Origin of the sequence: Streptomyces sp. 8N616, from assembly GCF_052246385.1 — a bacterium.
Lineage (GTDB): Bacteria > Actinomycetota > Actinomycetes > Streptomycetales > Streptomycetaceae > Streptomyces.
In genome coordinates this window covers 113978-170418 of the sequence record NZ_JBQQBY010000013.1, presented here as the reverse complement: position 1 = coordinate 170418, position 56441 = coordinate 113978, and the positions used below count along the sequence as shown (strand labels likewise).

Annotated in this window: 53 protein-coding genes and 3 pseudogenes (1 of these 56 cut by a window edge); 29 read left to right on the top strand and 27 right to left on the bottom strand. The window is 68.8% G+C overall.

The annotated features are described in order from the left end of the window. The first annotated feature begins 203 nt into the window (after nucleotides 1-203). Genes ACTWQC_RS14460 through ACTWQC_RS14445 form a run of 4 tightly spaced genes read left to right on the top strand, consistent with a single transcriptional unit; the run spans nucleotide 204 to nucleotide 3685 of the window. Entirely contained in the window at nucleotides 204-1175 is a 972-nt protein-coding gene (locus ACTWQC_RS14460; protein ID WP_443316055.1) for an ABC transporter substrate-binding protein, read from the top strand. Next, nucleotides 1172-2026: an ABC transporter permease gene (locus ACTWQC_RS14455; RefSeq protein WP_443316054.1), complete on the top strand. Its 855-nt coding sequence runs from the start codon at nucleotides 1172-1174 to the stop codon at nucleotides 2024-2026. The genes ACTWQC_RS14460 and ACTWQC_RS14455 overlap by 4 nt, the downstream gene beginning before the upstream one ends. Nucleotides 2027-2028: 2 nt before the next feature. Next, entirely contained in the window at nucleotides 2029-2811 is a 783-nt protein-coding gene (locus ACTWQC_RS14450) for an ABC transporter permease (protein WP_443316053.1), read from the top strand. Nucleotides 2812-2845: 34 nt separating this feature from the next. Then, entirely contained in the window at nucleotides 2846-3685 is an 840-nt protein-coding gene (locus ACTWQC_RS14445; protein ID WP_443316052.1) for an ABC transporter ATP-binding protein, read from the top strand. A 275-nt stretch (nucleotides 3686-3960) separates the two neighbouring features. Here the strand turns inward: ACTWQC_RS14445 and ACTWQC_RS14440 are convergent, their stop codons facing one another. Further along, nucleotides 3961-4236, bottom strand: coding sequence for a hypothetical protein (locus ACTWQC_RS14440; protein ID WP_443316051.1), 276 nt, complete (start codon nucleotides 4234-4236; stop codon nucleotides 3961-3963). Between ACTWQC_RS14440 and ACTWQC_RS14435 the strand changes: the two genes are divergently transcribed. Continuing rightward, a complete protein-coding gene (locus tag ACTWQC_RS14435) occupies nucleotides 4235-4585 on the top strand; it encodes a dihydrodipicolinate synthase family protein (RefSeq protein ID WP_443316050.1) in 351 nt (116 codons plus the stop codon). The two genes, ACTWQC_RS14440 and ACTWQC_RS14435, sit on opposite strands and share 2 nt — an antisense overlap. A 322-nt stretch (nucleotides 4586-4907) precedes the next feature. Here the strand turns inward: ACTWQC_RS14435 and ACTWQC_RS14430 are convergent, their stop codons facing one another. Beyond that, on the bottom strand, nucleotides 4908-5225 hold the full coding sequence (locus ACTWQC_RS14430; RefSeq protein ID WP_443316049.1) for a hypothetical protein: 318 nt from the start codon (nucleotides 5223-5225) through the stop codon (nucleotides 4908-4910). A 287-nt stretch (nucleotides 5226-5512) separates the two neighbouring features. On the opposite strand from ACTWQC_RS14430, the gene ACTWQC_RS14425 reads away from it, so the two are divergent. After that, nucleotides 5513-6778 (top strand): serine/threonine-protein kinase, encoded by a 1266-nt coding sequence (locus ACTWQC_RS14425; protein WP_443316048.1) that lies wholly within the window; start codon nucleotides 5513-5515, stop codon nucleotides 6776-6778. A gap of 229 nt (nucleotides 6779-7007) precedes the next feature. On the opposite strand, the gene ACTWQC_RS14420 is transcribed toward ACTWQC_RS14425, so the two are convergent. From ACTWQC_RS14420 to ACTWQC_RS14405, 4 genes are all read right to left on the bottom strand, one after another. Continuing rightward, nucleotides 7008-7571, bottom strand: coding sequence for a site-specific integrase (locus tag ACTWQC_RS14420; protein ID WP_443316077.1), 564 nt, complete (start codon nucleotides 7569-7571; stop codon nucleotides 7008-7010). Nucleotides 7572-7610: 39 nt separating this feature from the next. Further along, nucleotides 7611-7964 (bottom strand): hypothetical protein, encoded by a 354-nt coding sequence (locus ACTWQC_RS14415; RefSeq protein WP_443316047.1) that lies wholly within the window; start codon nucleotides 7962-7964, stop codon nucleotides 7611-7613. Nucleotides 7965-8184: 220 nt separating this feature from the next. Continuing rightward, nucleotides 8185-8847, bottom strand: coding sequence for an integrase core domain-containing protein (locus tag ACTWQC_RS14410; RefSeq protein ID WP_443316046.1), 663 nt, complete (start codon nucleotides 8845-8847; stop codon nucleotides 8185-8187). Nucleotides 8848-9476: 629 nt separating this feature from the next. Then, complete coding sequence (locus ACTWQC_RS14405; protein ID WP_443316076.1) at nucleotides 9477-9665, bottom strand: hypothetical protein; 189 nt, start codon at nucleotides 9663-9665, stop codon at nucleotides 9477-9479. On the opposite strand from ACTWQC_RS14405, the gene ACTWQC_RS14400 reads away from it, so the two are divergent. The 3 genes from ACTWQC_RS14400 to ACTWQC_RS14390 all read left to right on the top strand — a co-directional run bounded on the left by ACTWQC_RS14400 (nucleotide 9621) and on the right by ACTWQC_RS14390 (nucleotide 13409). Next, nucleotides 9621-9824 carry a hypothetical protein gene (locus ACTWQC_RS14400; RefSeq protein WP_443316079.1) on the top strand — a complete coding sequence of 68 codons (204 nt, stop codon included), beginning with the start codon at nucleotides 9621-9623 and terminating at the stop codon, nucleotides 9822-9824. The genes ACTWQC_RS14405 and ACTWQC_RS14400 overlap by 45 nt on opposite strands. A gap of 164 nt (nucleotides 9825-9988) precedes the next feature. Next, a complete protein-coding gene (locus ACTWQC_RS14395; protein ID WP_443316045.1) occupies nucleotides 9989-12970 on the top strand; it encodes a SpoIIE family protein phosphatase in 2982 nt (993 codons plus the stop codon). A 262-nt stretch (nucleotides 12971-13232) separates the two neighbouring features. Then, nucleotides 13233-13409 carry a hypothetical protein gene (locus tag ACTWQC_RS14390; RefSeq protein WP_443316044.1) on the top strand — a complete coding sequence of 59 codons (177 nt, stop codon included), beginning with the start codon at nucleotides 13233-13235 and terminating at the stop codon, nucleotides 13407-13409. A 316-nt stretch (nucleotides 13410-13725) separates the two neighbouring features. Here the strand turns inward: ACTWQC_RS14390 and ACTWQC_RS14385 are convergent, their stop codons facing one another. Next, nucleotides 13726-14454: a peptidoglycan recognition protein family protein gene (locus tag ACTWQC_RS14385; RefSeq protein WP_443316043.1), complete on the bottom strand. Its 729-nt coding sequence runs from the start codon at nucleotides 14452-14454 to the stop codon at nucleotides 13726-13728. Nucleotides 14455-14606: 152 nt separating this feature from the next. After that, nucleotides 14607-15032 carry a hypothetical protein gene (locus ACTWQC_RS14380; RefSeq protein ID WP_443316075.1) on the bottom strand — a complete coding sequence of 142 codons (426 nt, stop codon included), beginning with the start codon at nucleotides 15030-15032 and terminating at the stop codon, nucleotides 14607-14609. 319 nt (nucleotides 15033-15351) lie between these two features. Here ACTWQC_RS14380 and ACTWQC_RS14375 point away from each other — a divergent pair, with 319 nt between their 5' ends. Continuing rightward, entirely contained in the window at nucleotides 15352-15861 is a 510-nt protein-coding gene (locus ACTWQC_RS14375; protein ID WP_443316042.1) for a mycothiol transferase, read from the top strand. Nucleotides 15862-16208: 347 nt separating this feature from the next. Here ACTWQC_RS14375 and ACTWQC_RS14370 read toward each other — a convergent pair whose 3' ends face one another. After that, nucleotides 16209-16871 carry a TetR/AcrR family transcriptional regulator gene (locus ACTWQC_RS14370; RefSeq protein ID WP_443316041.1) on the bottom strand — a complete coding sequence of 221 codons (663 nt, stop codon included), beginning with the start codon at nucleotides 16869-16871 and terminating at the stop codon, nucleotides 16209-16211. A 239-nt stretch (nucleotides 16872-17110) separates the two neighbouring features. On the opposite strand from ACTWQC_RS14370, the gene ACTWQC_RS14365 reads away from it, so the two are divergent. From ACTWQC_RS14365 to ACTWQC_RS14350, 4 genes are read left to right on the top strand one after another with little or no spacing between them, the layout of a single operon-like run. Beyond that, nucleotides 17111-17668, top strand: a complete 558-nt coding sequence (locus ACTWQC_RS14365) for a (2Fe-2S)-binding protein (protein ID WP_443316040.1) — start codon at nucleotides 17111-17113, stop codon at nucleotides 17666-17668. After that, on the top strand, nucleotides 17665-18657 hold the full coding sequence (locus ACTWQC_RS14360) for an FAD binding domain-containing protein (protein WP_443316039.1): 993 nt from the start codon (nucleotides 17665-17667) through the stop codon (nucleotides 18655-18657). Before ACTWQC_RS14365 ends, ACTWQC_RS14360 begins: the two co-directional genes overlap by 4 nt. After that, complete coding sequence (locus tag ACTWQC_RS14355; protein ID WP_443316038.1) at nucleotides 18654-20825, top strand: xanthine dehydrogenase family protein molybdopterin-binding subunit; 2172 nt, start codon at nucleotides 18654-18656, stop codon at nucleotides 20823-20825. Before ACTWQC_RS14360 ends, ACTWQC_RS14355 begins: the two co-directional genes overlap by 4 nt. Beyond that, nucleotides 20818-21966, top strand: coding sequence for an XdhC family protein (locus ACTWQC_RS14350; protein ID WP_443316037.1), 1149 nt, complete (start codon nucleotides 20818-20820; stop codon nucleotides 21964-21966). The genes ACTWQC_RS14355 and ACTWQC_RS14350 overlap by 8 nt, the downstream gene beginning before the upstream one ends. A gap of 129 nt (nucleotides 21967-22095) precedes the next feature. Here ACTWQC_RS14350 and ACTWQC_RS14345 read toward each other — a convergent pair. Together ACTWQC_RS14345 and ACTWQC_RS14340 are read right to left on the bottom strand one after the other, a co-directional pair. Further along, nucleotides 22096-22323: pseudogene (locus ACTWQC_RS14345) on the bottom strand (HAD family phosphatase); the annotation flags it as partial. Between the two features lie 1464 nt (nucleotides 22324-23787). Further along, the gene (locus ACTWQC_RS14340) at nucleotides 23788-25992 is read right to left on the bottom strand and encodes a UvrD-helicase domain-containing protein (RefSeq protein ID WP_443316036.1); all 2205 of its coding nucleotides are present in this window, start codon (nucleotides 25990-25992) and stop codon (nucleotides 23788-23790) included. Between the two features lie 163 nt (nucleotides 25993-26155). On the opposite strand from ACTWQC_RS14340, the gene ACTWQC_RS14335 reads away from it, so the two are divergent. Continuing rightward, nucleotides 26156-28129, top strand: coding sequence for a GmrSD restriction endonuclease domain-containing protein (locus ACTWQC_RS14335; protein WP_443316035.1), 1974 nt, complete (start codon nucleotides 26156-26158; stop codon nucleotides 28127-28129). 66 nt (nucleotides 28130-28195) lie between these two features. Here ACTWQC_RS14335 and ACTWQC_RS14330 read toward each other — a convergent pair whose 3' ends face one another. From ACTWQC_RS14330 to ACTWQC_RS14320, 3 genes are all read right to left on the bottom strand, one after another. Further along, the gene (locus tag ACTWQC_RS14330) at nucleotides 28196-28540 is read right to left on the bottom strand and encodes a hypothetical protein (RefSeq protein ID WP_443316034.1); all 345 of its coding nucleotides are present in this window, start codon (nucleotides 28538-28540) and stop codon (nucleotides 28196-28198) included. Continuing rightward, nucleotides 28510-29829, bottom strand: coding sequence for an ISAs1 family transposase (locus tag ACTWQC_RS14325; protein WP_443316033.1), 1320 nt, complete (start codon nucleotides 29827-29829; stop codon nucleotides 28510-28512). The genes ACTWQC_RS14330 and ACTWQC_RS14325 overlap by 31 nt, the downstream gene beginning before the upstream one ends. Before the next feature lie 287 nt (nucleotides 29830-30116). Next, nucleotides 30117-30614: a winged helix-turn-helix transcriptional regulator gene (locus ACTWQC_RS14320; RefSeq protein WP_443316032.1), complete on the bottom strand. Its 498-nt coding sequence runs from the start codon at nucleotides 30612-30614 to the stop codon at nucleotides 30117-30119. A 102-nt stretch (nucleotides 30615-30716) separates the two neighbouring features. On the opposite strand from ACTWQC_RS14320, the gene ACTWQC_RS14315 reads away from it, so the two are divergent. Continuing rightward, on the top strand, nucleotides 30717-31361 hold the full coding sequence (locus ACTWQC_RS14315; protein ID WP_443316031.1) for a dihydrofolate reductase family protein: 645 nt from the start codon (nucleotides 30717-30719) through the stop codon (nucleotides 31359-31361). Here ACTWQC_RS14315 and ACTWQC_RS14310 read toward each other — a convergent pair. The 3 genes and pseudogenes from ACTWQC_RS14310 to ACTWQC_RS14300 all read right to left on the bottom strand — a co-directional run bounded on the left by ACTWQC_RS14310 (nucleotide 31301) and on the right by ACTWQC_RS14300 (nucleotide 32565). Further along, nucleotides 31301-31492 (bottom strand): hypothetical protein, encoded by a 192-nt coding sequence (locus tag ACTWQC_RS14310; RefSeq protein ID WP_443316030.1) that lies wholly within the window; start codon nucleotides 31490-31492, stop codon nucleotides 31301-31303. The two genes, ACTWQC_RS14315 and ACTWQC_RS14310, sit on opposite strands and share 61 nt — an antisense overlap. A gap of 160 nt (nucleotides 31493-31652) precedes the next feature. After that, nucleotides 31653-31824, bottom strand: a pseudogene (locus ACTWQC_RS14305) (BlaI/MecI/CopY family transcriptional regulator); the annotation flags it as partial. Between the two features lie 141 nt (nucleotides 31825-31965). Further along, on the bottom strand, nucleotides 31966-32565 hold the full coding sequence (locus ACTWQC_RS14300) for a hypothetical protein (protein ID WP_443316029.1): 600 nt from the start codon (nucleotides 32563-32565) through the stop codon (nucleotides 31966-31968). Between the two features lie 43 nt (nucleotides 32566-32608). Here ACTWQC_RS14300 and ACTWQC_RS14295 point away from each other — a divergent pair. From ACTWQC_RS14295 to ACTWQC_RS14250, 10 genes and pseudogenes are all read left to right on the top strand, one after another. Next, a pseudogene (locus tag ACTWQC_RS14295) lies at nucleotides 32609-32731 on the top strand (IS5/IS1182 family transposase); the annotation flags it as partial. Between the two features lie 856 nt (nucleotides 32732-33587). Continuing rightward, nucleotides 33588-34064, top strand: coding sequence for a class I SAM-dependent methyltransferase (locus ACTWQC_RS14290; protein WP_443316028.1), 477 nt, complete (start codon nucleotides 33588-33590; stop codon nucleotides 34062-34064). A 149-nt stretch (nucleotides 34065-34213) separates the two neighbouring features. After that, nucleotides 34214-35245, top strand: a complete 1032-nt coding sequence (locus tag ACTWQC_RS14285; protein ID WP_443316027.1) for a TIGR03617 family F420-dependent LLM class oxidoreductase — start codon at nucleotides 34214-34216, stop codon at nucleotides 35243-35245. Next, complete coding sequence (fabG, locus tag ACTWQC_RS14280) at nucleotides 35238-35975, top strand: 3-oxoacyl-ACP reductase FabG (protein WP_443316026.1); 738 nt, start codon at nucleotides 35238-35240, stop codon at nucleotides 35973-35975. Before ACTWQC_RS14285 ends, fabG begins: the two co-directional genes overlap by 8 nt. Further along, on the top strand, nucleotides 35972-36907 hold the full coding sequence (locus ACTWQC_RS14275) for a 3-hydroxyacyl-ACP dehydratase FabZ family protein (protein WP_443316025.1): 936 nt from the start codon (nucleotides 35972-35974) through the stop codon (nucleotides 36905-36907). The genes fabG and ACTWQC_RS14275 overlap by 4 nt, the downstream gene beginning before the upstream one ends. 1 nt (nucleotide 36908) lies before the next feature. Continuing rightward, nucleotides 36909-37175 (top strand): acyl carrier protein, encoded by a 267-nt coding sequence (locus ACTWQC_RS14270; protein ID WP_443316024.1) that lies wholly within the window; start codon nucleotides 36909-36911, stop codon nucleotides 37173-37175. An 11-nt stretch (nucleotides 37176-37186) separates the two neighbouring features. Then, a complete protein-coding gene (locus ACTWQC_RS14265; protein WP_443316023.1) occupies nucleotides 37187-38386 on the top strand; it encodes a beta-ketoacyl-[acyl-carrier-protein] synthase family protein in 1200 nt (399 codons plus the stop codon). Between the two features lie 107 nt (nucleotides 38387-38493). Then, on the top strand, nucleotides 38494-39462 hold the full coding sequence (locus ACTWQC_RS14260; RefSeq protein WP_443316022.1) for a beta-ketoacyl synthase N-terminal-like domain-containing protein: 969 nt from the start codon (nucleotides 38494-38496) through the stop codon (nucleotides 39460-39462). Next, a complete protein-coding gene (locus ACTWQC_RS14255; protein ID WP_443316021.1) occupies nucleotides 39459-40379 on the top strand; it encodes a thioesterase family protein in 921 nt (306 codons plus the stop codon). The genes ACTWQC_RS14260 and ACTWQC_RS14255 overlap by 4 nt, the downstream gene beginning before the upstream one ends. A gap of 12 nt (nucleotides 40380-40391) precedes the next feature. Beyond that, on the top strand, nucleotides 40392-41087 hold the full coding sequence (locus ACTWQC_RS14250; RefSeq protein ID WP_443316020.1) for a DsbA family protein: 696 nt from the start codon (nucleotides 40392-40394) through the stop codon (nucleotides 41085-41087). 417 nt (nucleotides 41088-41504) lie between these two features. Here the strand turns inward: ACTWQC_RS14250 and ACTWQC_RS14245 are convergent, their stop codons facing one another. The 10 genes from ACTWQC_RS14245 to ACTWQC_RS14200 all read right to left on the bottom strand — a co-directional run bounded on the left by ACTWQC_RS14245 (nucleotide 41505) and on the right by ACTWQC_RS14200 (nucleotide 53391). Further along, nucleotides 41505-41960, bottom strand: a complete 456-nt coding sequence (locus tag ACTWQC_RS14245) for a carboxymuconolactone decarboxylase family protein (protein WP_443316019.1) — start codon at nucleotides 41958-41960, stop codon at nucleotides 41505-41507. Further along, nucleotides 41957-43675, bottom strand: a complete 1719-nt coding sequence (locus tag ACTWQC_RS14240) for a class I adenylate-forming enzyme family protein (protein WP_443316018.1) — start codon at nucleotides 43673-43675, stop codon at nucleotides 41957-41959. The genes ACTWQC_RS14245 and ACTWQC_RS14240 overlap by 4 nt, the downstream gene beginning before the upstream one ends. Next, nucleotides 43672-45456: a CoA transferase gene (locus ACTWQC_RS14235; protein ID WP_443316017.1), complete on the bottom strand. Its 1785-nt coding sequence runs from the start codon at nucleotides 45454-45456 to the stop codon at nucleotides 43672-43674. Before ACTWQC_RS14235 ends, ACTWQC_RS14240 begins: the two co-directional genes overlap by 4 nt. Continuing rightward, the gene (locus tag ACTWQC_RS14230) at nucleotides 45453-46295 is read right to left on the bottom strand and encodes a class I SAM-dependent methyltransferase (protein WP_443316016.1); all 843 of its coding nucleotides are present in this window, start codon (nucleotides 46293-46295) and stop codon (nucleotides 45453-45455) included. The genes ACTWQC_RS14235 and ACTWQC_RS14230 overlap by 4 nt, the downstream gene beginning before the upstream one ends. A gap of 17 nt (nucleotides 46296-46312) precedes the next feature. Next, the gene (locus tag ACTWQC_RS14225; protein ID WP_443316015.1) at nucleotides 46313-47905 is read right to left on the bottom strand and encodes an AMP-binding protein; all 1593 of its coding nucleotides are present in this window, start codon (nucleotides 47903-47905) and stop codon (nucleotides 46313-46315) included. Beyond that, a complete protein-coding gene (locus tag ACTWQC_RS14220; protein ID WP_443316014.1) occupies nucleotides 47902-49302 on the bottom strand; it encodes a protoporphyrinogen/coproporphyrinogen oxidase in 1401 nt (466 codons plus the stop codon). Before ACTWQC_RS14220 ends, ACTWQC_RS14225 begins: the two co-directional genes overlap by 4 nt. Beyond that, nucleotides 49299-50276 (bottom strand): UbiA family prenyltransferase, encoded by a 978-nt coding sequence (locus ACTWQC_RS14215; protein ID WP_443316013.1) that lies wholly within the window; start codon nucleotides 50274-50276, stop codon nucleotides 49299-49301. Before ACTWQC_RS14215 ends, ACTWQC_RS14220 begins: the two co-directional genes overlap by 4 nt. A 31-nt stretch (nucleotides 50277-50307) precedes the next feature. Further along, nucleotides 50308-50952, bottom strand: a complete 645-nt coding sequence (locus tag ACTWQC_RS14210; RefSeq protein WP_443316012.1) for a class I SAM-dependent methyltransferase — start codon at nucleotides 50950-50952, stop codon at nucleotides 50308-50310. 91 nt (nucleotides 50953-51043) lie between these two features. Then, the gene (locus tag ACTWQC_RS14205) at nucleotides 51044-52111 is read right to left on the bottom strand and encodes a DegT/DnrJ/EryC1/StrS family aminotransferase (protein ID WP_443316074.1); all 1068 of its coding nucleotides are present in this window, start codon (nucleotides 52109-52111) and stop codon (nucleotides 51044-51046) included. 62 nt (nucleotides 52112-52173) lie between these two features. Continuing rightward, complete coding sequence (locus tag ACTWQC_RS14200; RefSeq protein WP_443316011.1) at nucleotides 52174-53391, bottom strand: DegT/DnrJ/EryC1/StrS family aminotransferase; 1218 nt, start codon at nucleotides 53389-53391, stop codon at nucleotides 52174-52176. Between the two features lie 247 nt (nucleotides 53392-53638). Here ACTWQC_RS14200 and ACTWQC_RS14195 point away from each other — a divergent pair, with 247 nt between their 5' ends. The 3 genes in view from ACTWQC_RS14195 to ACTWQC_RS14185 are tightly spaced (each overlapping or abutting the next) and all read left to right on the top strand, a layout consistent with a single transcriptional unit that may run on beyond the window. Then, a complete protein-coding gene (locus tag ACTWQC_RS14195) occupies nucleotides 53639-54664 on the top strand; it encodes a Gfo/Idh/MocA family protein (RefSeq protein WP_443316010.1) in 1026 nt (341 codons plus the stop codon). Next, complete coding sequence (locus ACTWQC_RS14190; RefSeq protein ID WP_443316009.1) at nucleotides 54654-55568, top strand: sugar phosphate isomerase/epimerase family protein; 915 nt, start codon at nucleotides 54654-54656, stop codon at nucleotides 55566-55568. Before ACTWQC_RS14195 ends, ACTWQC_RS14190 begins: the two co-directional genes overlap by 11 nt. Further along, on the top strand, nucleotides 55565-56441 hold the 5' portion of the coding sequence (locus tag ACTWQC_RS14185; RefSeq protein ID WP_443316008.1) for a M20/M25/M40 family metallo-hydrolase. 434 nt of this gene lie beyond the right edge of the window; the window shows 877 of its 1311 coding nt (coding positions 1-877); it begins with the start codon at nucleotides 55565-55567; its stop codon lies beyond the right edge, outside the window. The genes ACTWQC_RS14190 and ACTWQC_RS14185 overlap by 4 nt, the downstream gene beginning before the upstream one ends.

The window sequence follows — 56441 nt, the reverse complement described above, 5'->3', positions numbered from 1 at the left end:
GGGTCCGCCGGGCGGACAGATGAACCTCCAGAGCCGTCAACGTGTGAACTTCAGTTCGCGTGATGCACACTTTTCCAGTCATGCCCATTGACGTGTCGGCCGTGGGGTCGTACGGTCCGTTCATCTGATGGACTTAAGTTCGCTACATGAACCCTCGTGTATCTCTCCGTCGACCGTGTCGACCGTCACACTCAGGAGGCGTCATGCGCCGACCACTTGTCGGGCTTGCCGTGGCTACCGCGGTTGTCTTCGTCCTGGCTGGCTGCGGGGCCACAGGTCCCTCGGGAAGCGACTCGTCGTCGCCCGGCGACGACGTGGCGAAGGTCAAGGTCGGTGTCATCCCGATCGTCGATGTGGCACCGATCTATTTGGGCAAGACAAAGGGCTTCTTCAGCCGCCGTGGCATCGACCTGACTCTCGAGAGTGGGCAGGGCGGCGCGGCGATTGTGCCCGGCGTGGTGAGCGGGCAGTTCCAGTTCGGGTTCAGCAACATCACCTCACTCATGATCGCCCGGAGCAAGGGCGTCCCGCTCAAGGCAGTGGCCAGTGGTAACGCCTCGACGGGCAAGTCCGGAGCCGACTTCAGCGGCGTTGCCGTCAAGAAGAACAGCCCGATCAAGTCCGCCGGGGATCTGGCCGGCCACACGGTTGCCGTCAATACGCTGCAGAACATCGGCGACACCACCGTGCGCGAGTCGGTGCGCAAGGCCGGTGGCAATGCGAAGCGCATCAAGTTCGTCGAGCTGCCCTTCGACCAGATGCCCGCCGCGCTGGCCGACGGCACGGTCGACGCTGCCTGGATGGTCGAGCCTGCGCTGTCCATCGCGGTTTCGAAGGGGTCCCGTGTCGTGGCGTCGAACTTCGTCGACACGGCCCCCGACCTCACGGTGGCCGCCTACTTCACCTCGGAAAAGCTCATCAAGGAGAACCCCGACCTCGTAAGGCGGTTCAAAGCGGCCATGACCGAGTCGCTCACGTACGCCGCCGGCCACCCGGGTGAGGTGCGGAAGGCGCTCGCCACGTACACCAAGATCGACCCGTCACTCGGCAAGTCGCTGACCCTGCCGGTCTGGCCAGAGAAGATCAATCGGGACTCTCTGGCGACTCTCGCTGAGCTGGGCGAGAAGGATGGCATCTTCAGCAAGAAGCCGGACCTCGACGCCCTGTTCTCATGACATCACCAACTACTTCCGCCTTCGCTCGGGCGCGCCGGCGGTCCGCCGGCCCGAGTGCGGCGCCCGGTCGCGGGCGCCTTCACCGGGCCCGGACGCCGCTGGCGGGGCTGGCCGGCCTGGTCGGCTTCCTTGTCCTGCTCGAGGTGCTGCCGTACAGCGGTCTGGTCTCGCGTGAGTTCCTCCCGCCGACCACGTCCATTGGCGGCGCGTTGGGGCGCATGCTCGACGACACCGCGTTCTGGGCCGCTCTGGGTGACACCCTCACGGGTTGGGCCTTGGGCCTGGCGATCGCTGTCTGCGCCGGCGTCGTGCTCGGGGTCCTGATCGGCTCGGTCCCGGTGCTCCGGGCAGCCACGGCCTCGACCATCGAGTTCCTGAGGCCGATCCCGTCCGTCGCCCTGATCCCCGTTGCCGTCCTCCTCTATGGGACTGACCTGAGGTCCACCCTGCTGCTCGTGGTGTACGCCTCCTTCTGGCAGGTCCTCGTCCAGGTACTGGCCGGAGTCCAGGACCTCGACCCCGTCGCGGACGAAACGGCCCGCAGCTACTGCCTGAGCCGTTGGAGAAGGATCCGGTACATCCTGTGGCCCACCGCCTTGCCGTACGTGATGACGGGGATACGCCTCGCCGCCGCCGTGGCGCTGGTGCTCGCCATCACCGCTGAACTGATCATCGGCGCCCCGGGCCTGGGCAACGAGATAGCCGTCGCACAGACCTCCGGCGCCGTGCCTCAGGTCTACGCCCTGGTGCTGGTCACCGGCCTTCTTGGAGTCGGGATCAACCTGGTGGCCCGGTCGGTCGAACGCCGGGCGCTGGCATGGCACCCGTCCGTACGCAAGGAAGGACGCTGACGATGACCGTGCTCGCAGTGGCTCGACGTGTCCTGTTCGTCCTGGGGCTGCCGGCGATGCTGTTCACGGTCTGGTGGTACTCCACAGCCGACAGCGCCAACTTCTACTTTCCACCGGTGCCCGATGTCCTGAACGCCTTCACGACGGTGTGGACCGGCGAGCGCCTGAGCACGGACGTGCTGCCCAGCGTCATCCGGCTGGCACAGGGCTACTCGCTCGCCGTCGTCGTCGGCGTCGCCCTCGGCACCCTCGTCGGCACACGGCCGGCCGTGCGCGCCGTACTGGAGCCGGTCCTGGAACTCTTCCGGGCGATCCCGCCGCCCGTGCTCGTACCGGTGATCATGCTCTTCGCCGGCATCGGCGACATGATGAAGGTACTCGTCATCGTCAGTGGGTGCGTATGGCCGGTACTGCTCAACACCGTCGAGGGCGTCCGAGCGGTCGACGAGGTGCTGAGCGACACCTGCCGGTCCTACGGCATCAGCGGCACCGCCCGCCTGCGCCACCTCGTGCTCCGTTCGGCGAGCCCGCAGATCGTCACCGGCATGCGCCAGGCGCTTTCCATCGGAATCATCCTGATGGTCATCAGCGAGATGTTCGCGGCCAGCAATGGCCTCGGCTTCACCATCGTGCAGTTCCAGCGAAGCTTTGCGATCCCGGAGATGTGGAGCGGGGTCTTGCTTCTCGGTCTGCTCGGCTTCGGCCTCTCGGTGCTCTTCCGGCTGCTGGAGAACCGCGTTCTGGCCTGGTACCACGGCCTGCGCCGAGCCCAGCGCTCATCATGACCGCCCGTCCGGTCGCTTTTGGAAGGAGACGTCGATGCTCGACGTACAAGGCTTGCAGAAGATATACACGGCCCGTCACCGCAGTGTGGAGGCACTGCGGGACTTGACCTTCAGCATCGGCGCCGGGGAACTGGTCTGCCTCGTCGGGCCGTCCGGGTGTGGCAAGACCACCCTGCTCAAATGCATGGCAGGGCTGCTTGCGCCGAGTTCGGGACAGGTGAAGCTGCAGGGTGAACCGGTCACCGGCCCGCCGCCCGGCATGGCCGTGGTCTTCCAGGAGTACGGCCGCAGCCTGTTCGCCTGGATGAACGTGCACGACAACGTGGCTCTGCCACTGCGCCAGAAGAAAGTACCCAAGCCGCGCCGCGAGGAGATGGTCGACCGCGCACTCGAGATGGTCGGCCTTGCGGACGCCCGTCTGGCGTACCCGTGGCAGCTGTCCGGGGGCATGCAGCAGCGCGTCGCCATCGCCCGCGCCGTCGCCTACGAGCCGCAGGTGCTCTTGATGGACGAGCCGTTCGCGGCCGTGGACGCACAGACCCGCGCGGAGCTGGAGGACCTCATCCGGCGCCTGTGGCACGAGCTCGGCGTGACCGTACTGTTCGTCACCCATGACATCGACGAGGCGGTGTACCTCGGTCAGCGGACGATCATCCTGTCGGCATCTCCGACTGTGGTGCAGGAGGACCTCGCCATCGATCTCCCGGACGAACGCGACCAGCTGAACACCCGGTCCAGCCCTCGCTTCGCCGAACTTCGGGCGCATGTCTACGAGCGGATCCAGCAAGCCAAGCATCACGCCGCTGCCGTGGAGCCCACGTACCCCGACCACACCGCCCCTCAGGAAGTGACAATGGAATCAGCGAAGTCCTAGCGTCCGCCTGACATCGCGGGAAGTTCGCGATGCGAACGGAGCAGTGAAGGGGCTCGATGGCGGATGTTGAACGCGAGCCGCACGTCGGGGTCGAATCGCGACCGCCATCACCTGAGAGCCGGAGCGCCGCGCGGGGTGAACGTGCCCAGGGCGGCGTGGTCCGGGTTTCCGCGCGGCGGTTCTGGCGATTCGAACCGTGGCCCTGCCGTGGCCGTACGGGGGCTGGGGCGTCGGCTGGTCAGGAGAGCAGCGGGTCGACGCCACCGCGTCACGACTCACCCTCGGTGGCCTGGCGGGACCGCGCGGCGGTCCGCGCTGACCTGCTCGGTGATGAATCGCTCCTTGGTGGCGAGCATCCGCGCGCCCCGGATCACCACGCCGTTGTCGTCCTCACGCACGTCGGCAACGCGGACGGGGTCCTCGCCGTGCCGCCCGACGTCGCCGAGGAACTGATCGCCGACAGCCGGGAGCAGGAGCGGTCCACCGGCCCCGCGGCTGGTCCTGGCCTGCGGCGGGGCCCTGGTGCAGCCCGGCGACCTACTCGCGGCCATGGTCAGTGCTCCCTGGGACATGCGGGGCTGGGGTCGCAGCGACCCGTCGGCCATCCGCGGGTCCATCGCCCCCGTCGTCACGCCGTTCACCGCGGACGGAGCCATCGACCACGAAAGCCTGCGCTCTCTGATCCGCTTCCAGCTGGAGTCCGGCTCGCACGGCATCTCGCTGGGCGGCTCCACCGGTGAGCCCAGCGCACAGAGCGCCGCCGAGCGGATCGCCGCGATGCGCACGGCAGTCGAGGAGGTCGGTGACCGGGTGCCGTTCCCGGCTCGTCGCCGGGCCCGACGCTCCTGTCTCCGCAGCAGAGGAAGTGGACCGGTGACACGCGTGCTGAGAGCCTGCTGAGCCAACTCGCCGGGTGGCTCTCCCGGGGCGGTTGACGCCGCCAAGGATGAGCCGCCAGTGACCGAACCGCCGTCAATGGCTCGTCCTTTCGTGCTGCCGGATCGGTGAAGTTGATCTGTGCTGTGCGCACGGGCAGAACCAAGTTTCCATCTGGTACGCCAGCAAAGGACCAGCAACGTGACGGCCGACAATCATTTACGGGTGAACCGTCGAGCCGATCAGCGGGTGATCCCCGCTGGAGAATCGAAGACGACAAAGCCTGTGGTGAGCTCAATCAGCGGACCACAGGCTGAGGTTGAACGACAAGCTCGGCGACGGCCCTTCAGTACCGACGGAGAAGCCGCGAGACGAGCTGGCCGATACCCATGTAGAGGACTGCGGCGAAACCGTAGTTGAGGAAGACGCCCGTCTTGGCGCTTTCCGGCGTGAACAGAGGGTCCATGCCCAACGCCAGGCTTCCCGCCAAATCGGTGATGAACAGGACGAAATCATTGCCCTGGTTCGCCTCGAAAATCACGAAAAAGATATGCAGCGCGAGCACGGACGCGATCAGTCCGGTAATGACGCTGATGGCCGTGCCTGCCGTGTGGGAGCCCTGGCTACTGCGGGCGCGCGTGCCTTCACTGTGGATCGATTCCATGTGGGGCATCTTAGGGCCCTGTGCGACGCCGCACGCAACTCCGGTTACACCGCCGAATCCTTCTACTTACGCGTTGCTAAAAGCACCTATGTACCGAACTTTGGAATGTGTACTCGCGGGATGCTATGCCTCTTGACAACGTCGATAGGGTCGCCGGTCACGGCAAGTCTGTCGCCCCGGCTTTCGTTCGTGTCGTCCCGGCTTTCGTTCGTGGCCGAGCCGTCAATCACGGGTGACGGTTGGCGGGCCGTCACCAGAGGCCAGGAGCAACAACATCGGGAGGACACGTGCAGCACGCCCACGGCACCCGCCGGTTTCATGGAGCGGCGTTGGCCGGCGGCCGGTACAGGTTGGAGACCCACCTCGGCAGCGGTGGCGTGGCCGACGTCTACAGCGCCTTCGACACGCAGCTGGGCAGATCCGTCGCGATCAAGGTGTTCCAGCCCAACGCGGGTGGAACAGATGAGCGCCGGTTCCATGAGGAGGCGCGCCTGCTGGCCGGGCTGAACCATCCGGGTCTGGTGACCGTGTACGACTTCGGCGTCGAGGCGTACCAGCCGTTCCTGGTCATGGAGCTGGTCAGCGGGAGGTCGCTCAGTGAACTGCTCCTGGGCGGGCCGCTGGGTCTGGACAAGGTAGCCGCCGTCGGCGGCCAGCTCGCCGAGGTGTTGGCTTACGTACACCAGCGCGGCGTCGTGCACCGCGACATCAAGCCCGCCAACATCCTGTTGGACCACAACGACAATGCCCGCCTTGCCGACTTCGGGATCTCCGAGTTGTGGAGCGGGCCCCGGCACATCGCTGAAGGTGGCGTGCCGGGCACGGCCGCCTATATGGCGCCGGAACAGGTCCAAGGGTCGAACGCCGGACCTGCGGCCGATATCTATGCGCTCGGTCTCGTGTTGCTGCAGTGCGTGACCGGGCGGGTGGAGTACCCCGGCGACAGGCATGAAGCGGCGACGGCCCGGTTGTCGCGGCCGCCTTACATACCGGCGGAGCTGCCTGCGCGGCTACGCCGAGTGCTGACCGCGATGACCGTCTCCGACCCGGCCGCCCGACCCACGGCCGCGCAGTGCGCGGCGATGCTTCACCCCGATGAGGTTCCCCAACGTCCTGAAGCCGGGCCTGCCTTCCAACGCCCGCCGCAGCGGGAATCAAAGACGCTGCGCAACTGGGCACTCGGCGGAGCGGCGGCGATTCTCGCGGTCCTCGTATGGACAGCCCTCGCTGACGGCGAGGAGAAGTCGGAATCCGAGCCGACACAGACCCCCACGAGCAGCGCCCCGCAGGAGCCCGGACTCCCCGATCTTCCCAGCGAGAAGCCCTCTGTCGACGTCCCGGACGTTCCCAAGGGCGAGGACAAACCCTTGGACGAACAGATCAAGGACTGGTTCGGTGGAGACAGCGACAGCTCCGAGCCGGGGAACGAAACCGGGAGCGAGGACAGCGGACAGAACGACAGCGGTGAGGTCCCGAAGGACGAAGGCAAACCGGAGGCGGACGAGGGCGGCTTCTTGGACTGGCTCACCTCGCTTGGCGAAGACGGACAGTAGACCCCCCAGCGCCATGTGGGGGTCAAGGGTCGCAGGTTCAAATCCTGTCGTCCCGACGGTGTGACCAGCGGGTTTGCCGAGAACGGCAGACCCGCTGATTGCGTTCGTGTGACATGTGATGGCGACGTGATGACACTCGGCGACCACGGACGCGATGCCGGGACGCCCCCCTGGCCAGGGCCGCCGGAGCATCGGAAGGTCGAGGCCGACACGAGGCGAGCGCGGATCTTCAGGCCACCCTCATTCCTGATGCTCCGTCACTCTCGATGCTCCGCTTGCGGTCGGCGCGTTCCAGGGCCCTGCCGATGGCGGTGACCGCGTCGCGGGCAGCGTGGGGGAGCAGGTGGCCGTAGAGGTTGACCGTGGTGGACAGCGTCGAGTGCCGCAGTGTCTTGGAGAACACCGCCAGCGGCACCCGCGAGCTGATCATGATGGTGGCGGCGGTGTGCCGCAGGTCGTGCACCCCGATCCTCGGCAGACTGATCTCCGCGGCGCGTCGGCGCAGCTCGACCAGGACGCCCTGCGGGCGCAGCGGAGCGCCGTCCGGGCGACAGAACACCAGCCTCTCCAGGGGCACGCCCGCGGGCTGGCCGACCCGGGCGAGGGCGGCCTGGCGTTGCAGGGCGGCGACCACGCGCGGGGACAGGCTCCCCCAGTTCTGGCTGGCCTTGGTCTTCGGGTGGCCGAGGTAGAGCTGGTTGTTGTTCACCGCGGTGAGGCTCCAGCGCACCAGCAGCGTCCCCTCCGCCAGGTGCACATCCGTCCAGTGCAGGCCGAGAGCCTCACCACGCAGCCGGTGCCCAGCAGCAGCTCGAACAGGTCGGCCAGCTGATCACCGTGGTGGTCGTGGTTGTGCCGCAGGAACGCTGCCGCCCGGCCTGGGGTGGGAGGCCGAAGCGTGGCGGCGTGCGACCAGGTCGCGGTGCCGGCGCAGCACCGTCTCGGGGCGCACCAGTAGCCGCATGCTGCGGAGAGCATCGAGCGGCAGCCGATGGAGGAGAGCTGCCAGGAACGCCCGGTCGCTGGGAGTGAACGGGACTCTGTTCTTGCCGAGTTGGCGTTCCAGCACCGTGGTCTGGTGGCGCAAGACGAGTATCTCGGTATCCTTCTCGCGGTCGCTCATCGGGAGCGATCGCAGCGCCGCGAGGGCATTCGTGACGCAGAAGTAGGCCGGTTTCAGCAGCACGGTCGATCATCATGCCGCCTTGATCCACAGGGCGGCCCAGGGTGCTGACCTTGACACTCCGGGTGGACGCGGTCGGCGCCCGGAGGCCGAGGCGCACTGCCTCCCACCAGCGCGGATGAGTTTTCGGCAGGCGCACCCCATGCCAACGACCAGACCGCGCGGGCGACCGACCTGGGCGTCACGCGGCGGCTATTTCAGACTCGTATCCTGGGCGGCCTGATCAGCGAGTACAGATGCGCAGCTTGACCGGCGGCGACGGGCTTCCGAACGGCACAGGATGACAACGCGCAATCTGCTTGTGGGGTTCCAGAACAGGGCCCCCTGCGCTGACCCGCGTCTCTACGCCGCTCGCTCGTACTCGTTGATAAGCCGCCGAGAATCGATTGGCGTGTGACCGCTGTTGGGAGTCGGCGATGGGATGGTCGGGTCGTGGCGGGCGCGGTTGTTGTCCGCGGTGTGGCTGCCGTCCGTTGTAATGGTGGGCGTACGCGTCCAGCACCGCCGGTAAATGTTGCTGACCGAAGATCAGCATCCGGTCGGTGGCCTCGGACCGAACCGTGCGCACGAACCTCTCCGCATACGCATTCGCTTGCGGACATCGCGGAGGGATCTTCACGACGGTGATGTCCACTCCGGCCAGGACCGCATCGAAGAAGGCGGTGAACCGGCCAGCCCGGTCCCGCACCAGGAACGTGAACTCGGATGCTTGGTTGCCGAGTTCCACCAAGAGCTTGCGGACCTGCTGCGTGGTCCAGGGGCCGTCCGGACGGGAGGTCGTTCCGGGGATGTGCACGTAGCGGCCGCCGACCTCCATCGCGAAGAACACGTACAGCCGCCGCAGGGTCGCCGCGCAGTCCACGTGGAAGAAATCAACCGCAAGCATGGTCGAGGCCTGCGTACGGAGAAAGCGTCGCCACATCGTGTCGGTTTGCCGTTCGGGTGCTGGGGTTGTCTTCCGCCGGGGCGGTTGAGGCCACCGCGTCTCGCGACGGCCTGACCGCCATCGGCTGCCGAACGCCAGGCGGGCGGCGAACGCGCCGTCCTTCTTCTTCGCGTCCTTCAGCGGCTTCTTCGCGCTATGGACAGGGAGACGTCCAAGTCGGCGAGCAGCTTCGCGGTCTCGCGGGTGAAGTCCTTCTCGTCCTTCTTCGCGGACCAGATCTGCTGCTCAGCGCCGTCGAAGCCAAGGTCATCGTGATGGCTTTCTGCTCGCCGAGCTTGTCGATGGCGCGCTCGACCTTAATACCGGCGCTGACGGTCTCGGTGCCGCACGCGGCCAGGGAGATGGCGAGGAAGGCGGCGCAGCCGGCGCCGGCTATGCCTGCGCGTGGTGTTGATGTCGTACACCGTTGGTGCTGGTCCTGATGGACAGACTGATGCTGATCGGTGTGACACGCGTAGGCGTCGAATCGTTGTACGAGTCGGTGAGAGTGGGATGGCGGCACGGATCCTGAAGACGACGCCGCGCTCACCGGCCTGCGCCGAACTCCTTGCGCATGCCGACACCCTCCGTCACCCTATGCGACCTGCTCGTATTCGTGGACGAGGCCGCCAAGGCGGTCGCCCCGGATGACACGCGCTGGGGCATCGACGGCGGGCGGTTCGGGCAACGCCGGCACCGTCGGGGCACCGTTGTCCATGTGATTGGTGAGGCTGATGTTTGTTGTAGTGGTCGGCGTACTCATCGACGACGAGGCGCAGGTGCCGCTCTCCGATGATCAGAACGCGGTCGGTGGCCTCGCGCCCGCAGGTTCCCACCAGCGCTCAGCAACCGCATTCATCCGGGGCGCACCCGGCAGGATGGGCACTACCCGGACGCCGGTGGCGGAGAAGACCGCGTCGAAGCCCTCGGTGAAGTAGCCAGCGTTGTCCCGGGTGAGTAGCTGTTGTTTTCCGACGAGCGGGCGGGGGAGCGGCGTGGAAGCAGGGCGGATCGAGCGAATGCGGCAACGTTGAGAAGAATCAGCTGATGTCCGGTAATCCCGCATACTGGAACTCGTACCGTACGCCTGTGCGGGTAGGGAGTGATCCGGTTGACGGTCGGCTGGGATGAGAGCGGCGGCCTCGTCGACGCCTACGAGCGGTTCCTGGCAGGTGAGCGGATCGAAGACGTGGGAGGAACCGTCAGGACCCCGATCCTGACCTCCTGGCAGCGGTGCAAGTCGCTGGGGCTCGTCCCCGACCAGCTTTTCCTCACCTACGAGCAGGACTTGGACCTGGACGGGCGGCTGTTGAGGGCTGCCACCCCGGTCCTCGACCGGCTGGCGGCCGCGCTGGACGAACCGCCGGTGAGTGTGATCGTCACGGACGCACAGGTGCACGTGCTGTCGCGCCAGGCCGGCGACGCGAAGCTGAACAGGTATCTGGACGCGGCGCAGATCGTCCAGGGCTTCGGCTTCCCCGAGTCCAGCGCGGGCACCAATGCCGCTGGTACCGCGCTGGCCGAACGTCGCCCCGTCTACGTCCAGGGCCGTGAGCACTTCGGGGACTGCATGCTGCCGCTCGCCTGCGGCGCCGCACCCATCCGTCATCCGCTCAGCGGCCGCGTCGAAGGGGTAGTGAATCTCACGTGCTTCCGACGGCAGTCGGATCCGATGATGCTGCCCCTCGCACGACAGGCCGCCGGCGAGATCGAACAGCGGCTGCTCGAACAGTCCTCGCAGCGCGAGCGTGAACTGCTCGCCGCGTTCTTCCGCACCCGGCGGGCCGCCGGAGGGCCCGCGGGGCCGCTCGGGGAGCCCCTGCCCGGACGGGCACCGGCCGCGGGCTTGATCGACCGCGTCGACCAGGCCATCCTCCGGGAGAAGGCACAGGAGCTGATCGCCTCCCCGCACCGGTTGGCCACCGAGGTGACTCTGTCCGGCGGCCGGACCGCGGTGCTGCTGTGCCGCGAGGTGAGGGCGCCCTCCGGCGAGGCCGGGATCGTCGTGGAAGCCGCCATCCCCTCTGGCCCTCAGTGCCGTATACCAGTGCCCTCAGGACCCGAGCTTTACGCCGCGAGCACGCTGGTGACCGAGGCGACGACGCCGTCGGCGACGGTCACGGCCCCCTGGCATCCCGCCGGAACAGAAGCGACCGCAGCCGGTCCGACGGCGCAGATCAAGAAGCATCAGACCGAGGCACAGGTTCTGGGCACGGCGCGGCCACCGGCGCCGGAGCCCGAGCAGGCGCCTGGCCAGGGCCCCGCGGCGGATCAAGGCCAGGCTGTCCCCACGGCGGAAGCCGCGGCCGCCGCACCGACAGCTCCGGCGGGCCAGGTCCCCCAGACTCACGTGGGCCTGTTGCTCCTGGGCGAGCCGGGAGTCGGACAGCTCGCCCTGCTGGCCCGGAAGCGGCTGGAACTTCTGTACGACGCCAGCGTGGGCATCGGCCGGACCCTCGACGTGACCCGTACGGCGGAGGAGCTCGTCGAGACGGTGGTGCCGCGGTTCGCCGACTTCGTCGCCGTCGACCTGCCCGACTCAGTCCTGCGCGGCGAGGAACCCACCGATATCGGCGAGGGCCTGCGACGGGCGGCGCTCGGGGCAGTACGCGAGGGCTCGCATCTCCACGGTGCGGGCGAGAAGGTCGGCTGGCTCCCGGCCTCACCGCAGGCGCGCTGCCTGGAGACCGGGCGTCCCGTGCTGGAGCCGGAGCTGAGCCGGGCCGTCGACTGGGTGGCCAACGACCCGCAGCGCAGCCGTAAGGTCCTCGAGTCCGGAGTCCATTCCCTGATCACCGTGCCGATGCGGGCCCGCGGGGTCATCCTCGGCGTGGTGAGCTTCTACCGTGCCGAGCGCTTCGGCGCCTTCGAGGACGACGACCTGTGGCTGGCCGACGAGCTGGTCGGCCGGGCCGCGGTCTGCATCGACAACGCCCGCCGCTTCACTCGAGAGCACACCATGGCGCTGGCGCTGCAGCGCAGCCTCCTCCCGCGCGGCCTGCCCGCCCAGACCGCCGTCGAGGTCGCGCACCACTACGTGCCCGCGCAGGCCGGGGTGGGCGGCGACTGGTTCGACATCATCCCGCTGTCCGGCACCCGAGTGGCTCTCGTCGTCGGTGACGTCGTCGGCCGCGGCCTGCACGCCGCCGTCACCATGGGCCGGCTGCGCACCGCTGTGCACAATTTCTCGGCCCTCGACCTGCCGCCCGAGGACCTCCTCGCGCACCTTGACGACCTGGTCGCCCGCCTTGACGCGGACAGCGAGGGGAACGGCGGGATCATCGGTGCCACCTGCCTGTACGCGGTGTACGACCCGGTGTCCCAACGCTGCACGTTCGCCCGGGCCGGTCACCCGCCGCCCGCTCTGGTGTTGCCCGACGGCACCGTCGACTTCGTCGACCAGCCCGCCGGCCCGCCGCTCGGCCTCGGCGGACTGCCCTTCGAGCCCTACGAGGTCGACGCTCCCGAGGGCAGCCAGATCGTCCTTTACACCGACGGGCTCATCGAGCAGCACGGCCAGGACGTCGATACGGAGCTCCACCTGCTGGGCCGTACGCTCGGCGCCACCGGGCCGGCCGCCCGTTCGCCGGAGGAGACCTGCGCGGCCGTCCTGGACGCCCTGCTCCCCGCTCCCGCCCACCCCAGCGATGACGTGGCCCTGCTCGTGGCCCGTACCCATGCCCTCGGCGCCGAACGGACGGTGCACTGGGACGTGCCGGCCGACCCGGCCGCGGTCCCGCGGGTCCGCGCGGCAGTCACCGAACACCTGGAGAGGTGGGATCTCGCCGAGCAGGCACCCATCACCGAGCTGATCATCAGCGAGTTGGTCACCAACGCCATCCGGTACGGCGGTGAGCCGATCAGCCTGCGCCTGATCCGCGATCACATGCTGATCTGCGAGGTGACGGACGGCAGCAGCACATCCCCGCGCCTGCGCCGGGCCCGCACGACGGACGAGGGCGGACGCGGCCTCTTCCTCGTGGCCCAGCTCTCGGAGCGGTGGGGTACGCGCTACACGGCCGACGGCAAAGTCATCTGGACCGAACAGCCGCTGCCTCCGGACGGCTCGGACGGCTCCGTCTAGGTTCGCCTGGGGGCCGGCTCCGGGGACAGAGCTGCGGCCCTGAGCAGATCGCAGGTGGCTTGCGCACGCTTCGCCACGGCCGGATCGTCCAGCAGAACTCCCGAACAGGCCCCTTCCGTATGGCGGTTGGCCGCGCGTCCTCGAACGCCGTGAGTCGCCGCTTCCTGCCCTCTAAGCCCATACCGGGACTCTGCTGGTGATGTTGGCGGGTGCTGACAGCTGGCGCGGTGGGTGCTTGGCTGGATGAGGGCGGGGCGGTGTCGTGGGTGGGGTGGTCGCGGTGTCGCTGCGGCCGGAGAGTCCGATGCGGGTGAGGGGCTTCGCGGGTCCGGTGGAATCGGTCGGCAGGAACGTGACACGGTTCCGTCCCGGTGACGAGGTGTACACGCGGCGCGAGGTTCTCGACCATGTGCTGATCTGGAACGAGATCCACGCCTGACCCGTGCTCGACGCCTATGCCCGGCACTACAACGGACACGCCCGCACCAGGCCCGCGGGGCAGCTCCCCCCTCGTCAAAGAGCACCCGGTGCCCGTAACCGACCTGTCGGCTGACCGGCTCCTACGCAGCCGCGTGCTCGGCGGCGTCATCAATGGGTACAGATTGCTGCGTGACCTGCAGCGACGGGTTTTTGAACGGCACACGGCGCCGGGGCGCTGGCAGCGTCCCCTGGTGACGTAGGTGTACGGCCGTGAGAAGGCCGCCCGGTCGGCGGGGCGGCCCTTTTCGTGTTCGCGGAGAACTTGGGGCAGTACCTCACTGGTCTCGCAGTCGAGCCGCTTCCTCCCGGACCGCGGGCAGACGTTGGTACAGTGCATCGCCGGGGCAGCGGGTTTCGTGGCTGTCGCGGTGACCGGAGATGACGTGCAGCTCGGCCGTGTCGCCCTTCTTGTATTTGCTCTCATTATTCGTGGAGACCAGCCGCACCGTCCTGCGTGGGTCGGCTCCCGCCCGTAGCTTCCACGCGGCGACTTTCGCAATGCCGCTCAGGAGCGCCCGGGGCACGGTAACGCCGGGCCCGAAGGTGCCCAGTGCGGCGATGCCCACGCTGTCCGCGTTGAAGCCCTGGGTGTGCGCCCCATGTACAGGCCGTCCGACACCGCCCGCCCGGCCCTCGTAGATGGTCCCGCACCGGTCCACGACGAAGTTGTAGCCGATGTCGTCCCACCCCTGGTTCCTGACGTGGTCTGCCAGCAGCGCCCGGAGCATGGCCGGGACGTCGGAGCAGTCATAGTCGTTGGGGTGCCCGGTGTGGTGGATGAAGACCGCGCTCACCGCTCCCGTGTATTCCGCCCGGTCTCTGACCATGCCTTCGGCTGCATGCCATGCCGCCCTGCTGACGATCGCGGGCTGCGGCGCCCCGTGCCCCGACTCGGGGCCGACGACAGCGGGTTTCGGTGTGGCGAGCCGTAGCGGGGCATCCCGCAGCACCAAGAGGGCCAGGGGCAGAACCATGGCAGCCAGGACAAGTCGACGGGACCACATAGGACCACCCTGGCCCGCGGCTCTCCGATCGTGCGGGTGAGCGGGCCATTGGGGTGAGGCGGACGCCCGCGCCATCGTGCCTGTCACATATGACCCGCGTCCCACCGCGCCGACTGGTGCGTGCGCCGGCTGGGGGTCAAGGGGTCGCAGGTTCAAATCCTGTCGTGCCGACCAGCGTTTTCGCAGGTCACAGGCCTTTTCTCAGAGATGAGAGAGCGGCCTTTTCCGTTTTCGTAGGCCTGGTGGTCGCTGGTGGTCGCGTATGTGCCCTGGAATTGGGATGCGGTGAGTGAACTGGCTGCTGGGGTAGGGGAGTAGAGCGGCTTGAGCCGCTTATGGTGCCCCTCTGTGTGGTCGCGGTGTGGTCGCAGCCAGTTCGGCCAGCGGCGGCGGGCGCCGCCTTGGTCGGCGTTGGTCAGGGCTTGGTCGATGGTGCCGACGGCGTCACGGGCGGCTTGCTGGGTGAGGTGGCTGTAGAGGTTCGCGGTGGTGGACAGCGTGGAGTGCCGCAGGGTCTTCGACACCACGGTCAGGGGAACGCCGGCGGTGATGGTGAGGGTGGCGGCGAGGTGCCGCAGGTCGTGAAGGAAAGGCCGTCAGCCCACGCGAAGTGTGCCCGGACACGGGGCTGGCCCCCCGCCACAGGCCGCCTGCGGGCGGCGCGGCCATCCCTGGCGGATTGACGCTTGTCGCAGTCGCGTTCGGCCCTTCACGTCAGCCCCCATGCCGGCCCCGCCGTTCTGTCGGCGGGATCCGGGACGGTGCTGCTCAACGAGCTGCTCGCGAATCCCGTCCGGATGACGGAGGAGCTCTGCGCCGATGGTGCGCTTGGGTGACCGCGCTCCCCGGAACCGTGTCGGCTCACAATGGTCGGAACGCCGCACGTTTACTCGGAGTATGAAGGCACCAGATGTGCTCGCGGACGCTTTCGGACGCATCCACGAGGGGGTGCACGAGGCGGCCGAGGGGCTCACGGTGAAGGATCTCCATGCCCGTCTCGATCCCCGGGCCAACTCCATCGCCTGGCTCGTGTGGCACCTCTCGCGGATTCAGGACGATCACGTGGCCGACGCCTCGGGCCAGGAACAGGTGTGGCTCTCTCAGGACTGGGTCAGCCGTTTCGGTCTCCCCTTTCCTCCCGAGGCGACCGGATTCGGTCACTCCAGCAAGCAGGTCGCCGCGGTGCAGGTCGAGTCGTCCGAGTTGCTGTTGGGCTACTTCGACGCCGTCCATGGGCAGACCATGCGTTTCGTCACCGGGCTGAGCGCCAATGCGCTGAACAGGATCGTGGACGAGTCCTGGGACCCACCGGTGACCCTGGGGGTGCGGCTGGTGAGTGTCATCGCGGACGGTTTGCAGCATGCGGGCCAGGCCGCCTTCATCCGCGGCTCCGTGCAACGCCGCTGAGCCGGTAGTCGACGGCAGGTCCTGACGGTGGGACCGATGTCGGTGAGCGGCCAGTTGGGCCGGTGGCGGCGGATGCCGTCGTGTTACCCGTGCCGAGGCGCGACAAGGGCGCTCGGGTCCGAGGCCAGGGCATCGGCCTGCGTCCGGCACATGGCACAACGCCACGCCGGGGCGGAGCAGCCCGTGGCCGTAGGGACAACGCCGCTCTCCAGGTAGACCTCGACCACGAGGGCCGCCAGCCCGGTCCGCAGCGCATAGGCGGCGGTGCGGCGGGCGGCTCGGCGCGCAGACCCTGGCCTGCGCGGTCGAAGCCGCGCATGTCGAGTGGGATCGAATTGGACGGGGCTCTAGGTCCCTCCGGGCCCAGGTCCGCCCGCATCAGGGCCATCCGCCTGGGACCCGTCCGCATCGGACGCATTCGCCGCAGGTCCGGCCGCCCTGGACGCCCCAGCCCGCAGCCCGTCCATCACGAGGTCCAGCAGTCGCGTCGCACGCGGCTGCCAGTCGCTGTGCGGGTCGATTTGCCAGAGCCCGGCAATGGCGAGCACGAAGTCGTCGGGGGTCAGCCCCGGGCGGATGGTGCCAGCCTCATGGTTCGCGTTCAGCAGGAGCGTGACCGCCTGGGTCACCGGGCCGTGACCCAGGTGGGCCAGGCTGCCGTACTTGCTTGTGGTCTTGCGCAGCGCATCGGCCAAGCCGGCCTTGGCCATGGCGTACTGGGCCAGGCGGTCCATCCACTCCCTCAGGGCCTGGTCAGGTGCGCGGGTTTGGAGCAGCTGGGCAGCGGTGTCGGCGACCTGATGCATCTCGTAGCGGTAGACCTCCAGGACGAGGGCCTCGCGGTTGGGGAAGTTGCGGTAGAACGTCCCCTGCCCGACGCCCGCCTTCTTCGCGATCGCGCTCAGGGGGGCGTCCGCAGCCCGCGTCAGCTCGGCCAGTGCGACTTCCAGGATGCGTTCGCGATTCCGTTGCGCGTCCGAGCGCAGAATCGCGCTCTTCTCTTCCTGCACTCGTCCTCCTCCCGGAATCACAGCAGAGCCCGACCTTGCTAACCGGACAGTTGTCCGGTAGGTTCGATTACCACCGGACAGCTGTCCGCTTAGCTCCACCATAGCGACAGATCCGGCCAGTGTGGCCGACCGGTGCCCATCGTCACTGGTTCATTCACCTGTATTCCCCTCTCCCTCCCCGGACCTCTGCCGGGATCGTCTCGTTCGACGCGCATCAGCAACGCGAAAGAAGGCTGATCATGGCCCCATCGACGTCCAGCGCCATCACCCTGCACATCAATGGCGAGAAATACACGCTGCCCGTCGACCATCGCACCACCCTGCTCGACGCCCTGCGCGAGCATCTTGATCTGACCGGTACCAAGAAGGGCTGTGACCAGGGCCAATGCGGCGCCTGTACGGTGCTGCTCGATGGGCGCCGGGCCGTTTCCTGCCTGCAGCTCGCGGTCGCGGCCGAGGGGCGCGCGATCACCACCATCGAAGGCGTGGCCGACGGTGAGCGGCTGCATCCGGTGCAGCAGGCCTTTCTCGACCTCGACGGTTATCAGTGCGGTTACTGCACACCGGGGCAGATCTGTTCGGCCCTCGCGGTGATCGAGGAACACGCGGCGGGCTGGCCGAGCGCCGTGACCAACGATGTCCGGCCCGAAGCGGGAGTGCCTGCGCTCACTGCCGAAGAGATCCGCGAGCGGATGAGCGGCAACCTGTGCCGCTGTGGCGCCTACGTGTCGATCGTGCAGGCGATCGCGCGGGCCGCAGAAGCGGCCGAGGCCGAGGTCAAGGAGGCGGTGGCATGAGGGAATTCGGCTACGAACGCGTCGTCGACATCTCCGGAGCGGTCGCCCTGCTCGGCGGCGCCCCCGACGCACGCTTCCTCGGCGGCGGCACCAATCTTGTCGACCTGATGAAGGCCGGCGTGGAAAGGCCTGCGCTGCTCATCGACTTACGCGAACTCCCCCTCGACGAAGTCGAGTTCACTCACGGCGGCGGTCTGCGCATCGGCGCGACCGTCACCAACAGCGATCTCGCGGCCCACCCCGAAGTGCGGCGTCACTACCCGGCGTTGGCGCAGGCCGTTCTGGCCGGCGCCTCGGGACAGCTGCGCAACATGGCCACGGTCGGCGGGAATCTGCTCCAGCGGACCCGCTGCGGCTACTTCGCCGACCTCGGCAAACCGTGCAACAAGCGCGTCCCCGGCAGCGGTTGCCCCGCCCGCACGGGCGAGCACCGCAACCACGCGATCCTCGGCGCCTCCGAGCACTGCGTCGCCACCCATCCCTCGGACATGGCGGTCGCTCTCGCCGCCTTCGACGCCGTCATCTCGTACGAAACGGCGGACGGACCGGGCGAGTTGCCGCTTCGTCAGTTCTATCGGCCCGTGGGCGACACCCCACACATCGAGACCGACCTTCCGCCCGCCGCGCTGATCACCGGCGTCACGCTGCCGCCGGCCCCGGTCGCCGCCCACTCGCGGTACCGGAAGGTGCGCGAGCGCGCCTCGTACGCGTTTGCGATCGGCTCGATCGCCGCCGCCCTCGACATCCAGAACGATGTCGTACGCGAAGTGCGCCTCGCCTTCGGCGCGGTCGCGTCCCGGCCGTGGCGGGCCCGTGCGGCCGAGCGGGTGCTGATCGGCGGCCCGGCGAGCGCGGAGGCGTTCGCCGCCGCAGCGGATGCCGAACTGGCGGCCGCCGAGGCGCTTCCCGAGAACGGATACAAGGTGACGTTGATGCGCAACCTCGTCGTGGCCGTGCTGACCGAACTCGCCGAGGAGGCGACCCGATGACGACGCCGACCACGACGACCAACATCGCCGCCGTGACGGGAGCCGTCGGCTCCGCCCGCACCCGCGTCGAGGGCCACGACAAGGTCACCGGGGCGGCCCGCTACGCCGGAGAGATACCCTTCGCCGAACTCGCCCACGGCTGGCTGGTGTTGTCCACCGTGGCCCGTGGCCGTATCCGCTCAGTGGAGGACACCCCCGTCCTGGCCATGCCCGGCGTCCTCACCGTGCTGCACCACGGGAACGCGCCGCGCGTCGACACCGACTATGTGGGCATGCTGGGGAGGCCGAACCCGGTCCTCGGGATCTTCCAGCACGACCGTGTGCCCTTCGTGGGCTGGCCGGTGGCGCTGGTCGTGGCCGAGACGTCCGAGCAGGCCAGGGAAGCCGCCGAGGCGCTGGTGGTCCGATACGACGAGGAGCCGCACGACGTCGCGTTCTTCGCCGGACGTCCCGGTGCATACACGCCGGAGAACACCCCGATGGGCCAGGCCGAAACGGAGAAGGGGGACGTAGCCGCCCAACTCGGCGCCTCCGCGGCCGTCGTGGACGAGCAGTACACCACGCCGGAGGAGCACCACAACGCGATGGAGCCGCATGCAGCGACGGCTCGCTGGGACGGCGGCCGGCTCGACATCGTCGACTCCAATCAGGGCGGCACCTGGGTGGCGAGCGAACTCGCGAAGCTCTTCTCCCTCGATCCGGCCTCAGTACGGGTGCGGTCCGAACACGTCGGCGGCGGCTTCGGATCGAAGGGAGTGAACCCGCACCAAGTGGCCGCCGTGATGGCCACGACCGTCCTCCACCGCCCGGTCCGGGTCGTACTGACTCGCCGTCAGATGTTCTCCCTCGTCGGTTTCCGCAGCCCCACGGCGCAGCGGATCAGGCTCGGCGCCGACGCCGACGGCCGGCTGCGCGCGTTCGACCACCAGTCGCTGAGTCTTACGTCGACCGTGCATGAATTCGTCGAGCCGAGCGCCATGCCGGGGCGCGTGATGTACGACGCCGACGCGCATCACACCGTTCACCGCCTCGTACGGCTCGACGTGCCGACCCCCGCCTGGATGCGCGCACCGGGCGAGGCACCGGGATCCTTCGCCGTCGAATCCGCCCTCGACGAACTGGCCGAGAAGTGCGGCATGGACCCGATCGCGCTGCGGGCGCGCAACGAACCCGAGACGGCTCCCGTGTCCGGGCTGCCGTTCAGCAGCCGCAAGGTGCTCGCCTGCTTCGAGGAGGGCGCCCGCAGGTTCGGCTGGGCGGAGAGGGACCCGCGTCCCGGCCTGCGCCGTGACGGGCGTTGGCTGCTCGGGACCGGAACGGCCGCGGCCGGCTTCCCCTCGGGAGCCGGCCCGTCCACGGCGGCCGTGACCGCGGAGCAGGACGGAACCTTCACCGTGCGGATCAACGCGGCGGACATCGGGACCGGGGCACGGACCGCGATCGCCTTGGTCGCCGCGGACGCGCTGGAGGTGGATCCGGACCGCATCCGTATGCGCATCGCGGACAGCGATCTCGGCCCGGCGATGTTCGCCGGCGGCTCGATGGGCATGCGCTCCTGGGCGTGGGCAGTGAAGGTCGCGGCGGACGAACTGCGGGAGCGACTGGCCCTGACAGGCGGCATTCCGCCGGAGGGGATCACCGCCCGGTCGGACACCACCGAGGCCATCGGCGCCCTCGCGAAGAAGGAACGCTACGCCTTCGGAGCGCAGTTCGCCGAGGTGGCGGTGGATGTCACCACCGGTGAGGTGCGCGTGCGACGGCTGCTCGGCATCTACGCCGCCGGCACCATCGTCAACCCGCTCACCGCCCGCAGCCAGTTCATCGGCGGAATGACTTGGGGGCTGTCCATGGCCCTCCACGAGGAGGCGATCCGGGACCAGGCCTCCGGCGGCCCCGTCGGCGCCGACCTCGCCGGCTATCACGTCGCCGCGCACGCCGACGTGCCGCTCATCGAGGCGGACTGGGTGGACGACCCCGACCCGGACGACCCGGTCGGGATCAAGGGCATCGGCGAGATCGGCATCGTGGGCGTCGCCGCCGCGATCGCCAACGCGGTGTGGCACGCGACCGGCGTACGCCACCGGGACCTGCCGATCCGTCCTGACCGCGTCCTGCGGGCGGCGGACGAAGCCCGGCGCCGGGCGGCGGAGGGAACCCGGAGTGCTTGACATCGCCGAGGAGTTGAACCGCTGGTTCGAGGAAGGCCGGGACTTCGCCGTCGCCACCGTCGTGGCCGTTTCCGGCAGCGCGCCGCGCGGCCTTGGCGCCGCCCTGGCCGTCGACAGCCACGGAACCGCCATCGGTTCGGTCTCCGGCGGTTGCGTGGAGGGGGCGGTGTACGACCTGTGCGTCCAGGCGCTCCAGGACGGCCAGACGGTGCGGATGCGGTTCGGCTACAGCGACGAGGACGCCTTCGCGGTGGGACTCACCTGCGGCGGCGTCATCGAAGTCCTGGTCACGCCGGTGCGCGCGGACGCGCCGGTGTTCCGGTCAGGGGTGTCGGCCGCGGGCCGAGGACAGGCGGCGGCACTCGCCCGGGTGGCCCGGGGCCCGGCCGAACTGCTCGGCAGGGCGCTGCTCGTCCACCCCGACGGATCGTACGAGGGCACCTTCGACGGACATCCGGAACTGGACCCAACGGCGGCGGCGCAGGCCCGCGCGATGCTGGACACCGGCCGCACCGGCACCGTCGAGATCGGGGAGGACGGGTCGGGCTGCCCGGGCGGCGTGACGCTGTTCGTGGAGTCGAGGGTGCCGCCGCCCCGGATGATCGTCTTCGGCGCCGTGGACTTCGCGACAGCGCTCGTACGGGCGGGCAAGTTCCTCGGCTACCACGTGACCGTGTGCGATGCCCGGCCGGTCTTCGCCACCCGCGTCCGCTTCCCTGAGGCCGATGATCTCGTGGTCGACTGGCCGCACCGCTACCTGCGGCGCACCGAGACCGACGAACGAACCGTCCTGTGCGTGCTCACCCATGACGCCAAGTTCGACGTACCTCTGCTGGAGACGGCCCTGCGGCTGCCGGTCGCGTATGTCGGCGCGATGGGCTCGCGGCGCACACACGAGGACCGCAACCGGCGCCTGCGTGAAGCGGGTGTTACGGACCGCCAGTTGGCCCGCCTGCGCTCCCCGATCGGCCTCGACCTCGGCGCCCGCACCCCCGAGGAGACCGCGCTGTCCATCGCGGCGGAGATCGTCGCGGCGCGCCGGGGCGGGACGGGGGTTCCGCTGACCGGTTCGGGGACGCCCATTCACCATGACGTGGACGGGAGGGAGGAGGGCGAGGCGCGCTCCCGAGCGGCGGCGTGACCCGGCTCGGCTGCGAGACCACGAAGGCCGGGGGCGTCGCCGTGCAGGACGACCGGGAACCCCAAGGTGTCGCGGAGTCCGAGAAGCCGTGGTCGGCCTCGCCTGCTCATGGCCGCTGAAGTCCACGCCTCATGGTGGCCGAGTGCAGCTCAGACCCCCTCGGGCGGTCAGGGATGCGGAGCCGAGTCCGCCAGCCAGCCACGCGTCCTGGGCCGTGAACGCGTCCTGGCTGTCGTGTAGCAGCCGCCCTGCTGTGGCGCACGCTGGGTCGTCGGCCTGTGCGGCGATGTACGGGATCGCGATGCAGCGCATCCCGGCCGCGAGTGCGGCGGCGGCGCCGAGGGCCGCGTCCTCCAGCCGCCGTCACTGACGGCACGCCTGGTGGTTGGGGTGGTGTGGCGGTATCCCGGGACTGGGCAGATCGGGGGCGAGGATCGCGGCTATCGCGGGGTGCTTCTCCATCACGGCTGCCTCGCCGGGTGCTTCTCACCTGTCTCTCACAGGCCTCTCACGGATTGGGTGTCACGAGGCGGCAGATGGCGTCATGCTGGTGGTAGTGAAACAGGACCTGACCTGCGCTATTTGGACGCGGTAGGACTGTCGATAACAGGACGTCAGGCCGTGTCGACCGCTGGGGGTCAAGGGGTCGCAGGTTCAAATCCTGTCGTCCCGACTTGCGAAACCGCAGGTCAGAGGCCGTTTCCGATCATTCGGGAGCGGCCTTTGTCGTACGTGCGTTTTGCTCCCACGTGGGAGCCCTCTGGGAGCGCTCGTGCTCCCACGCTCCCAAGGTGTCAACGGCGCCCGATTCGTCCGTCGCGCGATCCGGTCGATGTGTCCGGCCGGTCGCGGCGGTAGTGCGCGGTCGTCAACCGTGGGGCGCCGTTGGTCGCCCATTCGCGGTCGGCCGTCATCTGTTGACTCCCAGAGCTCGGAGCGCTGGTGGGCGGCTGTGATGAGCTGGCGAGCGTCGTTGCCTTCGTCATGGGACGGGGGATCGGAACACCCCTGCCAGCTGGTAACCGCAGCTTCCATCGCAGGGCTGCTGACGAATGGTCAAGTCGAAATCGTGGAGCCACGCGGTCGGTCCGAGATGGGGATCGTGACCCGTCGGCGTAGATGACTCGGGTCTCGTCGTCGAGTTCCGCTTCAACGTTTAGCGGCCGCCAGAGCATCGACGCGCCGGACTAGCAAACATGCAGGTCAAGCGTTGGCCTGATCGGGGTCCGGCCCCGTTCGCGTTCCCTGTGCTGGATCAGCGCTGGATTGCCTGACGCCTCGTCACCTGTCGTCCACCCCTGGTTGTCCGCACCACTCCGGGATCGATGCTGGATCTACCTGACGGGACGTCAGCTGATCGGCCGGTGCCGGCCACGGACGGTGATCTCCGGGGTCACGGATCACCGTGGAGTCCACTCTGCTTCTCTGAGGCGCCAGCGCGTTGGCCGGGACCCATGTGTTCGTTGCAGGGGCGAGGGTCGATGCTCGCGGCCGTGTGCTTTCCGGAGCTGGTCCATGTATGGCGGAGGTGGGAAAGGGCAGTGCTCGTACAGGTTCAAGCTCAGCTAACAACGATGCTCTGCCCGGATGTGCACCGGCGACGGCCCGGCGGGCGGCCGCCCTTGCGCCACGGGGAAGCCTTCCACGCCGGACGGCCGGCCGCTGTTGCCCGGCAGCGTCGTCCACACCGGTTTGTCCGGAGGCGATACGGACTACGCAGAAGTGAAAGCGAAAACGCTGCGGGAGCTGATGGTTGCCCCCAGCCGGTGCGGAATGCAGTCGAGCTGCAGGCGGGGCGGACGGCGATGGAACTGCTGCTACTCAGGCGCCGGGGATCTGGGCCAGGAATGGACTCCGGTTGCCGCTCCACGACACCCGAAGCACCTCGCGGGCGCGCGTACAAGCTACGAACAGCAGGCTGAGCTCGCCCAGCAGGTCCTCTCGATGCTGTCGGGGATCCACCTCGACGGGCGTCATTGCGCGGAGATTCGGAACGACACCCTCGTTCACTCCGGCCACGGCCATGCATCGGAACTCCAGCCCCTTCATACGATGCATCGTGCCGACCCGGACCCCCTCCTCGTCTCGGCGCCCGGCCGCCGCCGTGCCGAGGACGACCGCCGGAAGTCCCGCCTCGACCAGTGCCTGCGCGATGTCCTTGCCCAGCTGGACGGACCGAGTGGCGATTCCGATCTCCCGTGGCGCGATCTCCAATGTATTCCATTCCCGTACCTGGGCGATCAGAGCCTCCAGTTCCTCCTCCTGGCTGCTGAAGCCGTACACCCGCGGCCGCTCTCCCCGGAGGGCGGAGCGATAGCCGGTCAGCGTCTCGTCTCCGCCGTCCATGTCGTCGATCTTCTCGCCCGTCAGCAGCGCGGTCGACCAGCCCAGAATCTCCTGCGTTGTGCGGTAGTTGATACGAAGTCGCGTCGAGCGGCCCGTCACCGAGATGCCCATCGACCGCAGGGAGACTTTGTTCCCGTAGATCCGCTGGTGTGTGTCGCCGGCGATGAACACATCGTCGGGCCCCGGCGCTACCAGTGCGCGGAGGAGTCGCCACTGGGCGGGATGCAGATCCTGTGCCTCGTCGACCACCACATGCCGGTACGGGCGCGCGTCACCCCGCTCGTCCAACAGCCATGCAGCTTCGGCGCACACTTGCAGAAACGTCCACTCACCGCCCGTCCGCAGCTCCTCGGTGAAAGCCGCGATCACCCGCCACACCTGAGCCCGCTTGAGCGGCCCGAGCGCCGTCCCCCGCCCCGAGCGTGATGCCTTCAGATACTCCTCCGCGCTGCGCAGATTCTGCGCAAGCACCACGTGCCGCCACTCCTGATCGAGAAACATCCCGGGAAAATCCACCCCGAGCTGCTCAGCGATCCGTCGCAAGCGGCCGTTGATCGTGCTCTGGTAGAACACGATCTTCGGCGGAGCGCCCCGGTCCTCGCGCACGATCTGATTCGCCAGGGCGTCCACGTTCACGACCCGTACCTTGGCGCGGAGCCCTGGGTCCGAGATCAGCAACTCCAGGCTGCGTTGCAGGTCGGTGGCCAGATCCTTCGTATAGGTGGTGAGCAGGATCGAGCCGTCGGGCGCATCGTCCGGCAGCTGCTGCGCCAGATGATGGGCGCGATGCAGGGCAACCACCGTCTTGCCGGTGCCGGGACCGCCACTCACCCGGGCCGGGCCGTTGTACGACGGCCGGTACGCTACCCGCCGCTGACTCGGGTGCAGAAACACCCGCCACGCGTCGAACGGCCGCGCCAGGATCTCCATCAGCTCATCCGGTCCGGACACCAGGGCGATACGGCCCTGGGACCGGGCCATCGCGGCCGACAGCTCGTCGGGCGCTGTCGGCAGCACGGAGGCATCGGCCGAATGCCCGGCCGTCTGCTCGATACCGATCTGCTGATCTACGCTCGCGGGCGGTGCCGCCAGCTGCACCTGTACGACTTCCCGCCACACCTCCTCCGGCGCCATGCCGGCGGCGAGACCAGCGAGCACGTCGTACTGCTGCTCCGGCAGCACTTTGTGCAGCGCGTCGAGCTGACTGTCGTCCGTCATCAGCCGGACCAGAGGCAGTACGTCCGGGTCCACCCCGAGCCGCTTCAGCTCCCCATCCGAGACCTTCGCGAAGAGCCGGGCAGGCTCATCGGCCGCCAGCTGCCGCAATCCCGCGGTGGCTCGCTCCAATGCGATGTCGTTGCGCAGCTCGATGCCCTGCGTCGCGGAGTTGACAGTGACGCGGTGCTTGAGCGCCCAGTCGATGGCCGTGTCGTGCGGTAATACCTTCAGCAGCAGAAAGCTGTCCCCGGTGTCTGGGGCGAGCACGACTCCGCGCCAGAACTGCGTGATGCGTATCGTCCGGATCCGCGGATCCCGCGCCCGCTCAAGCTTCTCGAGATGCAGCCCGGCGTGACGGTGCTGCTCGAACTTGTCGAAGACCTCATGGACATGCTTCTGGACCGTCTTCTCCAGCTTGGCGAACTCCAGCAGGAAGTCCTTGTGGATCCCCAACGTCGCCATGCGCATCCTCTCTGGTCAAAGCCCTGCAGCCGGTGATGGCCACCCTACGGTGTCGGGTCCGAGCCAGGCAGGGACGATCGCTACAACTCATCGCCTGCGGACGGAACTTGGCGTTCTGTAGGCTGCCACGAACGGCGTCGTACCAGATCAGAGAGCGGAGAGCGTGAAGATTTCGACGGTGCTCGACAAGGTTGATTCCGGAGACTTCGCGCTGCCCGAGTTCCAACGCGGCTACGTCTGGACGCGTGATCAAGTGCGAGGCTTCTTCCAGTCTCTCTACCGGGGCTACCCGATCGGTGGCTTCCTCACCTGGTCGACGAAGGCCCGGACGGCCGCCACCCGCGGAGGCGCATCTGACAAGGACGGAAGCATTCAGCTGCTGCTCGACGGCCAGCAGCGGGTGACCACTCTGTACGGGGTGCTGCGCGGGAAGCCGCCGCGCTTCTTTGAGGGGCAGACCGGTACGTTGAGCGGGCTGCGTTTCCATATGCGCGATGAGAACTTCGAGTTCTATGCGCCGGCCAAGATGAGGGACAATCCGGCGTGGATCGATGTCACCTCCTTGATGCAGGGCGATCCTTTCGACTTCGTCGACCAGGTAATGGAACTGGCTGGTGGCGACGCCGACTTGCGTACTGCCTACCTGGGGCGCCTCAATCGCCTGCACCAGGTCAGCAGCCGTGACGTGCACATCGAAGAGGTCACCGGTGACGACAAGAGCATCGACGTCGTTGTCGAGATCTTCAACCGGGTGAACTCGGGCGGCACGAAGCTCTCCAAAGGCGACCTCGCGCTCGCGGCCATCTGCGCCCACTGGCCGGCGGCTCGCGACACGATGAATGGGGCTCTGGGCACGTGGTCCGACGCCGGTTTCGAGTTCAAGCTGGACTGGCTGCTTCGTAACGCCAACGCTGTTCTGACCGGCGAAGCGCTGTTCACCAAGCTCGCCGACGTCCCGGTCGACGATTTCAAGGGCGGCCTGGACGACGCCATCCGCATGGTGTCGCACCTGCTCAACACCGTGGGTGGGCGACTCGGTCTCGACCACGACCGGGTACTCGCCGGCCGCGGCGCCTTCCCAGTGATGAGCCGCATGCTCCACCAGCACGGCGGACGATTCCCAAACGCCGACTCCCGTGACAAGCTCATCTACTGGTACGTACACAGCTTCCTCTGGGGGCGCTACGCGGGAGCAACCGAGACCGCGCTGAACCAGGACCTCGCCGCCCTCGACGAGGGCGGGACCGATGCACTGGTCGAGCAGCTGAGGCTCAGCCACGGCGACCTCGTCGTCCGGCCCGAGCATTTCATCGGCCAGACCAAGGGCGCACGCTTCTACCCGTTGCTCTACCTGCTGACACGGGTCCACGAGGCCAAGGACTTCTCGAGCGGCATCCCGCTGAAAGCCAACATGCTCGGCCGCCACAGCTCCCTCCAGGTGCACCACATCTTCCCGAAGGCGCGGCTGGCGGAAGCCGACTACCCCCGCAACGAGATCAACGCCGTCGCGAACTTCTGCTTCCTCACCCAGGACACCAACTTGCAAGTGGGTGCCAGGGATCCCCAGGATTATCTGGAGGAGATCGAAACCCGCGTCCCTGGAGCTCTCGCCTCCCAGTGGATCCCCCTCGACCGTGACCTGTGGCGAGTGCACTGTTACCGGGACTTCCTGGCCGCACGTCGTGAGTCGCTGGCGAACGCGGCCAACCGCTTCCTCGACTCCCTCCGCGACGGCACCGCTGCCACCGCACCGCTGGCCGATGGCTCACAGAACCGTCCCGCGGGATCATCTGTCGTTGTCGCGGCACCTGAGGATGCCCTGCCCGGCGTGTCAGAAATTGCCTCATGGCTAAGCGAACTGGGCATGTCCCGGCCAACGTACGACGCGGAAGTGCCGGACCCCCGCAATGGAAAGGTCATGACGGTCGCGGCGGCCTTCTGGCCGCAAGGGCTCCAACAGGAGGCAGGACACCCGGTGGTGCTGGCACCGGACCCCGATGACACAGACCAGGGCGCTCTCGAGTCGTCCGGCTACCAGATCTTCCATACCCCTGACGCGCTGCGGGCGTACGTCGAGCGGTTGCGCGCTCAGCAGGCGGGAGAGCAGCCCTGGAGCGAGGAGGTAGCGGCCCTCTGACCGCGCCAGTCCGGCGGACGCTCCATTGTCGGAGTGGCTAGTAATCGATCTTCGGGGCATGGCGGGTCAGGGAGTGCACTGTCCGGGGCGCCGGCCCGGGCGTTTGGGGCGGGAGCGGGCCGCATGCCGGAGCCGAGCAGGTCGCGGTGCCAGCGCAGGACCCGTGTCCGGGCGCACCAGCAGCCGCAGCCTACGCAGCACGTCCATCGAGAGCGGGTGTCGCAGCGCCGCCAGGAACGCCCGATCGCTCGGGTCGAACCGCGGCCTCTTCTTACCTATTGGTCGCTCCAGAACCGTGATCTGATGACGCAACGAGAAGATCTCGATGTCCTTGTTCCGGTCGCTCAACGGCAGCAGGCGCAGCATGGCGAAGGCGTTCGTCACGCCCAGGAAGGCCAGTCGGAGCAGCACGGCCGATCATCATGCCGCGCTGATCGACAGCCGCGCGAGAGCGCTGGCTGGAGGGACCGCCGTCGAGATCCCGTACCCCGCGGAATGCCTCCCACCTGGGTGGACGAGGTTTTCGGCAAGCGCACCGCTCGACGAAGCTGACCAGGGCGCCCGCGCGGTCCGGGCTGTTGCCGAGTGTTTCCTGCATGAGCTCGGCGGTGTACTGCTGGCGGGTGCAGGTCAGGGCTTCGGCGTAGTCGCGTGATGTCCATTTCGTGATCATGTAAGCCCAGGAGGGTGAGCGGGCGTCGCGCGTCGCGGGCGTTGCGACGCAGGCTGGCCGCGATGTTCGTGACGCCAGTCAGCCGCAGGGCTCCGATGGCCAGGTTGCGCCAGGTCGCCATCGCTCGGGGCGTGTTGCCGGTCCGCAGTTGTGAGGCGTCCTCGGCGAAGGTGGTGTCCCGGACGTGGTGCAGGGCCTCCACCTTCCAGTGCTCGCGCACCAGTGCTGCCAGCTGTGCGGGTGTCGCCTGGTCGGCGGTGAGGCTGGTGACGGCGTAGACGGTCTTCACGGTGGTCTTACCGGTCTTGCGGTCGGTGCGGCGGCGCTTGATCTGGACGGCTTGGCGGGCGCCGGGGAAGAGCAGGTTGTTCACGCTGGCCACCTTGATCCGGCGGATTTCGCGTCCGTGGCCGCTGCCCCGGGTGCGCCCTTGGAGTGGCATCTGCTGCCAGGGCAGGGACTTCAGCTGCTTGCGCAGCTTCTTTTGGTTGCCCTTGACGATCACGATGTACTGGGCGCCGCGGCCCAGTAGATACGTAGCGTGCTCGCGCTGGGTGTGCATCGCGTCGCTGGTGACCACCACATCGGTCAGGTCGGCGACGGCCTGAAGCAGAGGCTGGAAGCAGGTGATCTCATTCGTCTTCTCCTGCACGTCGAGCTGGGCCAGGACCAGGCCGGTAGTGTGGTCCAGGGCGGCGAGCAGGTGGATTTTCCGGCCCTTGGCCTTGGCCGCCCCGCGCAGGCTCTTGCCGTCCACGGCCAGACCGTGCAGTCCGTCTGCTCTGTGGGGGCGGCGGTCGGCAAGCCAGCGGCCCACGGCCTGGTCCAAGGCGTCGCCATCGATCCGGGCCAGGAGTCGGCGAACCGTCGATTCCGCAGGCAGCAGCCGCTTCGGACACAGTGAATCGGCACGCGCGCCAACAGCTTGGAGCACCTGGGGCGGAGCGTCGGCGATCCACTCGCCGACCGCCAGCAGCGATCTCGCCCGGGCCAGTACCGCGCAGGCGGTCAGGGCGAGCGCGACCACCAGAGTGTGCCGCACTCCGCGCGGATCACACGGGTCAGGCACCTCGGCCAGCCGTTCCAGCAGGCCCGGTACTTCTCCGGGTGCGACCTGCGGGTGGTCGCGGAGTTGGTCAAGAGCGGGCGAGATCGGCGATGATGCGTCGGCAGGCACGGTCTTCGACTCGGATCATGGGGCGTCGAGAACTCCATGATCTTGGGAGGCCGTGCCTGTCACGTTCTCGGCTGTCTGTCGTGCCAGATTTGTGCCAGGTTTTCGCTCTGCCTCAAGAGGAAGGCGCCCCTTGGCGATCAGGACGCCTCCGCGAGGGCGCGTTCGTAGGCCGCCTGGAGGACTGTTGAGGCCAGCGGGCGGTCGGGGCGCGGGCGGGGGGTGCCCAGGTGCACCTCGCGGAGTTCGTCCATCAGGTCTTCCCAGAGAGATGGCCCACCCTCCTCCAGCAGTCGTGCGCGGACGGTAAGTCCGGGTGTCGTGGGGCGGTGCCGCATTCCCCAGGAACCGAGCGCGACCATGATGGGGACGGTCTGGATGCCCGCCTCGGTGAGACTGTAGGTCGCGCGTCGTCCTCGCCCGGTCTCCTCCTGCGTGAGGAGACCGCCGGCAAGGAGGGCCTTGAGGCGGCTGCTGAGGATGTTCGACGCGATTCCCTCCTCGGAGTGAGTGAGCAGCTCGCGGAAGTGGCGGCGCCCACCGAAGATCACATCGCGCAGGACGATGAGACTCCACTGGTCCCCGAGTGCCTCCACTGCCGCGTTGATCGCACACCCGGACCGCGGTTCGTCTCGCATGCCCACCTCCAGTGATTGCATTCTGCCATCACCAAGCCTACGCTCATCCCCGCAGGTGATTGCAGTTCGCAATCACGTCCATCGAGGGTAGGAGGCCACGCCATGTCCCGTGTGAGGGTCCACAACTTCTCCGTCTCCATCGACGGCTTCGCCACGGGTGAAGGACAGAGTCTCGATGCTCCGTTCGGCCACGCCGGCCATCGACTCCACGAGTGGTTCTTCCCGACCAGGACCTGCCAGCAGATGCAGGGCAAGCCGGACGGGAGCACCGGGATCGACGAGGCTATCGCCCGCACCTGGGATGCCGGCATCGGGGCGGAGATCATGGGCCGCAACAAGTTCGGTCCCCAACGCGGGCCGTGGGGAAACCATGAGTGGAACGGCTGGTGGGGGCCCAACCCGCCCTTCCATACCCCAGTGTTCGTACTGACCCACCATCCCCGTCCCTCGGTGGAGATGGAAGGCGGCACCACGTTCCACTTCATCGATGCCACGCCGCAGGAGGCGCTCCGTCAGGCGCGCGAGGCCGCAGGCGGCCTGGATGTGAGGATCGGCGGCGGGCCGACCACGATCCGCCAGTTCCTCGCCGAAGACCTCATCGATCACCTGCACATCGCCGTCGTCCCGGTCGTCCTGGGCCGTGGCGAGCGCCTGTGGGCCGGACTCGAAGGACTCGAGAAACGCTTTCAGGTCGAGTCCGTAACAACCCCCAGCGGCGTGACGCACATGACCTTCACCCGGCCGTAGCGCCGGCCCGAGCGCGAGCGGTGGTCCGGCACCTGGACCAGGGCCTGCACCAGCGTCGGCAGGCCCGGCAACTCCTCGACCGGGCCGGGCAGCACGACGTCCTCGCACTGGCGCATCAGCGCGTCGATCAAGATCTGCTACCCGCCGCCTCGCCACGGGTCACCGCAGCTCCCCCCGCCGCCCGTCTCACCTCACGAGAACGCAGAGGCACTGTTCTCGGCTGACCGCTGAGCTGGCAGATCGTCACGAACTGGACGTCCTACGACTACGCCGAAGCCCTGGGGTGCAGGTCGGTTGGTGGAGCCAGGCCCGCCCCTCTTTCTCCCGTCGCAGCATGCCCTTGCGGTGCAGGATGTCGGCGACGGTTGTGACCGTGCTGTAGGCAACGGGGCGCTACTCGTTGATGTCGCTGAGAACATCGCGCGCGGTCGCGGGGGCGGCCCCAGGTCCACAGGCGATTCATGATTTCCGCCTCGAGCTCCCCCCCCCAGCGGCCTCACGATCGCTCCCTCGCCCCTTCGATCTGCATCCCCTGGCGTCACGCTCAGTTCATGGTAATCGGTGGGTACGACCGGGGGAGCGACCGTTCGGAGGGGAAAATACCTCAGGAAGTTGGCAGCTCGGGCGTGCTTGCGAAGAGGTCGAGGTACATGCCGCCCGCCACGAGCAGCCCGATCGCGCCGAGAACGACGCTGCCCAGGGCGACGGCCTTCACCCAGGGCCGGGTGTCGGACCGCCGGGCGTGTACGGCCAACAGGACACCGCCGATAACGACGGCGGCGAGGGCGAAGACGCCGTTCACGAGGGCCGCGGTGTGCCAGGGGGCGCTGTAGAAGGCATTGATCTGATCGCCACCACCACCACCGCCACCACCGCCGCCGGTGCTGGTCTCGATCTGGCCGATCAGCTCCTTGCGGGAGCGCAGCATGTCGCCGAGGGCGGTGCCGGTGAGGGAACAGAGCCCCAGCCCGGCGCTGACGACGGCGGCTGCACCCGCCGCGAAACCGCTAGCAGGGGCGGTGTCGGCAGGGTCATCCAGGAAGTCGTCGTCCACCTCATCGGAGGCGTGGGTGTCCTCTCCCTCTTCGTCCGTGGCCTTGTCGAGGGACGGTTCCAGGGGCGTTTCCGGATTCGCGGTCGCTTCCCGTACGCTCTCGGGGATCCTGTCGGTGGTTTCGGTGATCTCAGTGTTCTCAGTAGCCATGGGGCGCCACCCTAGGGGTCGCGCTCTAAGCGTCCAATAAGGGGCCCTTCGTGCCCGAAGCCGTGAGCCGCGCATCCCGGGCCGACGCAGTCGGCCTGTCCAGCACCGTCCCGATGAGGCCTTGGGCCGCTCTCGGGGCGGGCTGACCTGCCAGATCCATCTGGCGGTCATCCGCGCACGCGCCCCCGGGGGAAAGGGGGCCGACGTCCGGTCGCGCTGCACCGACCGGACACCGACCCGCAACTCCTTGGCGATCGCCTCGTTCGGCTCGCCCCGGCCGAACCGTTCGGCCGCCTCCAGCCGTAACCGCTCCCGGAACTCCGGCGTTCGGCGGTCAGGCCGCCACCTGTGGATGCCGCATGCCATGGAGATACCGCAGGGATCAAGGCCCGTCAGCCCGTACGACATCACCAGTTGCCCGCGCCTGCCTTGGCCTGCTGTTCGAGGTTGCGCAGCAGCTCCGTACGGAACGGCTCGGCGTCGCGTTCAACCCCAGTAAGTCACCTCCCGAGAGGTCGGATAAGGCCTGCACACCACCGCGCCATCACACCGCTCTTCCAACCGGACAGGCGCTGAGCACGGTGGCGAGCTGCGGTTTCCTGGTGAGCCAGTCGGTGTCGCCGGCCTGCACGGCCTCGCGGATGTGCTGCACGGCCTGCTCGCCCGGCTCGTTGGGTGCGGCGAGGCGGGCGCGGTGGAAGTGCTTGAGGAGGTTCGGGAGCTGGTCGGCGCTGATGTTGTTCTTGGCGTGCCAGGCGTACAGCGGCAGGAACCTTTGATGGCCACGTGGAACGCGCTCCGGGGGCGCGAGGTGTGCGGCGTGACCGCCGGTATGCGCGGCGCACGCGCCCTTCGTTCGGCGCGTGGGTCAACGTATGGCGTGCAAAGTGCGCTGTGCCTGTCTGCTCACTCCTGTCCTGCTCCTATGCGCTGTTGAGTGAAGAATGTGAGCCGTTGATGGTGGTGTGATGCCTACTGCCCGAACGAGCAGTTGCCATGAGTCAGGCGCGCTCAGGCGCGGCATGACGACGGAAGTTGGGCGTCTGCGCGCGCTGGAGGGCGTCTGGGACCAGTTCACGGTCGCCTGCCTTGAGGAGATCGGAGTTCATCCGACCTGGCGGTGCCTGGAGGTCGGTGCGGGGGCGGGCTCCATCGCCCACTGGCCTGCCCGTACGTGCGCTCACGGGGCTGTGGTTGCCACGGACCTGGACACGCGCTTCCCGTCCCAGGAGGCACCGCACCTCAAAATCCTTCGCCACGATGTGACCGAAGACGACTTCACCGCCGGGTCCTTCGACCTGATCCATGTCCGAATGGTCTTGTGTCATGTGGCTGAGCAGGCCGCGGTCTTGGCGCGAATCCGTGACTGGCTCACTCCCGTGGGGATCCTCCTGGCCGAGGACGTGGACTTCCACTCGGTGGACTCCTCGCCCTATCCCGCTCTGCGCTGGGCCAGGGGCGTCGAGACTCCTCGAAGATCCCTCTTTCACAGAATGTAGGGGTCCTGGGGCTGGCGGCATGAGCGAGCAAGTCGTGAGCCCTTCGAGGGGCATGGCGCGCGCTCCCTGTCCTTTGCTCCCCACTTTCCGGTGATGGTCTTTTGCACCACAGGAATGACTTGAGACAAGCGGAAGGTCTGATCCCCAGGATGAAGGTCACCTCGCTCACCATGGTCCCGGACTTGGACAGGGCTGCGAGCTGGGCGGCGCAGGCCGAACAGCTCGGATTCGACGGCGTATTCATGGCCGAGGGGAAACGCGACCCGTTCCTGTCCCTGTCTCGTGCCGTGGCGACCACAACACGGATTGAGGTGGGGACGGGTATCGCCCTGGCGTTCACCCGCAGCCCGATGCAGCTGGCATATACGGCCCAAGAGCTACAGCACTATTCAAAAGGCCGACTCGTTCTGGGGCTTGGCCCGCAGGTCAAGAGCCACATCGAGCGCAGGTTTTCGGCGCCGTTCGATCCCGTGCTGACCAGGATGCGTGAGTACGTTCAGGCGCTGCGGGCCATTTGGGATTGCTGGAACCTGGGCAGGCGCCTCGATTTCAGGGGGCAGTACTACCGGCACAACCTGATGATCCCGATGTTCACGCCCCCGCCGCACGACTACGGCCACCCGAAGATCTTCCTGGCCGTGACGGGTCCGAAGATGGCCGAGCTGGCGGGAGAGCTGGCTGACGGCGTGATTCTCCACGGTATCGCCTCGCCCGCCTACATTCGCCGGACGATCCTCCCGGGCCTGGAACGCGGCCTGGGCGAGGCGGGGCGGCACCGAGCCGAACTTGAGATCGTCGTCAGTCCTCGGATCGCCACGGGGGCCGACGAAGCCACCCTTGCCCGGACCTCCCGATTAATCCGGCGTCAGCTGGCCTTTTACGCCTCCACCCCGGAGTACCGGGCCATTATGGACAGCCACGGGCGCGTCGGCCTCCAAGCAGAACTCGCTCGTCTGGCGGCTCAAGGTAAGTGGGAGGCCATGGGTACGGCCTTCGACGAGGAACTGCTCGCCGACTTTGCGATCGTCGCTCCTCCCGAGGGGGTGCCGCGGTTGCTGCGTGAGCGGTATGGCGATTTCTGCACCCGTGTGTCGGTGGACGACACGGACGTCAGCGCTGAGCGGGAAGTGTGGGCCGGTATTCTGCGCCACTTGCACGAGGAGGCCCCTGTCCATGGGTGACACACTGACTGCCTTGGTGACGGGAGTGTCCAGGGGCATCGGACGGGCAGTTGCTCTGCGGCTGTTAGAAGACGGCTACCGCATCGCCGGCTGCTCCCGGGACGCGGAGCGGGCCAAGCACGCCGAGGCCGAGCTGGCCGTGACTGGCGGGTCCTGCTTCGTACGCCCCGTCGATGTGGCGGACGCCGATCAGGTCGAAGAGTTCGTCGCGGCTGCGGAGGAACGGCTCGGGCCGATCGGCACCGTCGTGAACTGCGCCGGGATCGTCCGGGACAGTCCGCTCGCCCTGATGCAGCGTCAGGACTGGCACGACGTCCTCGCCACCAACCTCACCGGCACCTGGAACGTGTGCCGCACGGCTGCGTTTCTGCTGGCCAAACGGAAAACCGGCAGCATCGTCAGTCTCTCCTCGATCGCCGGCGTATATGGCAACCGAGGCCAGACCAACTACGCCGCTTCCAAGGCCGGAATCATCGGCCTGAGCCGGTCACTCGCGAAAGAGCTGGCTGGGGCCGGAGTACGGGTGAACGTCGTGGCGCCCGGCTATGTGGACACCGACATGGCCGCGCAGATCTCGCCCAAGGCACGCGAGAAGGCCCTGGCCGCCATCCCCATGCGACGCTTTGCGGCCCCGGAGGAGGTTGCGGAACTCGTAGCGTTCCTGGTCTCCCCGAGAGCCTCCTACATCACCGGGCAGGTCTTTCATGTGGACGGAGGCATCGCACTGTGACCACGCCGCACGGGAAAACCGACTGCCGACCGGCCGAGCCCACGCTCATGTGCCCACTGGACCACATCAGTGCCGTCGCCGACGGCGACAGGACAGTGCTGCAGGCCCGTAAGACCGTACGCCCAGAGGAAGCCTTCATCAGCCTGCCCCTGTCCACCCGCGAACAGATCGATATCTTCCCCGGCTCGTTCTACTTCGAAGCGGTCCGCCAGTCCCTGAACTGGCTGAAGGGCCCCAAGGCCACGGGCTCCCTGGACCTGGCCGAACTCAAGTCCGCCCGCTACCAGGCCATGGCCACCGTCGGCGACGAGATTCAGCTGCGGGCCGTCGTCCAGCCCTGGGAACCCGGCGGCCCGATGCATGCCGACGCGGTCTTCCGCCGCAGCGACGGCCAGCTCCTGGTGAGAATGAACCTGGTCTTCGCCGCGAACTCCCGCCGCCCCGATCAGGGCCTGGGGCCCGAGCAGTTCATGCAGTGGATCCCCTACCGCGACCCCATGCTGCTCGTGGACCGCGTGGTCCTGCACGAACCCGGACGCCTCATCCACACCCTCAAGGCGATCACCCACTCCGACCCCGTTTTCCACCGCCGCGAGGACGGGCGCCCGCTGGACGCCTACGCCTACCCCTCCGGCCTGGTCGTGAACTCCTGGGGACAAAGCGCGGTGCTGCTCGCCCGGTCCTCGGTGGACACCAAGGGGACGATCTCCACTGCATCTGCCCGGCAGTTCATCACGCACCGCAACGTCTACCCGGGCGATGTGCTGCGTCACGTGGCCCGCCTCGACCAGACCATGTACGACACCACGTTCTTCCTCAGCGGCGAAACCTACGCCGGAGACGACCTCGTCGCCAGCGGCTCGCTGGTCATGACCGTCCAGGACCCGACGGCCTACACCTCCAAGATGTCCACCCCATCTCACAGGAGCTGACATGCCTCTGCCTGCCGACCACGCCCCAGCCCTCGACGACATCCGTCGAATCGTCGCCGACGTCCTCGAACTCGAAGTGGAGGACATCGCCGACGACGGCGATATCATCGACGACTACGAGGCTGACTCCCTGCTGCTCATCGAGATCACCGCACGCCTTGAGAACGGCTTCGGTATCCAGATCCCGCAGGAGACCGTCCCGCAGCTGCGGAATGTGAACGCCATCCGCACGATCGTCGCCGACCTCGGCTCCGCCAGGGCCTCATGAAACGTGTTGTGGTGACAGGGCTCGGACCGGTCTCCAGCATCGGCATCGGCATCGGCGCCTTCACCGAGTCCCTGTTCGACGGACGCTCGGGCATCTCCCACATCACCAGTTTCGACCCCGGCCTCTACCATCCCCGTACCAACGGCGGGGAGGTCCGCGGCTTCTGGCCTGGGCGACTGCTGCGGCGCATCGATCCCCAACGCTGGGGGCTGGCCGCCCAGTTTGCCGCCGCGGCCGCCCGCCTTGCCGTCACGGACGGCAAACTGCCCCTGCACGACATTCCCCCGGACCGCATCGGCGTCGTCATGGGCACGACCGCAGGCGAATCCCAAGCCCTGCAGGCATTCGTTCAGCACGTCGTCGACCACGGCTTCGCTGCCGCCCCCCAGGCGGCGGACCTGCTTCGCCAACTGCCCACCGAACGCCTCGCCCACGCGGTGAGTACCGAACTGGCTGTTTCAGGTGAGTCCCTCACCCTGGGCACCGCCTGCTCCGCGAGCAACTACACGCTCGGATACGCCTACGATCTGCTCGCGGACGGCGAGGCCGACGTCATGCTCGCCGGCGGCGCCGACACCGTCTCCCGCTACATCCACGCCGGCTTCTTCCGCCTTGGAGCGCTCGCTCGCACCGCGTGCGCACCTTTCGACCGGGACAGGGAAGGACTCCTGGTGGGAGAGGGAGCCTCCATGCTCCTGATGGAAACCCTCGACCACGCCCGCGCCCGCGGCGCCCGCATCCATGCCGAAGTCCTCGGTTACGGCCTCAACTGCGACGCACACCACCCGGTCGCACCCCTGTCCTCTGCCATCGCCTCCTGCATCCGTCTGGCCCACCGCAACTCAGATGTCACCGCCGACGACATCGACTACATCTGCACCCATGGCACCGGGACCCCGACCAACGACGTCACCGAAACCACCGCCCTGCACGAGGTGTTCGGGCCCAAGATCCCCCCGGCCAGTTCCATCAAGTCGATGCTGGGCCACACCATGGGCGCCGCCAGCGGTTTCGGAGCCATCGCCTCCGTGCTCGCCCTCACCCACGGACGCCTGCCCCCGACCATCAACCACCGCACCCCGGACCCGGACCTTGACGGCATGGACCCTGTCCCCAACACAGCACGGCCTGCCCAGGTACGCATCGTGCAGAACAACGGATTCGCCTTCGGCGGCAACAACGCCATCACCATCCTGGGGGCCCTGACATGACACCTCTCGCCATTACCGGCATCGGATACCTAAGCCCCCATCAACCCACTCCAGCTCCCCAGCAAGTCGCGGACGCCCACGATGTGACGGCATTCTGCGATGAGCCGTTGCCTACCGCTACCGCGCACGTCATCACCGACTTCGACGGCCGGCGCACCGGCTTCAAGGGCGCCGCCTTCCGCAGCCGCGGCACCAACCTGATCCTGACGACCTGCGGAACGGCCCTCAAGGACAGCGGCCTGGAGATCAACGACACCAACCGGGACCGCATCGGAGCGGTGATCGCATCAGGGGAAGGCAGCCTGAACGCGGCAGGCTCCTACACCCGGGTCACACTCACCGACCCACGGCCCGAACACGGAAGTCCCGCCCTGTTCCCCAGCACCGTGATGAACCACGCTGCCGCACAGTCAGCGATCCACTACCGCCTCAGCGGCCCCAACACCACCATCGCCAGCAGCCGTATGGCCCTGCTGCGGGTGCTGCGCTACAGCGCCACACTCCTGCGCCGCGGCTATGCCGACGCCCTGCTCGCCGGTGTAGTGGAGGAGTTCACACCCTACAGTGCTTGGCTCACGCACCTGGCTGAGCCCAGCGGTCGCCGAGGCGTACCCCCTGGCGAAGGGGCCACTGTTCTGACGGTCGAAACCACACAGCGGGCTCAGGCCGCGGGCCGGCACATCGATGCGGAACTCCTCGCCGTAACCACCGGATTCGCCACGGAGCCCGCGGCCCGAACACGGGAGCTCTCGGCCTGCGTGTCCAAGGTCCTCTCCCAAGCGGACCTCGATGCAAGCCGCCTGGCACGCATCATCACCGACGATGAAGCCCTGGCGAGCGGTCTCGACACCGACGCACTCGGCACCCCGCCGGTACAGACCTGGCACACGGCAGGCGAATGCCGCGCCGCCTCAGGCGGCCTGCTTCTGGCAGCCCTCCTGGCGCTGCACCGCGAAGACCCCGACCGCGACGGCGAGCACTCGTTACTCCTGGGCGCGGATCGCGACGGAGGCGTAGGCGCTGCACTGTTCCGCTGTTGGAGCCGCCCTGCAGCCACGACGAACGGAGCGTCATGACGATGACCACGAACGCCCTGGCAACGTCCCTACGCCCCCGATACGAGGGGGCCAACATGGGCACGCTCATCGGCTTCAAGCACATGCTCTACCTGGTCGAAGAGGCAGTCCTTGACTGGTTCCGCCACCGCGGCTTCGGCCCCCACCGCCTCCTGCACGAGCATGGATTGGCGCTCCAGCTCGTGGACACCTCGGCCCGGCTCGTACGCGTCCTCACCATCGACGACGAGGCCACCGCGTACGTACGGGCACGGAAACCAGGACACTTCTCCGTCACCTTGACCACATACCGCGATGGCACTGAGGTGACCATCCTGCGAGCCCGGGTGACTGCGGAACTGTTCGCCCCCGACAAGACCGCCCCCCACACCACCCTGCCGAACGACCTGGCCTCCCTCCTCACGCACAGTGCGGACACCTCCGCGGCGGCCCAACGCCACAACCATCCGCTGCCCGCGGGGGAAGACCCGGGCGTGCTCCTTGCCCCCAACGGATCCGAACGGTTCTGGTGGTCATGGAAGGCGCGCTACACCTACTGCCACTACTTCGATCGCGTCCAGCACTCCGGCTACATCCGAACGCTCGAAGAGACCGTCGACCGCTTCCTCGCCGCACGCGGAATCGGCATCGTCACCATCCTCAAAGACCGCGGCTGGGTACCAGTCGTCTCCAAAGTCCACGTACAACTGCTCACCGCAGCGCACATCGACGAGACCATCCACACCACATTCGCCGTGGAAGGCGTCAGCGCGGGACGCACCTACGAGGCCCGCATGGACTGCCACGCCGAACGGGACGGTGAACTCGTCCACACGGCCACAGCCACCATCACGCACGGCTACATCAAGGCAGGTGACGTCCACGTGCAGGCCCTGACGCTCGGCGACGACATCACCGCCGCCCTGAGGGGAAGGTGACGGATCCCTGTTATGCCCGCAAAACCCGTCCTCTTCTTCAGCTTCCGCAGCCCCTACAGCTGGCTCGCGATCGAGCGCCTCCGCAAAGCCCGGCCCGACATGCACCGCGCCATCGACTTCATCCCCATCTGGAACCCCGACACGGAGTTCACCGCAGCACTCGCAGCCCACAAGTCGGGCTTCCACTACGCCGAAATGAGTTCGGTCAAGCACCGCTATGTACTCACCGATGTACGACGTCTCGCCCGCCGCGACGGACTCAAGATCACCTGGCCGATCGACCGCAATCCCCACTGGGAGCTGCCCAACCTGACGTGGCTCGCCTCCCGCGCGCAAGGCGCGGACGAGCGCCTCTACACGGCGATGGTCACTGCACGCTGGGAAGGCGGGAGCAACATCTGTGCCCCCCAAACCCTGCGTCGCCTGGCCCTCGAGGCAGGGCTGGACCCGGACATGCCCACCAAGGCGCTTCGCGATGCGGATGTCCGGGCCGAAGCCCTCCACTGCCTCCAGAGGGCATGGGACGAGGACATCTTCGGCTTCCCGTACTTCCGTATCGGCCCTCACCGCTACTGGGGCATTGACCGGCTGCCAGACTTTCTGGCGGCCTGGCGGCAACCGGCTCAGCGGCCGTCACCGGCGGGGGAGTTGGCGGATGTCGAGCCTGTCCCTGCCTTCGGGGAAGATGCCAGCGGGGGCTGCGGCTGAGCCAGGATTCACCTGCCGGCTTCACGAGTGATGGCTTTCGGCGATGGTCGGGTAGCCCGAGGGAATCTCGCCCTCGGGCTCCCAGGGATCCGTGCGGAGCGGTTCGTGCGCACCACGGGCGAAGCCCCCACCGCGGACGACAGCTGCACCCGCCGTGCCCGAGAGACGGGCCGTCCGGTCGCTCTCCTCGGTCCGCGGAATGCCTCCCACCTGGGTGGACGAGGTTTTCGGCAAGTGCAGCCTCGCTGAGCAATTGTCATCCCTGATGCGATGGAGGAGCGGGACCTCCCGCTCCGGTCGGGTGTGGACGACGCTGTGGTTGCCACATCCGGTTCGCCAACGATGTGCCGCATCTGCTTGCGCTCGAGCGCCACCCGCGGGTGGCGCTTGGGGCCACCTACGGACGGAACGGATCTGTCAGCCGACCCTTGCGGCGAGGGCGAGCCGGTTATAGGTGTTGATGATCGCGATCGTCCACAGCAGATGGGCGAGTTGCGTGTCGTCGAAGTGGGCGCGCGCTGGCTCGTAGACTTCTCTGGGGACGTGCCCATCATGCAGGAGGGTCACGGATTCGGTAAGTGCCAGCGCGGCACGTTCGCCCTCGTCGAACAGGAGCGATTCGCGCCATGCGGCGAGCGCCTGCAGGCGCGCCTCCCCCTCTCCTGCGATGTGTGCCTGCCGGGTGTGCACATCGAGGCAGAACCGGCATCCGTTGAGCTGTGAAGCGCGCAGCCGGACCAGCTCCAGCAGGCGCGGGTCGAGCCCTGAGGCGATCGCTTCCGCCGCGCTGTCCGACGCAAGTCCGTGCAGGGCGCCGAGGGGGCCGGGCGTGAGTCGGTCGAGTTCCAGGCGCACGGCGTGGCGGTCCGTCAAGGTGTGCTCACCCCTCGGGGCCCGGTAGGAGGAGAGGCGGAGGGGGAGGAGGGGTCTCGGGCCGGCAGGCAGGGATAGCGTTCGCACGCGAGCGCGGTGAGGGTCCTGCGGCAGATCTTGCCCGTCGGCATGAGTGGCATCTTCTGCACACGCAGCAGGAGTTCGGGCAGCTTGCGCCGCTCCAGACCGCGCTCCTTCTCAAGGAATGCGGTGAGGGACGACAGGATCAGAAACGGCGTGCCGGGCGCCTGACGGATGCACGCGCACAGGCGTTCCCCCAGCTCGGCGTCCGGCACGCCGACACAGGCGACCTCGGCGATGGCGGGGTGGGCGCCGAGTTCCTGCTCGATCTCCGCCGGGCTGATGGTGTAGCCGCCGCGCTTGACGACCTGTTTGAGCCGGCCGAGCAGGTGCAGCCGGTCGCTTTCGTCCAGCAGTCCGCGGTCGCCGGTGCGCACCCAGCCGGTCGCTGTGCGGTAGCGGGCGTCGAGGTCGGGATCGGCGACGTAGCACAGCGGGGTCATTGGGCCCTTGGCGCAGACCTCGCCCGGCTGCCCGGCAAGCAGCGCGTTGCCGTGCTCGTCGATGATGCGGATGGCCGCCACGGCGGGGTCGGGCAGGCCGGTGCCGCTCTCCGGTGAGAGGCCGGTGGCTGCGGTGTGGCAGTTCACGCCGTCGGCCGACCCGTACACGGTGATCACGGGCCGGTTGAACCTGCGGCGGCATGCCTCGGTCGTGGCCTGGGGCAGCGCAGCGGCGCTGGAGACCACCGCGCGCAGGCTCGTGGTGTCCTCGTCCGGAGCCGGCGGGTGGTCGGCGAGTCGGCGCAGCATCGTCGGCACTCCGAAGATGTGCGTCGGACGGTGTTCGGTGATCATGCGAAGTGCCGTGGCCGGAGAGAAGGAGTCCTGCACGAGCAGGGTGCCACCGAGCGCCGCGATGGTGACGTACGTGCCGAGGGACCCGTACGACGAGGCCAGCGGGGCGAGGAGGAGGTTGCGCATCGGTCCGTCCCCGCTGTGCAGAGCGCGTACGTAGCGGGCGCGGCCCCCGGCCATGGCATTGTGCGAGTAGGCGACCATTTTCGGCGCGGACTCCGAGCCCGAGGAGACCAGGATGCGCGCCGGCGCCTCGGGGGCGACCGGGCGCGGCTCCCAGCGACGGTGCGGCCCCGGCCCACCGGCGGACGGCCTGCTTGCGGACAGCGCGTCGAGCGACAGCGCGCCCGGCAGGCTCTCGCCGATGGTCCACACCGCGTGCAGGTCGGGTAGCTGTGACCGCAGGGCGACGTCGGCCGGGTCGGCGAAGACGGCGCCGCGCGCACGGCTCCTGCCCAGCAGGCTGCGGGTGTCCCGGCTGCCGTGCCCGGAGGGGTAGGGAAGGGCGACGGCGCCGAGGGCGGCCACGGCGAGTTCGGTGGCCACCATTCTGCGGTCGTTGGGCAGGCGGAGGGCGATGATGTCCCGCTGGGTGAGCCCGGCCCCGGCGAACCGGGCGGCGATGCGCCGCACCTCGGCATCCAGCGACGCGTAGTCCACCGGTCCGGTGGCGTCGATCACGGCCTCCCGCGCGGGGTGGGCCCGTACGTGCTCGGAGAAGAGCGCATACAGGTCGCGGCCGGGGCACAGCCCCTGGGCGACCCATGCGCGCCGGTCCCGCGGCGGCACGAGATCCCGGATCTCGACGCCGTTCGTCGACCGCCATGCGGCACTCATGAGAACCCCCACGGAGCCAGAGGGAAGGCGTGTGCGGCGCTGCCCAGCGCCCGGTTGAACCGCGGGTCGTCGGCCAGCGCCGCAAGGTCGGTGCACACCGGCGTGGCCCTCAGGCCCGCCTCGGCCAGCCGGGACAGCCAGGTGCCGGTGGGGCGCGCACGAAACCGCGCGGCGATGCCCGCGGCGCCCGCCGACGCGCCAAGCCCCGCGACGGCCGCGACCCGGCCGGGATAGGCGCGGGCCTCCCCACCCAGCGCGAGGTACCCGTCCTCGGTGCGCACCGGGCGGTCCAGCACTCCCCACACGACCCGCCGGCGCGGGCGGGGAACCATGGCGGCGGCGGAGAAGAGTGAGGAATCCACGCGCCCGCCGCCTCCTGTGCGTACGCGGGCGAGCAGCGCGGCCAGCACACCCTGCGCGCACACCAGCCCGCCCAGGACGTCGGTGAGCGTCATCAGCGAGGGAGCCGGATCCTCGTCGGCGGGCCGCAGCGCCGCGGCAAGGCCGCCGTGTGCCTGCACGAGGAAGTCCGTCCCCGGGGGTGGTGCGGGACCGAAGCCCGCACCGCTGCCGTTCGCCGCGTGAGAGCCGTCGTGCCACCCGGAGGCCCAGGCGTACACCAGACCGGGACGGGTGCGGCGCAGATCGTCGGCGTCCAGCCGCAGCTGGGCCGCCTTGCCTGGCGCCCAGTTGTGCAGGAAGACATCGGCGCCGGCCACCAGCTCGTGCACGGCGCTGCGTCCGGCGGCCGACTTGATGTCGATCTCTGTGACGGACTTGCCCGTGTTGAGCGCGCTGAAGCGGGCCGAGCACGCGCCCGCGATCGGCGGGATGCCGCGCATCGGGTCACGCCCCGGCGGCTCGACGCGTACGACGTCGGCGCCGAGCATCCGCAGGATGTGCCCGGCCATGGGGCCCTGCACGCGGCGCGCCGACTCGATGACCCGTACGCCCTCGAGCGGCCGCTGCTGCGGGGGCGGCGGGCCGGGCCGTGTGTCGGTCCCCCCGGGGACCGGCTCGGGCGAGGGCGCGAGTGTCCACGGCCTAGCGGCCACCGGGGAGTGCGGGTCCTGCCCGACGGGCAGGACGGCGGCTCCCGCGCTGTCAGCCGCTGCGCTGATCACCGTGAAGGGCTCGCCGCGCACCAGCTCGTGCAGCGCCGCCGGAAGCGGGCAGGCGGCAGTGGCGTAGCGTTGCTGGAAGGGCGGCCAACCGCGCGCGATGTCGGCGGGATCGGCGCCGAGCTGCTGCCAGAACTCCCGCCACGGCTCGGGATCCAGGGTCTCGAACTCGAAGCGCACGCCGTCGGCCGAGGCGAAGGCGGGGCTACCGGACCCGTGCTCTTCCTGCCAGTCGTCGTCGGCGGCGGTCGCCGCGGCAAGATACTGCGTGAGAGCGAGCAGTGCCGCCTGGCCCACCGACGTGCGTACGCCGGTCACCTCGAGCCCCCTGGACCGCGCGATCAGGGCCGCGAGCACGCCCTGGGCCGCGAGGACGCCGGCGACCGTCGAGGCGTAGTCGACGGCGAGGGGAGCGGGGCGCCCTGCCGCCCTGCCGTGTACGTGCATGATGCCGCAGGCCGCCTGCACGGCCCGCTCGTCGGACAGCGGCAGGTCGACGGGGCCGGCCCAGCCGATCTCGTAGCCGATGGGCCCGGCGGACGCAGCCCCGGCCCCGTCGGCACCGGCCAGGTCCAGAGCACGTGCGGCCACACCGGCCGCGACGTCGGCGGCCTTCCCAGGCCGTGAGTGAGGGAGGGACTGCCGCACGGAAGAGGTCACGAGACCACGCCCTTGCCGCCCTTGCCGTCCTTCTCCTGCCGGGGGCGGCGGCCGTGCACCGAGTACATGACGCTGGAGACGGCGCAGAAGGACGGGTCCCGCATCAGCGCGCGCACCTCGTCGAGCTGCTGCTCGGTCATGCCCGCGGTGATCAGCCGGTCCTGCAGGTGGTGGGTGAGGTGCAGCTGCAGCCGGAGGGCGGCCGAGCCGGCGTGCCGCAACTGGAGGCGCAGTTGCGGGTCGACGCCGGTGAGCCCGGCGGCGCGCATCGCGGCCGGTACGCGCCGGCCCCACTGCGGATCGCCCCCCGCGGCGCGCATCACGGCGGTCTTGGTGCGCAGGAACGTCTCGTACAGCTCCTGCGCGCGCTCGTCGGGCGTGAGCAGCGGCGGTTCGTAGGCGGTGTCCAGCTCGTCGATCTGCAGCCAGCCGCCCGGCTTGAGGGAACGCACCAGCTTGCCGAGCACCGCGAGCCGTTGTGGCAGGTGCTGAAGAACGAGGCGGACGACGACGAGGTCGAAGGTGGCGGAAGGCAGGGGATCGGTCACCACGTCGTGCTTGGCGACGGTGAGGCAGGGCCGCTCGGTGAGGTGGCGCGGATCGATGTCGGTGGCCACCACCTCTCCGGTCGGTGCCACGCGTTCGGCCAGCCACCGCGCCACGCTGCCGCCGCCGGAGCCGATCTCCAGACACCGCCATCCGGAAGCGACACCGGTCTGGGCAAGCCGCTCAAGGGTCATCGGGTCGTAGGCGGCCGTGAGGCAGTGGTGCTGTTCGCGGCTGTGCACCGTGGTGTTGTCGAAGACGTACCCGGGGTTCTCGGCCAGGCGCTGGCGCACTCCGGCTCCTTTCGCTCTCAGGTCCATCGACCGGATCCGTAGGTGTCCGTGCGCCCGGTGAGCTGCTGCAGCAGCGCTGTGCGCCGTATCTTGCCCGTGCCGGTGCGCGGCAGATGCTCCCAGAGGGCCACGATCGGTTTCTGGAGTGGTGGCAGGTCGCTGACCGCGCGCTGCCAGGCGTTCTCGTCGAGGTCGCCGTCCGCCGTGACGACGACCGGCAGCGGCTCCTGGCCCGGGCTGCCCAGCACGATGCACTCGACGGCCTGCGGCAGCCGGTCCTCGATGAGGTCCTCGGTCTGCAGGCAGCTCAGCTGCGGCGTGTGGTCGACCTCCCTGTCGAGCAGCTGGACGGTGCCACCGAGGCTGCGGCTGCCGATGTCGCCGGTGTTCCACCAGGTGCCGACCCGTTTGGCCGACCAGCGGTCGCTCTCACCGATGTAGCCGAGGCCGCAGGCTGCTGTCCTGGCCAGCACCAGGCCGGCCTTTCCGCGCCGAAGCGGCTTGAAGGTCTCGGGGTCGACGACCCGCAGCTGTGTCTTCACCGGGACGGGGCGGCCCAGGTTGCGGGTCGTGGTCCTGCGCCGCTGCGCCGAGACGGACCTGCGGGTGTGGAAGCGGAACGTCAGCGGCCCCGTCTCGGTCTGTCCCCATCCCTGCATCCACAGCGGGCTGCGGTGTCGGCTCGCCCGCAGGTAGGCGCGGAGGGTGGGAGGATGCATGGCGTCGTAGGTGCTGACGAACATGCGGACCTGCCGGAAGGGGTTGTCCAGGCGCTCGGTCAGCGGCCGGAAGCGTACGAACGACGCGGGCAGCGCCTCCATGACGGTCGGTGGATGCGCGCGCAGTACCGGGTCAGCGGCGTCCGGATCCTGCCGCGTGATGACCAGGATCTTCTTCGGAGCCAGGCACATCGCGCTCGCGGTCCAGCAGAAGGTCCTGCCGTGCGCGAACGCGCTCGCGTTGGCGACGGTGTCGCTGCGCCGCAGGCCGATCCGCGGATAGCGCACGGCCTCGAACCGCGCCAGCTTGCCGATGATCGTGCGGGTCGAGTGCACCACGAGCTTGGGCACCCCGGTGGTGCCCGAGGTGTGGTTGATCACCAGGGGCTCGTCGTCGTGCCGGCGCTGCGGCCTCGGCGCGGCGTGTCCTTGTACGTCGTCCAGGCTGAGCGCGCCCGGTGCCGCGCCGTCCAGCACCACCGTGGCCCCGGCACCGGAGGCGAGGTCGACACCCTCCTCCCGGCTGCGCTCCAGCAGGCCGGCCGTGGTCACCAGCAGCACGGGGTTCAGGCGTCCGAGCAGGATCTGCAGCGCCTCGCCTGGCAGGTGCGCGGACAGCTGCGCGGGTACGGCGCCGATCCGTACTGCGGCGCAGGCCAGCAGGTCGTAGTCCCAGTGGTTGTCCTTGACGACCGCCACACGATCCCCTCTACGGGCTCCCGCGGCGGCCAGCCACCCTGCGGCGTCTTCGACCAGCGTGGCGAGCCCGGCGACGGTGTAGTCGGTCCTGGGGGCGGTGGTGATGTCGAAGGGACGGTCCAGGTGGATGTGCGTTCCGGCGCCGCGTTCTACGCACTCGTCGAAGAGGACACCCATGTCGTGCGGTTTCACAAGGTCACCTCCTTCAGCGGTATCCGGTCGGCCGGGCGCAGCCGGGGAAGCCGGCTGAGGACCCGGGAGGCAGCGAGCGCGCCCGAGCGCACCGCGCCCTCGCTGGAAGGGCGCAGCATCACCCAGTCGCCCGCGTACTCCACCGGCCTGATGCCCCGTGTCACGAAACGCGCGCGGCGCCGCAGCGCCTCGGGCGTGGCCTCCGGCAGACCGTGGACGAAGGAGTGCACGAAGGTGTGCCGGACGGCCGCCTCCAGCCCGGGGACGTACCGTCGTGCTGCCGTTGTGAGCCGGGCGGCGATCTGGTCACGCGGTGTGTCGAGCAGTTTCGGGATGCTCCGGGCGTTGGCCATGAGGCTCAGCAGGCCCTTGCCGACGGGCGCCCGGTCCGGGTGCTTGGCGTGGTCCACGACGATGCCGGACAGCACGCTGTCCTCAGCTTCGGGCGTGAGCAGGACGTACAGCGGCCTGCGCGACGGCGGTGCGAGAGGACGATCCAGCAGGCAGCTCACCTTCAGCGTCGGAGTGAATGTGCACGCCGAGAGGAAGGAGAGCTCCTCCTCGGGCGCGTTGGCGTACAGCCGGGCCGCGACCGGCGCGGGCACGCACAGCACCACCGAGCGCGCCGTGACGACGTCACCTTGACCGGCGTCACCGGGACGGGTCTCGCCGCTGCCGCCGAGGACCACCCGCGCACGGTCGTGGTCGCAGATGACCTGGCGGACCGTGCTGCCGGTGACGACGTCGAGTCCTTCGGTGAGACGGCGGGCGAGCAGGTCCATGCCGCCCCGGTACGTCCGCCAACTCGCGGCGTATCCCACGGCCAGGAGCAGGCTCACCGCCGGGGCCGCCGTGGAGCGCGCGGTGTTCCAGCCGAAGAAGCTGCCCGTGACCGGCTGAAGGAGGTAGTCGTGCAGGTCCCGGTGGTAGCGCCCGGCGAACTCTCTGACCGTCGCCGCCCCCAGCGGGGTCTCCTCGGGGTGGTCGCAGTCGAAGCTCTTGCGGCGCAGCGCTGTCCAGACCAGGAAGCGGGCGAGGTCGAGCCGGGCGCGCGGGGACAGCCCGGCGCCGGTGAGGACGGCGGACCTGTCCGCCACGCCGGGGCGGGCCCGGCCGTTGCGCCAGGTGGCGATGGATCTGCCGATGCGTGGCACGTCACCGTCCGGTACGCCCAGGCGTGCCAGCAGCTCCCACGTCGCACGGTAGCCGTGCAGCGGAATCTGCTCGGCGCCCTCGTCGATCGTGTAGCCGTCGTGCCGCAAGCTGTGCATCCGGCCGCCGACGTGGCCTCTCTCCTCGAAGACGCGAACCTTGCGCCCGGCGCGCTGCAGTTCGTGTGCGGCGGTCAGCCCGGCGATGCCGGCGCCGACCACGGCGACGTCCAGGTCAGGGCTCATGCGGCGCCTCCCGACCCGACGAGCAGATTGGCGGCGATCAGGAGCGCCACGCTGACGCGGTGCACCGCGAAGCCGAGTTTCCGGGCACGCATGATGTCTCCCTGCCGGAAACCGGTGAGATATTGCTTCGTGCGAAGCGCCGTCGCGGGCAGCATCAGGAGCACGAACCAAAAAGGGGCGATGCCGGTCGCGGAGGAGACCGCGCCGAGCAGGAACTCCGCCGCCGACAGGGCACCGATGAAGAGCGCGTTGCCCTTCGGCGACACCAGGCACGCGACGGTTGGCCGCCCGACGCTGCGGTCCCCTTCGACGTCGTTGGTGTTGGAGTACACGCCGAACATCAGCGGTCCGAACCCGAAAAGCAGGCCCTGCACGAGCACGAAGGCGGAGAACTGCCCGGTCGCCAGACCGTACGGCGCCATCACCAGCGCCACGCCCAGCGCGACGAGGAACGCCTCCTGGAAACCGTGATAGCTGATCTTGATGCCGTAGGAGTACTGCAGGGAGATCACGAACAGGGCCGCGATCACCACCGCTGTCCACGTCGGCCGGTGCGGTGCCACCGCCATGGCGGCCCCCCACAGCACGGCACCGGCCGCGGCGGTGAGCCACGCGAAACCGAGGGCTTCCCCAGGCGTCAGAGTGCCCGCCACCAGTGGTTTGCGCAGCTTCTTGCGCAGGGGGTTGTCCGGGCCGTAGTTCGCGAGGTCGCTGCCGTCCCGGAAGCCGGTGACGTCGTCCAGGGCGACCAGTGCCATCATCACGAGGATCTCGCCGAGCAGAAACGCCGCGAGCATCCAGGCGGTGGCGGGTTCGAACCGCGCTACGGGCGGTATCACCGCCGATAGGACCACGGCGATGCTGAGGTAGTAGTCGTAGACGTCGAGCTTGCCCAGCCGGGCATAGCTGCGGATCTTGCTCTCCGGCCGGACGCGGTCGATCGGACGTGGTCCGGCCTCGGTGCGGTTGGTCATCTGTTCCGCTCCTTTTACGCCTCTGCTCGGATCACGCCGGGTGGGGGAGACGGATCAGTGCGGCCGTCGACCGGTCACCGCCGTAGTCCAGGTACCGTTCCTCAACGACGTACGCACCGGTCAGCAGGGATAGGTAGTAGTCGAGCGCGCGGAGCCGCGACCAGCGGCTCACGGGGATCTGGGCATGCTCGTACTCGATCAGCACGACGTACCGGCTCGACTCGGCCAGGGACGTGCACACGCGGGACAGCTGTTCCTCGTCCAGCAGGTGCATCAGGACCCAGACAGAGACGCCGACGTCGAAAGTGCTTCCCCTCCATGGGAGTTCCTCGGCACGCGCCAGCGCGAAGTCCACATGGGTCAAGCCGGCACAGGCGGCTTTCGCGGAGTCGAGCATCCGCGGGGTCATGTCGATCGCGGTGACGTGCCGGGCATGGTCGGCCAGGGTCGGGGTCAGCCTGCCTACTCCGCAGCCGACCTCCAGAGCGGACGCCACGGGCCGCCGCAGTCCCGCCGCCGCGATGCGCAGGTAGTCGGCGACGATGCGCCGGGTCGCGTCGGTGACCTGGGAATTGAGTCGGGAAGGCTGTGACGCTCGCATCACCCGCGCAAGGCCCTCACGCTCGGCCCGGCGTGCCCATTCTCGTGTCACGTCCTCGTCCGTCGGAGGAGTCACTTCGTCCCCTTTGACTTGTATATCGGTCTGCACGCAGCCTCCTTCGGGGCGAACGGCCCTGGCAGTCGACCGTGTTCATCGCCCACGGGGATCACCCGCGGGGGAACCCGCACACGGCATCGGCGATGTACTCGACCTGCGAGTCGGTCAGGTGGGGGTAGACCGGCAGCGCCAGGGTCTGTCTGCTGGCCTGCTCGGCGTGCGGCCACCGGTCGCCTGGCTTCGTGAAGGGGGCGAACGCCGACTGCAGCGGTAGTGGTAGCGGGTAGTAGACGTGGCAGCCGACGCCCTGGTCCAGCAGGTGCCTCTTCAGCTCGTCACGGCGCTCCGCGAGCAGTGAGTAGACGTAGTAGCAGCGGCCTTCCCGGCCCGGTGGCGGCGGCGTCACGCCCCGTCCGGTCAGAGCGGAGAAACGCTCGGTGTAGTAGTCGGCGATGGCCGCCCGCCGCTCCAGCCGCTCAGGGAGCCCGGCGAAGCGATACGTCTGGAAGGCGGCCTGGATCTCGTCGAACCTGCTGTTGTGTCCGACGAGGTGGTGCACGAACCGCTGTGTGCCGTCCTGCCCGTGGTTGCGCAGCATCCGCACCCGCCGGCCGATCGCGGCGTCCCGGGTGACGACCGCTCCGCCCTCGCCCGGCATGCCGAAGGACTTCACCTGCACGAACGAGAAGACTCCGGCCTCTCCCCACAGGCCCGCCGGCGTCCTATCAAGCACCGCGCCCTGCGCGACCGCGGAGTCCTCGATCAGCCGGACGCCCCGCCGCCGCGCGATCCGTGCGAACCGTGGCATGTCGGCCATGACGGAGAACATGTGCGCCGGCATGACCGCCCTGGTGTGCTCGGTGATCCGCCTCTCCGCATCGTCGGGGTCGGCGACCATTGTGTGCGGATGGACGTCCGCGAACACCGGCGTGGCTCCCGCGGTCACGACGGAGGCGGCCAGCGGCGCGCAGCCGAAGGCCGGCACCACCACCTCGTCCCCCGCGCCCACCCCCATCGCGGTCAGCACCAGGCCGAGCGCCGAAGTTCCGCTGCCGCACGCGACCACGTCCGCCGCACCGAGGAAATCCCGCAGCAGCTCCTCGAACGCGCGCGTGTGTGCACCGAGAATGAAGCGCTGCTCAGGCGCGCGTCCGATGTCACGCAGAAGGCCGAGCATCACCTTGCGGTCGTCTTCGAAAAGGTCCGGCGGAAAGAACGGGATCCGCTGCCGGAACGACGTCACACCGGCCTCCCGGCGTAGAAGTCGTGCACGGCCTCACAGACCTGGTCGACCTGCTCCATGGTGAGGTCCGGATACAAAGGCAGCGCCACCGCGCGTGCACTGGCCGCCTCGGCGTGGGGGAAGTCCCCTCGGGAATATCCCCATTCCGCGAAGCACGGCTGCAGATGCAGGGGAAGGGGGTAGTACACCTCGGTGCCGATGCCGCGCCGCGCCAGATGGCCGACGAGCGCGTCGCGGCGCTCGGCCTCGATCAGATAGACGTAGAAGACGCATGAGGAGCCCGGTCCGCGATCGACTACCTCGGGCAGGCGCACAATTCCGGGGATGTGCCGGAGCCGCTCCCGATACGCCTCGGCCAGTTCGGCGCGCCGCCGGATATCGCTGTCCAGGCAGGTCAGCTTGGCCAGCAGGACGGCGGCCTGGATGTCGTCCATCTTGCTGTTCATCCCGGGGAGCCCGGTTTCCGTGGAGATCCCGGGGAAGTTGTCGACCGTCCGTCCGAACCGGCCGTGGTGGCGCAGCGCCGAGACCGTCTCCGCCACCTCCGGCCGGTCCGTGAGTACGGCGCCGGCGTCACCGAGGGCGCCGAGGGTCTTGCTCGGGAAGAACGAGAGCACACCGCCCGCGCCGTGCAGACCCGCGTGCACTCCGTTCTGGCGCATGCCGATCCCCTCCGCGCTGTCCTCCAGCACAGTCAGCCCGTGGCGGGCAGCGACGGCGGTCAGTCCGGTCATGTCGGCCATCTGGGAGAACAGGTGCGCGGGCATGATGAAACGGCTCGCCGGTGTGACGGCGGCCCCCAGTGCGCCCGGCTCCATCGCGTACGTGACGGGGTCGATGTCGACGAACTGTGGCCGCCCGCCGGCGAGCACCACGGACGTGGCAGTGGCCACGAACGAATAAGCAGGCACGAGAACCCCGTCGCCGGGGCGGAGCCCGCACGCGCGCAACAGCAGCACCAACGCGTCCGTACCGCTGTTCACCGCCACGGTGAAACGCGCGCCGGTATACGCGGCCAATTCCCCCTCCAGCTTCGCGACCTGACGGCCGTGTGAGAATTTTCCGTTGTCGAAAACCTCCTCCACGCGTGCCTCGATCACCGGCCACAGGCGCTCGAATGACGCCACCTGGGAGAAGAACGGAATTGTCTCGGCTATGTCCCGGGAACGGGCCATGATGTCGCCGCCCGCCCCACTGGGATCTCCTTCGAACATGCCACCCACACCCCGAATGCGTTCGGTGGATCACCAGCCGTAGTGAGCTACCCACGGCGAAAAGCCGTTAGCTGTCCCACGGTCATATTCACACTTTGCGGTATGACCTGTTCGTATTGCTTGACTCTGCTTCGACCGGGCGCGACCGTACGCCGTGCCGGAAGGTCCTCGCGTCCTCCGCCGCGGGCCGCTGAGGCCTGGCGCCGGGCGCCTGACCACATCGACCAAGCCCCCTCTACGGAGGAAGATGCTGCAACCCCTCGTGATCGGACTGGGCCGCTCCGGGGCCGGACTGCACCTGAAAGCCCTTTCGAAAACGGCCTCTTCGCCGGAGGGTCCGCGCTTCACCGGGCCGCCGATAGCGTGCGATCCGCGTCCGGAGGCCGGCCGGGACCTTCGCGGTGTCACGGTCGTCCTTTCGATAGCCGAAGCCTCCCGGCTCGTCCCGCCATCGTCCGCCGTGGTGCACGTGTGCACGCCGCCGTTGTCACGGATCCCCGTGCTCACCGAACTCGCCGAACGCGGCTTCCGTAGGTTCCTGGTCGAAAAGCCGCTGGCGGCCGACCGCACGGAACTCGACGCAATCGTCCGGCTGCGCCGGCAATACGGCCTCGATCTCGCGGTCGTCTCCCACTGGCGCCATTCGGAACTCACGCGCAGACTGTGTCGTCTGGTGCAGGAGCGCACGTTCGGTGCGCTGGTCTCGGTCTCGGTCGCTCAGCACAAGCCGCGCTTTTTGCGGTCGTTGACCACAGAGGGCCATCCGACGGCTTTCGATGTGGAAATCCCCCATTCCCTCGGCGTCGTGCTCGATCTGGCAGGACCCGCCGAACTCCTCGACGCGCACTGGAGCGACATGCACTGCAGTGACGGTGAAAACGGCAACAGTATCGTCCGCCCCCGTATGGGAGGCGCGCGGCTCATCCTGGCGCACAGCTCGGGCGTACGGACCACAATCACCTCCCGGCTCACCTCACCCGTGCAGCAGCGCAGCATCACTCTCCGGTTCGAGCACGGCTGCGCGACGGGGCACTATCCGCTGAGCGAGAAGGACGACCACGCGCATCTTGTGGTCGCGGGCGCAGGGCGCCGCCACCACATCTTCCGCGACGACGCGCTGACGGTCTTCATGCGGCGTACATACGAGGACTTCCACGACGGCAGACGGGCCGACTTCTCCTCGCACCACGAGGCCACCCGCCTGCTGTGCGAGGCCAAAGACCACTGCCGTGCCGCGGAAGGGCCGAGCGCGGGGGACGGGCATGCCCGGTGAACACGACGCCCCCGGGGCGGCCGTCGCGAGCCGCCTCGCGGGCATCGGCGACGAGGCGGCCGCCGGGATCGAAGGACAGATCGCCGCGGTCCGCAGACTGAACTGGACCGCGCTGGAGCTGCGCACTGTGGACGGCACATGGCTGGCCGACCTCACTCCCGGCGCGTTCCACAGCGTCGCCGACCGGCTTCGGGACGCGCAGATCGACGTGGTGTGCCTCGCCTCCCGCATCGGGAACTGGGCCCGGCCCGTCACCGGTGCCTTCGAGGACGACCTCGCCGAACTGGAGACGCTCGCGCAGCGGTGCGCCACTTTGCGGTGCCGGTACGTCAGGATCATGTCGTACCCCAACGACGGCCTCGCCGAGGCCGAGTGGGCGCAGCGCGTCATCGACCGCGTCTCCCGCCTGGCCGCCCGCGCGGAGCAGGCGGGCATCACGCTCGTGCACGAGAACTGCGCAGGGTGGGCGGGCGAGAGCGCCGAACGGATGGTGCGCCTCGTCGAAGCCGTCGGCAGTCCGGCACTCCGGCTGCTGTTCGACACGGGCAACGGCGTCCCGCACGGCTACGACGCCTGCGGTCTGCTGGAGCGGATCCTCCCGTACGTCACTCACGTGCACATCAAGGACGCCGCCAGGACGCCGCACGGAACGGCGTACACGCTCCCCGGCGAAGGCCAGGCGCGCGTCGCTGAGTGCCTGCGGCTGCTGCTGGGATCCGGTTACTCGGGAGCGCTCTCCCTTGAGCCCCACCTCGCCACGCAGCCCCACGCGGGACTGCGGGTGCGGGACGGTGACGCGACGGCGCTGTTCGTCCGGGCCGGACAGCGGCTCCGCACACTTCTGGCCGGTCTGTGCCTGCCGCAGCAGCAGCCCGGTGACGCGATCGCGGGTGGTCGGGAATGAAGGGTAGTGGTCTGCTCCACGCCGGCGACCGCGAGCTCCTCCTCCGGCTGCTGCGTACGCCGACCGCCGGGCCGCTGGAGGCGGGTCCCGGGGCGGAGCCCGCCCAGTTGTGGCAGGCGCAGCGCGACTACGCGCTCGCCGCCAGGGCGATCGGCATGCGAGTTCTGCATCACGCCCCCTCGCCCGCGGAATCGGTGCGGCGGGAGGACGTGCCGCACGCGGTGCGGCTGGCCGCCGAGGACCCCGATTTCCTCACGCAGCAGCCGAACCTGGTACTGCGCCTAGGGCCTGCTCTGCCGCCCGCGGCGACCGTGATGTTCAACGTGCACCTCGACACGGTGTCCGGCCTCGAACCCGTGGGCTTCGACGGAGCACGCTTCACCGGACGCGGTGCCATCGACGCCAAGGGCCCCGCGGTGGCCCTGCTGGCAGGCGTGCGCGCGGCGACGGCCGCGCACAGCGCAATCGGGCGCGACGTGGCGGTCCTCATCCAGGCGGTCTCCGGCGAGGAAGGCGGCGCGATGGGCGTCTTCGGGACACGGCCACTGATCGAGTCGGGCTTCTTCGGGCGCCTCAACGTCTTCTGCGAACCGACCGGTCTGCGCCACCTCCCCCGCGCCACCGCGTCGATGACGGCGCGCGTAACCGTCAACGGCGAGGGGGCGGTCGACGACCGCCCGGACACCGGGCACAACGCCACAGTCCTGCTCGGATTCCTCGCCCAGCACCTGGCGACGGCACTCGGCTCACGGGCGCCGGACGGCCGCACCGGCAGGGTCTGTGTCGCCGGTGTGCACACCGGGCACCTGCACAACCGCGTCTACGGGCGAGGCCGGCTGCTGCTCAACCTCTCCTACGGCTCCGCCGCGGAAG

Coding starts and splice junctions, on each gene's coding strand:
- ACTWQC_RS14440 (WP_443316051.1), bottom strand. CDS start 4,236: ATGGCCGCGAGTAGGTCGCCGGGCTGCACCAGGGCCCCGCCGCAGGCC.
- ACTWQC_RS14315 (WP_443316031.1), top strand. CDS start 30,717: ATGTCCCGTGTGAGGGTCCACAACTTCTCCGTCTCCATCGACGGCTTC.
- ACTWQC_RS14250 (WP_443316020.1), top strand. CDS start 40,392: ATGCCCGCAAAACCCGTCCTCTTCTTCAGCTTCCGCAGCCCCTACAGC.
- ACTWQC_RS14320 (WP_443316032.1), bottom strand. CDS start 30,614: ATGCGAGACGAACCGCGGTCCGGGTGTGCGATCAACGCGGCAGTGGAG.
- ACTWQC_RS14385 (WP_443316043.1), bottom strand. CDS start 14,454: ATGTGGTCCCGTCGACTTGTCCTGGCTGCCATGGTTCTGCCCCTGGCC.
- ACTWQC_RS14355 (WP_443316038.1), top strand. CDS start 18,654: ATGACGACGCCGACCACGACGACCAACATCGCCGCCGTGACGGGAGCC.
- fabG (WP_443316026.1), top strand. CDS start 35,238: ATGGGTGACACACTGACTGCCTTGGTGACGGGAGTGTCCAGGGGCATC.
- ACTWQC_RS14460 (WP_443316055.1), top strand. CDS start 204: ATGCGCCGACCACTTGTCGGGCTTGCCGTGGCTACCGCGGTTGTCTTC.
- ACTWQC_RS14255 (WP_443316021.1), top strand. CDS start 39,459: ATGACGATGACCACGAACGCCCTGGCAACGTCCCTACGCCCCCGATAC.
- ACTWQC_RS14240 (WP_443316018.1), bottom strand. CDS start 43,675: ATGAGTGCCGCATGGCGGTCGACGAACGGCGTCGAGATCCGGGATCTC.
- ACTWQC_RS14450 (WP_443316053.1), top strand. CDS start 2,029: ATGACCGTGCTCGCAGTGGCTCGACGTGTCCTGTTCGTCCTGGGGCTG.
- ACTWQC_RS14455 (WP_443316054.1), top strand. CDS start 1,172: ATGACATCACCAACTACTTCCGCCTTCGCTCGGGCGCGCCGGCGGTCC.
- ACTWQC_RS14430 (WP_443316049.1), bottom strand. CDS start 5,225: ATGGAATCGATCCACAGTGAAGGCACGCGCGCCCGCAGTAGCCAGGGC.
- ACTWQC_RS14300 (WP_443316029.1), bottom strand. CDS start 32,565: ATGGCTACTGAGAACACTGAGATCACCGAAACCACCGACAGGATCCCC.
- ACTWQC_RS14290 (WP_443316028.1), top strand. CDS start 33,588: ATGACGACGGAAGTTGGGCGTCTGCGCGCGCTGGAGGGCGTCTGGGAC.
- ACTWQC_RS14190 (WP_443316009.1), top strand. CDS start 54,654: ATGCCCGGTGAACACGACGCCCCCGGGGCGGCCGTCGCGAGCCGCCTC.
- ACTWQC_RS14340 (WP_443316036.1), bottom strand. CDS start 25,992: ATGGCGACGTTGGGGATCCACAAGGACTTCCTGCTGGAGTTCGCCAAG.
- ACTWQC_RS14270 (WP_443316024.1), top strand. CDS start 36,909: ATGCCTCTGCCTGCCGACCACGCCCCAGCCCTCGACGACATCCGTCGA.
- ACTWQC_RS14400 (WP_443316079.1), top strand. CDS start 9,621: ATGTTTGTTGTAGTGGTCGGCGTACTCATCGACGACGAGGCGCAGGTG.
- ACTWQC_RS14375 (WP_443316042.1), top strand. CDS start 15,352: ATGAAGGCACCAGATGTGCTCGCGGACGCTTTCGGACGCATCCACGAG.
- ACTWQC_RS14365 (WP_443316040.1), top strand. CDS start 17,111: ATGGCCCCATCGACGTCCAGCGCCATCACCCTGCACATCAATGGCGAG.
- ACTWQC_RS14205 (WP_443316074.1), bottom strand. CDS start 52,111: ATGCTCGGCCTTCTGCGTGACATCGGACGCGCGCCTGAGCAGCGCTTC.
- ACTWQC_RS14195 (WP_443316010.1), top strand. CDS start 53,639: ATGCTGCAACCCCTCGTGATCGGACTGGGCCGCTCCGGGGCCGGACTG.
- ACTWQC_RS14215 (WP_443316013.1), bottom strand. CDS start 50,276: ATGACCAACCGCACCGAGGCCGGACCACGTCCGATCGACCGCGTCCGG.
- ACTWQC_RS14410 (WP_443316046.1), bottom strand. CDS start 8,847: ATGCTTGCGGTTGATTTCTTCCACGTGGACTGCGCGGCGACCCTGCGG.
- ACTWQC_RS14285 (WP_443316027.1), top strand. CDS start 34,214: ATGAAGGTCACCTCGCTCACCATGGTCCCGGACTTGGACAGGGCTGCG.
- ACTWQC_RS14445 (WP_443316052.1), top strand. CDS start 2,846: ATGCTCGACGTACAAGGCTTGCAGAAGATATACACGGCCCGTCACCGC.
- ACTWQC_RS14200 (WP_443316011.1), bottom strand. CDS start 53,391: ATGTTCGAAGGAGATCCCAGTGGGGCGGGCGGCGACATCATGGCCCGT.
- ACTWQC_RS14360 (WP_443316039.1), top strand. CDS start 17,665: ATGAGGGAATTCGGCTACGAACGCGTCGTCGACATCTCCGGAGCGGTC.
- ACTWQC_RS14435 (WP_443316050.1), top strand. CDS start 4,235: ATGGTCAGTGCTCCCTGGGACATGCGGGGCTGGGGTCGCAGCGACCCG.
- ACTWQC_RS14220 (WP_443316014.1), bottom strand. CDS start 49,302: ATGAGCCCTGACCTGGACGTCGCCGTGGTCGGCGCCGGCATCGCCGGG.